The sequence below is a fragment of the Neptuniibacter caesariensis genome, assembly GCF_000153345.1.
Taxonomy (GTDB): Bacteria; Pseudomonadota; Gammaproteobacteria; order Pseudomonadales; family Balneatricaceae; genus Neptuniibacter; species Neptuniibacter caesariensis.
The window spans coordinates 1270723-1328393 of sequence record NZ_CH724125.1 but is presented as its reverse complement, the minus strand read 5'-3'; the positions used below and the strand labels follow the sequence as shown (position 1 = coordinate 1328393).

General features: G+C 48.2%; 52 protein-coding genes, 1 tRNA gene, 1 other RNA gene and 1 riboswitch (2 of these 55 only partly in view). Of the genes, 37 read left to right on the top strand and 17 right to left on the bottom strand.

Annotation, left to right across the window (positions count from 1 at the left end; translation table 11 throughout):
- The 4 genes from MED92_RS06285 to MED92_RS06270 all read left to right on the top strand — a co-directional run.
- A protein-coding gene (locus MED92_RS06285; protein WP_007020676.1) for a TRAP transporter substrate-binding protein crosses the window boundary here: on the top strand, positions 1-888 show its 3' portion. The gene continues 192 nt to the left of window position 1, outside the view; 888 of the gene's 1080 nt are visible here — the last part of the coding sequence; its start codon lies beyond the left edge, outside the window; it ends in the stop codon at positions 886-888.
- An 82-nt stretch (positions 889-970) separates the two neighbouring features.
- Positions 971-1507, top strand: coding sequence for a TRAP transporter small permease subunit (locus tag MED92_RS06280; RefSeq protein ID WP_007020675.1), 537 nt, complete (start codon positions 971-973; stop codon positions 1505-1507).
- A gap of 12 nt (positions 1508-1519) precedes the next feature.
- On the top strand, positions 1520-2809 hold the full coding sequence (locus tag MED92_RS06275) for a TRAP transporter large permease (protein WP_007020674.1): 1290 nt from the start codon (positions 1520-1522) through the stop codon (positions 2807-2809).
- Between the two features lie 241 nt (positions 2810-3050).
- The gene (locus tag MED92_RS06270; protein WP_007020673.1) at positions 3051-4130 is read left to right on the top strand and encodes a TRAP transporter substrate-binding protein; all 1080 of its coding nucleotides are present in this window, start codon (positions 3051-3053) and stop codon (positions 4128-4130) included.
- Here the strand turns inward: MED92_RS06270 and MED92_RS06265 are convergent.
- Positions 4123-4989 (bottom strand): DUF4922 domain-containing protein, encoded by an 867-nt coding sequence (locus MED92_RS06265; RefSeq protein WP_007020672.1) that lies wholly within the window; start codon positions 4987-4989, stop codon positions 4123-4125. The two genes, MED92_RS06270 and MED92_RS06265, sit on opposite strands and share 8 nt — an antisense overlap.
- Positions 4990-5071: 82 nt before the next feature.
- On the opposite strand from MED92_RS06265, the gene MED92_RS06260 reads away from it, so the two are divergent.
- From MED92_RS06260 to MED92_RS18815, 5 genes are all read left to right on the top strand, one after another.
- Positions 5072-6427, top strand: a complete 1356-nt coding sequence (locus MED92_RS06260) for a cache domain-containing protein (protein ID WP_007020671.1) — start codon at positions 5072-5074, stop codon at positions 6425-6427.
- Between the two features lie 20 nt (positions 6428-6447).
- On the top strand, positions 6448-7101 hold the full coding sequence (locus MED92_RS06255) for a response regulator (RefSeq protein ID WP_007020670.1): 654 nt from the start codon (positions 6448-6450) through the stop codon (positions 7099-7101).
- A 387-nt stretch (positions 7102-7488) separates the two neighbouring features.
- Positions 7489-7656, top strand: coding sequence for a hypothetical protein (locus tag MED92_RS18960; RefSeq protein WP_007020668.1), 168 nt, complete (start codon positions 7489-7491; stop codon positions 7654-7656).
- A gap of 76 nt (positions 7657-7732) precedes the next feature.
- Positions 7733-7809, top strand: a tRNA-Val gene (locus tag MED92_RS06245).
- Positions 7810-7854: 45 nt separating this feature from the next.
- Positions 7855-7988: non-coding RNA, RtT sRNA (locus MED92_RS18815), on the top strand.
- A gap of 115 nt (positions 7989-8103) precedes the next feature.
- Here MED92_RS18815 and MED92_RS06240 read toward each other — a convergent pair.
- Positions 8104-9726 (bottom strand): amino acid ABC transporter ATP-binding/permease protein, encoded by a 1623-nt coding sequence (locus MED92_RS06240; protein ID WP_007020667.1) that lies wholly within the window; start codon positions 9724-9726, stop codon positions 8104-8106.
- The gene (cydD, locus tag MED92_RS06235) at positions 9719-11422 is read right to left on the bottom strand and encodes a thiol reductant ABC exporter subunit CydD (protein WP_007020666.1); all 1704 of its coding nucleotides are present in this window, start codon (positions 11420-11422) and stop codon (positions 9719-9721) included. The genes MED92_RS06240 and cydD overlap by 8 nt, the downstream gene beginning before the upstream one ends.
- Positions 11423-11515: 93 nt before the next feature.
- Here cydD and MED92_RS06230 point away from each other — a divergent pair, with 93 nt between their 5' ends.
- A complete protein-coding gene (locus tag MED92_RS06230) occupies positions 11516-12841 on the top strand; it encodes a sigma-54 interaction domain-containing protein (protein WP_007020665.1) in 1326 nt (441 codons plus the stop codon).
- Between the two features lie 89 nt (positions 12842-12930).
- On the opposite strand, the gene cydX is transcribed toward MED92_RS06230, so the two are convergent.
- From cydX to MED92_RS06200, 6 genes are all read right to left on the bottom strand, one after another.
- The gene (gene cydX, locus MED92_RS18810) at positions 12931-13029 is read right to left on the bottom strand and encodes a cytochrome bd-I oxidase subunit CydX (RefSeq protein WP_007020664.1); all 99 of its coding nucleotides are present in this window, start codon (positions 13027-13029) and stop codon (positions 12931-12933) included.
- A 9-nt stretch (positions 13030-13038) separates the two neighbouring features.
- On the bottom strand, positions 13039-14175 hold the full coding sequence (gene cydB, locus MED92_RS06220; protein WP_007020663.1) for a cytochrome d ubiquinol oxidase subunit II: 1137 nt from the start codon (positions 14173-14175) through the stop codon (positions 13039-13041).
- Positions 14168-15751, bottom strand: a complete 1584-nt coding sequence (locus MED92_RS06215; protein ID WP_007020662.1) for a cytochrome ubiquinol oxidase subunit I — start codon at positions 15749-15751, stop codon at positions 14168-14170. The genes cydB and MED92_RS06215 overlap by 8 nt, the downstream gene beginning before the upstream one ends.
- 316 nt (positions 15752-16067) lie before the next feature.
- Positions 16068-16433 (bottom strand): DUF5368 domain-containing protein, encoded by a 366-nt coding sequence (locus MED92_RS06210; protein ID WP_007020661.1) that lies wholly within the window; start codon positions 16431-16433, stop codon positions 16068-16070.
- A 16-nt stretch (positions 16434-16449) separates the two neighbouring features.
- Positions 16450-17763 carry an NAD(P)/FAD-dependent oxidoreductase gene (locus MED92_RS06205; protein ID WP_007020660.1) on the bottom strand — a complete coding sequence of 438 codons (1314 nt, stop codon included), beginning with the start codon at positions 17761-17763 and terminating at the stop codon, positions 16450-16452.
- Between the two features lie 404 nt (positions 17764-18167).
- A complete protein-coding gene (locus MED92_RS06200; RefSeq protein ID WP_007020659.1) occupies positions 18168-18554 on the bottom strand; it encodes a hypothetical protein in 387 nt (128 codons plus the stop codon).
- Positions 18555-18753: 199 nt separating this feature from the next.
- Here MED92_RS06200 and MED92_RS06195 point away from each other — a divergent pair, with 199 nt between their 5' ends.
- Entirely contained in the window at positions 18754-19173 is a 420-nt protein-coding gene (locus MED92_RS06195) for a hypothetical protein (protein WP_007020658.1), read from the top strand.
- A 26-nt stretch (positions 19174-19199) separates the two neighbouring features.
- Here the strand turns inward: MED92_RS06195 and MED92_RS06190 are convergent, their stop codons facing one another.
- Both MED92_RS06190 and MED92_RS06185 read right to left on the bottom strand, forming a co-directional pair.
- Positions 19200-19865: an SDR family oxidoreductase gene (locus tag MED92_RS06190; RefSeq protein WP_007020657.1), complete on the bottom strand. Its 666-nt coding sequence runs from the start codon at positions 19863-19865 to the stop codon at positions 19200-19202.
- An 84-nt stretch (positions 19866-19949) separates the two neighbouring features.
- A complete protein-coding gene (locus MED92_RS06185; protein WP_007020656.1) occupies positions 19950-20393 on the bottom strand; it encodes a hypothetical protein in 444 nt (147 codons plus the stop codon).
- 180 nt (positions 20394-20573) lie between these two features.
- Between MED92_RS06185 and MED92_RS06180 the strand changes: the two genes are divergently transcribed.
- From MED92_RS06180 to MED92_RS19430, 4 genes are all read left to right on the top strand, one after another.
- Positions 20574-21344 (top strand): substrate-binding periplasmic protein, encoded by a 771-nt coding sequence (locus MED92_RS06180; protein WP_007020655.1) that lies wholly within the window; start codon positions 20574-20576, stop codon positions 21342-21344.
- 204 nt (positions 21345-21548) lie between these two features.
- Entirely contained in the window at positions 21549-22754 is a 1206-nt protein-coding gene (locus tag MED92_RS06175) for an OprD family outer membrane porin (protein WP_007020654.1), read from the top strand.
- Between the two features lie 228 nt (positions 22755-22982).
- Positions 22983-25571 (top strand): bifunctional diguanylate cyclase/phosphodiesterase, encoded by a 2589-nt coding sequence (locus tag MED92_RS19325; RefSeq protein ID WP_007020653.1) that lies wholly within the window; start codon positions 22983-22985, stop codon positions 25569-25571.
- Positions 25572-25753: 182 nt separating this feature from the next.
- Positions 25754-31012 carry a diguanylate cyclase gene (locus tag MED92_RS19430; protein ID WP_007020652.1) on the top strand — a complete coding sequence of 1753 codons (5259 nt, stop codon included), beginning with the start codon at positions 25754-25756 and terminating at the stop codon, positions 31010-31012.
- Positions 31013-31017: 5 nt separating this feature from the next.
- Here the strand turns inward: MED92_RS19430 and MED92_RS06160 are convergent, their stop codons facing one another.
- Positions 31018-31914 (bottom strand): substrate-binding periplasmic protein, encoded by an 897-nt coding sequence (locus MED92_RS06160; protein WP_007020651.1) that lies wholly within the window; start codon positions 31912-31914, stop codon positions 31018-31020.
- A 587-nt stretch (positions 31915-32501) separates the two neighbouring features.
- Here MED92_RS06160 and MED92_RS06155 point away from each other — a divergent pair.
- On the top strand, positions 32502-33881 hold the full coding sequence (locus MED92_RS06155; RefSeq protein ID WP_007020650.1) for a class II fumarate hydratase: 1380 nt from the start codon (positions 32502-32504) through the stop codon (positions 33879-33881).
- Positions 33882-34088: 207 nt separating this feature from the next.
- Here MED92_RS06155 and MED92_RS06150 read toward each other — a convergent pair whose 3' ends face one another.
- The 4 genes from MED92_RS06150 to MED92_RS06135 all read right to left on the bottom strand — a co-directional run bounded on the left by MED92_RS06150 (position 34089) and on the right by MED92_RS06135 (position 37267).
- Positions 34089-34439 carry a RidA family protein gene (locus MED92_RS06150; protein ID WP_007020649.1) on the bottom strand — a complete coding sequence of 117 codons (351 nt, stop codon included), beginning with the start codon at positions 34437-34439 and terminating at the stop codon, positions 34089-34091.
- Between the two features lie 8 nt (positions 34440-34447).
- Positions 34448-35524, bottom strand: coding sequence for an alanine racemase (gene alr, locus MED92_RS06145; protein WP_007020648.1), 1077 nt, complete (start codon positions 35522-35524; stop codon positions 34448-34450).
- Between the two features lie 27 nt (positions 35525-35551).
- Positions 35552-35935: a Rid family detoxifying hydrolase gene (locus MED92_RS06140; RefSeq protein WP_040662251.1), complete on the bottom strand. Its 384-nt coding sequence runs from the start codon at positions 35933-35935 to the stop codon at positions 35552-35554.
- A gap of 75 nt (positions 35936-36010) precedes the next feature.
- Positions 36011-37267 (bottom strand): D-amino acid dehydrogenase, encoded by a 1257-nt coding sequence (locus MED92_RS06135; RefSeq protein ID WP_007020646.1) that lies wholly within the window; start codon positions 37265-37267, stop codon positions 36011-36013.
- A 141-nt stretch (positions 37268-37408) separates the two neighbouring features.
- On the opposite strand from MED92_RS06135, the gene MED92_RS06130 reads away from it, so the two are divergent.
- Both MED92_RS06130 and MED92_RS06125 read left to right on the top strand, forming a co-directional pair.
- Entirely contained in the window at positions 37409-37903 is a 495-nt protein-coding gene (locus tag MED92_RS06130) for a winged helix-turn-helix transcriptional regulator (protein WP_007020645.1), read from the top strand.
- A 540-nt stretch (positions 37904-38443) separates the two neighbouring features.
- Complete coding sequence (locus tag MED92_RS06125) at positions 38444-39817, top strand: alanine/glycine:cation symporter family protein (RefSeq protein ID WP_007020644.1); 1374 nt, start codon at positions 38444-38446, stop codon at positions 39815-39817.
- A 109-nt stretch (positions 39818-39926) separates the two neighbouring features.
- On the opposite strand, the gene MED92_RS06120 is transcribed toward MED92_RS06125, so the two are convergent.
- Positions 39927-40334 carry a SpoIIAA family protein gene (locus tag MED92_RS06120; RefSeq protein ID WP_007020643.1) on the bottom strand — a complete coding sequence of 136 codons (408 nt, stop codon included), beginning with the start codon at positions 40332-40334 and terminating at the stop codon, positions 39927-39929.
- Positions 40335-40475: 141 nt separating this feature from the next.
- A riboswitch (cobalamin riboswitch) is annotated at positions 40476-40701 on the top strand.
- Positions 40702-40793: 92 nt separating this feature from the next.
- On the opposite strand from MED92_RS06120, the gene MED92_RS06115 reads away from it, so the two are divergent.
- The 19 genes from MED92_RS06115 to cobN all read left to right on the top strand — a co-directional run.
- Positions 40794-41606, top strand: coding sequence for a DUF4198 domain-containing protein (locus tag MED92_RS06115; RefSeq protein WP_007020642.1), 813 nt, complete (start codon positions 40794-40796; stop codon positions 41604-41606).
- Between the two features lie 16 nt (positions 41607-41622).
- Positions 41623-42243: a cobalt transporter CbiM gene (gene cbiM, locus MED92_RS06110; protein ID WP_007020641.1), complete on the top strand. Its 621-nt coding sequence runs from the start codon at positions 41623-41625 to the stop codon at positions 42241-42243.
- Positions 42236-42835: a carboxypeptidase regulatory-like domain-containing protein gene (locus MED92_RS06105; RefSeq protein WP_007020640.1), complete on the top strand. Its 600-nt coding sequence runs from the start codon at positions 42236-42238 to the stop codon at positions 42833-42835. Before cbiM ends, MED92_RS06105 begins: the two co-directional genes overlap by 8 nt.
- A complete protein-coding gene (gene cbiQ, locus MED92_RS06100) occupies positions 42819-43601 on the top strand; it encodes a cobalt ECF transporter T component CbiQ (protein WP_007020639.1) in 783 nt (260 codons plus the stop codon). The genes MED92_RS06105 and cbiQ overlap by 17 nt, the downstream gene beginning before the upstream one ends.
- Complete coding sequence (locus MED92_RS06095) at positions 43598-44290, top strand: energy-coupling factor ABC transporter ATP-binding protein (protein WP_007020638.1); 693 nt, start codon at positions 43598-43600, stop codon at positions 44288-44290. The genes cbiQ and MED92_RS06095 overlap by 4 nt, the downstream gene beginning before the upstream one ends.
- Positions 44290-45669, top strand: a complete 1380-nt coding sequence (locus tag MED92_RS06090; protein WP_007020637.1) for an MFS transporter — start codon at positions 44290-44292, stop codon at positions 45667-45669. Before MED92_RS06095 ends, MED92_RS06090 begins: the two co-directional genes overlap by 1 nt.
- A gap of 47 nt (positions 45670-45716) precedes the next feature.
- On the top strand, positions 45717-47396 hold the full coding sequence (locus tag MED92_RS06085) for an ATP-binding protein (protein WP_007020636.1): 1680 nt from the start codon (positions 45717-45719) through the stop codon (positions 47394-47396).
- 8 nt (positions 47397-47404) lie between these two features.
- Positions 47405-47992 (top strand): cob(I)yrinic acid a,c-diamide adenosyltransferase, encoded by a 588-nt coding sequence (gene cobO / locus MED92_RS06080; RefSeq protein ID WP_007020635.1) that lies wholly within the window; start codon positions 47405-47407, stop codon positions 47990-47992.
- Positions 47992-49323: a cobyrinic acid a,c-diamide synthase CobB gene (locus MED92_RS06075; RefSeq protein ID WP_007020634.1), complete on the top strand. Its 1332-nt coding sequence runs from the start codon at positions 47992-47994 to the stop codon at positions 49321-49323. Before cobO ends, MED92_RS06075 begins: the two co-directional genes overlap by 1 nt.
- A gap of 12 nt (positions 49324-49335) precedes the next feature.
- Positions 49336-50499 (top strand): cobalt-precorrin-5B (C(1))-methyltransferase, encoded by a 1164-nt coding sequence (locus tag MED92_RS06070; RefSeq protein ID WP_007020633.1) that lies wholly within the window; start codon positions 49336-49338, stop codon positions 50497-50499.
- Positions 50496-51266 (top strand): precorrin-6A reductase, encoded by a 771-nt coding sequence (gene cobK, locus MED92_RS06065; protein ID WP_007020632.1) that lies wholly within the window; start codon positions 50496-50498, stop codon positions 51264-51266. The genes MED92_RS06070 and cobK overlap by 4 nt, the downstream gene beginning before the upstream one ends.
- A gap of 18 nt (positions 51267-51284) precedes the next feature.
- The gene (locus tag MED92_RS06060) at positions 51285-51926 is read left to right on the top strand and encodes a precorrin-8X methylmutase (protein ID WP_007020631.1); all 642 of its coding nucleotides are present in this window, start codon (positions 51285-51287) and stop codon (positions 51924-51926) included.
- On the top strand, positions 51926-53188 hold the full coding sequence (locus MED92_RS06055) for a bifunctional cobalt-precorrin-7 (C(5))-methyltransferase/cobalt-precorrin-6B (C(15))-methyltransferase (RefSeq protein ID WP_007020630.1): 1263 nt from the start codon (positions 51926-51928) through the stop codon (positions 53186-53188). Before MED92_RS06060 ends, MED92_RS06055 begins: the two co-directional genes overlap by 1 nt.
- Positions 53185-53910, top strand: a complete 726-nt coding sequence (gene cobI, locus MED92_RS06050) for a precorrin-2 C(20)-methyltransferase (RefSeq protein WP_007020629.1) — start codon at positions 53185-53187, stop codon at positions 53908-53910. The genes MED92_RS06055 and cobI overlap by 4 nt, the downstream gene beginning before the upstream one ends.
- A 70-nt stretch (positions 53911-53980) precedes the next feature.
- Complete coding sequence (locus MED92_RS06045) at positions 53981-54763, top strand: cobalt-precorrin 5A hydrolase (RefSeq protein WP_007020628.1); 783 nt, start codon at positions 53981-53983, stop codon at positions 54761-54763.
- 13 nt (positions 54764-54776) lie between these two features.
- Complete coding sequence (gene cobJ, locus MED92_RS06040) at positions 54777-55553, top strand: precorrin-3B C(17)-methyltransferase (protein WP_007020627.1); 777 nt, start codon at positions 54777-54779, stop codon at positions 55551-55553.
- A 146-nt stretch (positions 55554-55699) separates the two neighbouring features.
- On the top strand, positions 55700-56491 hold the full coding sequence (gene cobM, locus MED92_RS06035) for a precorrin-4 C(11)-methyltransferase (protein ID WP_007020626.1): 792 nt from the start codon (positions 55700-55702) through the stop codon (positions 56489-56491).
- 5 nt (positions 56492-56496) lie between these two features.
- Positions 56497-57576: a cobalamin biosynthesis protein CobW gene (gene cobW, locus MED92_RS06030; RefSeq protein WP_007020625.1), complete on the top strand. Its 1080-nt coding sequence runs from the start codon at positions 56497-56499 to the stop codon at positions 57574-57576.
- A gap of 38 nt (positions 57577-57614) precedes the next feature.
- A protein-coding gene (cobN, locus tag MED92_RS06025; protein ID WP_007020624.1) for a cobaltochelatase subunit CobN crosses the window boundary here: on the top strand, positions 57615-57671 show its beginning. Its footprint extends 3825 nt past the window's final position; 57 of the gene's 3882 nt are visible here — the first part of the coding sequence; its start codon is at positions 57615-57617; its stop codon lies beyond the right edge, outside the window.

The window sequence follows — 57671 nt, the reverse complement described above, 5'->3', positions numbered from 1 at the left end:
CGCCTGAAAATCACTATCGACTCCAAGAACAAGCACAAAGCGCCACTAGGTGTCTTTGACATGGTACGTTCTGGTCAGTACGACATGGGACACTCTGCGTCTTACTACTGGAAGGGTAAAGTACCAAATACTCTTTACTTCACGACGATGCCATTCGGTATGACTGCACCTGAACAGTACGGCTGGTTCTACTACGGTGGCGGTCAGGAGCTGATGGATGAGGTGTACGGTAAGTTCAACCTGATGTCCTTCCCTGGTGGTAACACAGGTAACCAGATGGGCGGTTGGTTCCAGAAAGAGATTAACTCTCTGGATGACCTGAAAGGCCTGAAAATGCGTATCCCTGGTTTCGCGGGTGAGGTACTGGCTAAGCTGGGTGCTAAACCAACAAACATTCCTGCGGGCGAACTATACACAGCGCTTGAGCGTCGTACGATCGATGCACTGGAGTGGGTAGGTCCATCTCTTGACCTGCGTATGGGTTTCCACAAAATCGCACCTTACTACTACACAGGTTGGCATGAGCCAGCAACTGAGCTGCAGTTCCTGATCAACAAGAAGAAGTTTGAGCGTCTGCCAGCTGATCTTCAGCAGATCCTGAAAACGGCTATGCGTACTGCAGCGTACGACATGTACATTCAGTCTTACCATGCTTCAGCTGAAAACTGGGCGAGCATGAAGACTGAATTCCCAGACATCCAGGTTAAGTCTTTCCCTAACGAAGTTATCGATGCAATGCGTAAAGCTAACGACGAACTTCTTGCAGAGAAAGCAGCAGCTGATCCATTGGCTAAGAAGATCCTGGACTCTCAGGCTGAGTACCTGAAGAAGGCTCGTGCGTGGACAGATATCTCTGATCGTGCATACCTGAACAGCCTTTCTAAGTAATACGGTCACTTGACCTACCGTTGGTATTCCGGACAATGACGCGCGCCGGAATACCAACACATAATAAAAGCCAGGAGAGAGCATGTTTCTAGTGAGGCTTGAGCAGGCGATTAATAGCTTTTCTGATCTGATCGGTAAAATCGCAGCTGTTCTTTTTGTAATTATGCTATTCAACGTTTTTATCGACGTTGTGATGCGCTATGTCTTTAATGACGTTTCGATTGGTATGCAGGAGCTGGAATGGCACTTGTATGCATCGGTCTTTCTTCTGGGTGTGCCTTATGCCCTCAGAGTGGGTGGTCACGTTAGGGTTGACCTGGTTTATGAGCGCCTTAGCGGTAAAACCAAAGCATTGATCGATATGCTGGGTTGTTTGGTGTTTCTATTCCCGTTCTGTGCATTGGTTGGCTGGTACGGCATCGACTTCGCGCGTGAGTCATTTGAATTAGGTGAGACTTCGGGTGACCCGGGTGGCTTACCTTATCGCTGGATTATCAAGTCGGTTATTCCGTTTGCATTTTTTGCCATGTTGATCAGTGGCATCGGCTTGTTCCTTAAATCTCTTAACATCTTCCTGGGTAATACCAAGGAAGATCATTATCAACCTCCACAGCACTAAGGGGCTCTTCGAATGATCGGTATTATTATGTTCGGTGTGGCGCTGGTGATGTTGCTAGTTGGCTTCCCGGTTGCTTTTACCTTTGGTGGTGTAGCGTTGATCTTCGGTGTGTTTGCCGAAGGTGCTGAAATGTTTGCTTTCATGCCGTTCCGTATTCAAAGCATTATGGAAAATACGGTATTGATGGCTGTGCCCCTATTTATCTTCATGGGGATCGTCCTGCAGAAAACTCAACTGGCTGAGCAGTTGCTAGAGTCGATGGGTAAACTGTTTGGTGGTGTCCGTGGTGGTCTGGCAATTTCTACCGTTCTGGTAGGTGCGTTGTTGGCGGCATCTACCGGTGTAGTAGGTGCGTCAGTGGTGGCGATGGGCCTTATCTCCCTGCCAGTTATGTTGAAGTATAAATACGACAAGTCCCTGGCTTGCGGAACGATTTGTGCCTCAGGTACGCTGGGTCAGATTATCCCACCATCTATCATCTTGATTATTTTGGGTGACGTACTGGGTATTCCGGTAGGTGACTTGTTTAAAGCTGCAGTCGGCCCAGGCCTTATCCTGATCGGTGTTTATGTAGTTTACATCCTGGTGTACAGCTACATGAAACCCGAGTCTGCGCCTGCTCTACCGTTGGATGACGATGTCGAATCCAAGCGTGAGCAGTACATTAAAGCCCTGAAAGCGATTATTCCTCCACTGGCGCTGATCCTGGTTGTACTGGGTTCTATCTTTGCTGGTATCGCAACGCCAACCGAATCTTCTGCACTGGGTGGTGTAGGCGCTCTGGTATTGGCTGTTATGTACCGCCAGTTCAGTTGGAAAATGGTAATCGATTCCGCTTCTGAAACAGTGAAAGTCACTGCGATGGTATTCGCTATCTTGTTGGGTGCTACGGCCTTCTCCATGGCATTTACCTACACCGGTGGTGATTACATCGTTGAGGAAGCGTTATCTGACCTTCCTGGTGGTGCGCAGGGCTTCCTGATTCTGTCGATGATAGCGATCCTGATTCTGGGCTTCTTTATCGACTTTGTTGAGATCAGCTTTATCATCGTGCCAATTCTGGCACCGGTAGCTGATGCCTTAGGTATAGCGCCTGTATGGTTTGCGATTTTGATCGCGATGAACCTGCAGACCAGCTTCCTGACACCACCATTTGGCTTCAGTCTCTTCTATTTGAAAGGGGTGGCTCCGCCAAGTGTTCAGACGATGGATATCTATCGTGGTGTTATGCCGTTTATCCTGATGCAGATCGCTGTGGTAATTTCGATTCTGTTCTTCCCAGGGTTCTACGGACTGGCGTAAAAATGCCTTAGATTGAGTGGTTCTGGCGAGCCACTCAATCTGGTTTCAAAAAGCGTTTTTGGACGCTTTTCATTCCTCCATTTAACGGTTCATTCCCGTGGTCCGCGTGTGCTCGGACGGCCCCGCTTTGCGGGGTATTTTTTTTGATAATAAAGAAGTTAACTACTTTCTGTCCCCCCAAACTTGTATTAGTATTTTCCCCGATAACAAAAATCTAATAACAGATTAACAGGGATTACTAATGTCCATTTATAACTATAAAAAAGTACTGACAGGCGCTGCGCTATGCTGCTCTATGTTTGCAGCATCATCCGCAATGGCCGCCGATAAAGTTTACAAACTGAAGCTGGCAGAAACATGGGGACCTAATACTCCAATCCTTGGCGAAACTACTAAAAAGATGGCTGCTTTGGCAGATACAATGTCCAACGGTCGTCTGAAAATAACCATCGATTCTGCGAACAAGCACAAAGCGCCTTTTGGCGTTTTCGATATGGTACGTGCTGGCCAGTATGATATTGGTCACTCAGCTTCATATTATTGGAAGGGTAAGGTTCCTAACACACTGTATTTCACGACGATGCCATTCGGTATGACAGCTCCTGAGCAGTATGGCTGGTTCTACTATGGCGAAGGTCAGGCGTTAATGAATGAGGTATACGGTAAGTTCGGTATGCTTTCATTCCCTGGTGGTAACACCGGCGTACAGATGGGTGGTTGGTTCCAGAAAGAGATTAACAGCCTGGAAGATGTTAAAGGTCTGAAGATTCGTATCCCGGGTTTTGCTGGCGAGATCTGGGCAAAACTGGGTGCAAAACCCGTGAATATTGCTCCGGGTGACCTGTATACCTCTTTGGAACGTAAAACGGTTGATGCCGTAGAGTGGGTTGGTCCATCACTGGATATCCGCCTTGGTTTCCACAAAATCGCTCCTTACTACTACACCGGTTGGCATGAGCCAGCTAGTGAGCTTCAGTTCATGGTTAACAAGAAGAAATTCGAAAAGCTTCCTGAAGACCTACAGACTATTCTGACAACGGCAATGCGTACTGCCGCTTATGATATGTATATCCAGTCTTATCATGAGTCAGGTGTAAACTGGGACACAATGAAGAAAGAGTTCCCTAACATCAAAGTTAAATCTTTCCCTGCAGAAGTAATTTCAGCAATGCGTGAAGCGAATGATGCGTTGCTGAAAGAAGCGGCTGCAAAAGATCCACTGACTAAGCGTATTCAGGAATCTCAGGCAGCGTACATGGCGAAAGCTCGTGCCTGGACTGATATCTCTGATAAAGCTTACCTGAATAGCTTGTCTAAATAAGACCGCTCACTTCAGTAAGTGCTCTGGCAAGCCCGGCAGATTTTATCTGTCGGGCTTGTTTTTTATCCGGCACAAGAATCGAGCCAATAAAGGCGAGCGCATTCAGCGATACCCCCTGATAACTTTCCTTTCTGCGTGGGACCAGCAGCATCCATTCCTGGGTTAATAGCCAGTTATAGGGCTGTTCGATATGCCCGGCTGTTGATTCAATCGATAGCGAAGCCCGAAGGCGGTCATAGAGATTTTTAAGCTGCGCAGCCGCATCTGCCGGGGTAAACCATTCCGAATCAAACAGATTATTGTTAAGACCAAGCGCCACATGTTCAAAAGGAAGGTCGGCAAGCTTTCTGGGGACTTCATCTCTGAGTTGCTCAAAGATTGCTGCAAACGGAATATCCTGCGCCGCAGGGGCAGTTTTGACCAGTTGCAGGTGTTTATGTTGTTGACTGGCACCCGCCTCAGGGCCGCTGTTGTAGAAGGCGAGGGCTTTGTCCTGTTTCATGCATTCATACAGGGCGTGGAAGTCGGCTAATGACAGTTCACTGGTCTGGGGCTCAAAGACCTTTGTAGTGATTAGCAGGTGCTGCTCGAGCACGTTGAATTTGTTCAGCAGAATATTGTGAGCAGGCCCCGCATTATCAACAAAGAGGGGCGCTTCATAAGGAAAAAATGGATTCCTCGGTTTATCGCTTCTTTCACTGTTGTTCTTTTTTCTTCGCAGGCTGGAGATCTGCCTTAAGGTGAAGCAGAGATTACCTTCCTGTAAGTTTTCAGAAAGGGTTTCTAAGCTTTGCAGTGAGCCCAGTTTTTTCGCTGAATCGGCTATCGCTTCAGCGCGAGACCAGAGTGATGAATCCATGAAGCCTTATACCTCCAGATCCTTTATAATTTAGGAAGATAATAATAACTATCCGCAAAATTTATCAGGAACGCCAGCGAAGATGAAACGGGTTACCGCCTCTCTGAAAACGAAAGTACTGCTGCTTTCCATCCTGCCCTTGGTTCTTGTAACCGTTGCTATCACCATGATCAGCCTGACTCAGGCACGCATTTTATCTGAGCAAGAGATCAGCATCTTTGAAGAAAACTTACTGCGTTCTAAGCGTCAGGAACTTCAGCACTATGTCGCCCTGGCGATGAACTCAATTGAGCACATTATTGCTAAGGCAGACCCCGGTGATAAACAGGCTGAGGAAAGCATAAAAGAGATTCTTCATGGTTTAACTTATGGTGACGATGGTTACTTCTTTGTTTATGACCGTAAAGGTATGAACCTTGTCCATCCTATTCAGCATGAACTGGTTGGTCAGAATCTGATGGACCTTCAGGACGCAAATGGCAAGTATGTTATTCAGGATCTGTTACGGATAGCTGAAAGCGGGGGTGGTTTTTACCAATATGTTTGGGGTAAACCTTCTAAGGGGGATCTGGAAGATAAGCTCAGTTATGTGGTTGAGATCCCAAAATTTAACTGGATGGTTGGAACTGGCCTGTATATCGATGATATCAGTAATGAAGTGGCTGCAATCCGTCTTAAAGTGACCCGTAATATTCGAAATACCTTCTTTACTGTAGTGGTTATTCTGGCCGGCACTGTCATTATCATTGCTTTAGTGGGTGTTGCGATCAATATGCATGCATCACAGCTGGCAGATGAGCGATTGCGCCAGTTAGCTCATAATCATGTCCAGTTTCAGGTGAGCCAGCGACGTAACTTTGCCCGTGAGCTACATGACGGGATAAACCAGCTAATGGTATCTGTTAAGTTCCGCTTAGAGCTGGCCCGGGACAAGCTTCTCAAACAAGATGATTCCGCAGTAAATGATCTGGATAAAGGTTGTGATGTACTCAACATGGCTATTCAGGAAGTACGGCGTATCTCCCATGATCTACGCCCCATTCAATTGGATGACCTGGGCCTGGAATCTGCCATCTATAGTATGACCAGTGATTTCTCTGAACGCACACGTATGCTGACGAATGTGCGTATCGAGCTACCGGAGCAAAGATTGCCGGATGATATCGAGATCACCCTGTATAGAATTGTGCAGGAGTCTTTGACTAACATAGAGAAGCACGCAGAAGCTAACAATGTAGGTATTCGGATCTGGCCGAAAGAGGGCTATATCTGGGTAGAGGTTGCTGACGATGGCAAAGGCTTCGTTGAAGATAAAGCTGAAGCAGGGATTGGCTTATTGAATATGCGCGAGCGTACTGAGCTGTTAAGTGGCCATTTCAGCCTTAAGTCGCGACCAGGTTCAGGAACTAAGCTGCGAGCGGGTTTTACCATACTTTGATCTGGAGAGAATAAGAAAAGATGAGCGATAAAAAGATCCGGGTTGTATTAGTGGATGACCACCCTCTGGTTCTGGATGGAATAAGTGCGCGGTTAGAAGGGGAGCCTACGATTGATGTGGTGGGTATGGCCAATGATGGCCAGCAGGCGCTGCAGGTAGCGGCTGAGCTAACCCCGGATGTTGTGCTTATGGATGTGTCTATGCCCGTGATGAATGGCTTTGAGGCAGCCGAAAAATTCCGGGACGAGCAACCGAATATCAAAGTGCTGATTTTGAGTATGCACGATGACAGAGAGTATATCGTCAAGCTGATTAAGTGCGGCGCTGCTGGCTACGTGCTCAAAGATGTCTCTTCATCAGAACTTATTACAGCAATTGAAACGGTATTTAGTGGTGGTTCCTACTTCAGCTCAGGTGCTTCTCAGGCGTTATTTAGTCAGTTTGAACAGGAACAGGCAGTAAACGAGAAAGCAGAGCAAGAAGCGCTAACGGGGCGTGAGAAAGATGTGCTTAAGCTGGTGGCTGAAGGGAATAGCAATAAAGAGATCGCACGGACGCTTGATATATCAGTGAGAACCGTTGAAACCCATCGCCAGAATATTAAAAACAAACTCGATATACATACGGCAGCCGGATTAACCCGCTATGCCATTGATAATAATCTGGTTGATTAGGCAGATAGCCGTGGGAAGCAAGCGGTTTAATTTAGGTCTACTTTGGGGATGGACCTGCTGTTGCCATACATCTTATCTTTCAGCGCCGCTTTACACAGGTCGCACTGAGGTAGCTGTCGGCCAAGCTTTTCCCACGCTTTGCTGTGCTTTGACGGTTCGATTTGCATAATCTGTTCAAGACAGCCGCTACACGAGCACCTTTCCTTCATCTCCATCGCTCCTCTCCTTATGAGTGTACAGTTGTTTAATATTTATATAGCTGTATATAAGAGGGTGTCGATATAAGAAAAATTCCTAATTTTCTGAAAACTGTAGTAAATAGTAGGGTTATTTGAGCGACATCAGGCTCAACAGTACTAATCTGAAGTGAAGAATAGGGAGGTTAGTATGTCTGTAGTTGAGCTGATTTTTATTACACTGTTCCTGCTTGGCAGTGGTGTAGTATATCTTCTTCAGAAAGCGCTTCTTCCCGCTATTGCCTACCAAACCGCCAGCATAAATGCCTGCGTTATGGGCACCTTTCTAACCCCTATGCTCTATCTTGCTTTTCAGTAACAACTTCTTCGCCAGAAACCTTGCGTTTGTATTTCAAAACGGTAAGATACCTCCCGCTGCACGATAACAGCGAAATAGGACTATAGCTCAGTTGGTTAGAGCGCTACCTTGACATGGTAGAGGTCGGCAGTTCGAATCTGCCTAGTCCTACCAGAATTCTAAGAAGCCCGCACTTGTTGCGGGCTTTTTGTATTCTGCAGTGTAGGAATTAACTGGCAGATGATAACTGCCGAAGGCGTTCGAGCCGAGCGAAGCGAGACCACATCGGAGCTTGCGACGATAGCCCCGAAGGGGAAGGTGCGAAGCGCCGTATAATCTGCCTAGTCCTACCAGATATAAAAGAAACCACCGCTGGGTGGTTTTTTTGTGCCTGGAGGACGGCCGATGATAACTGCCGAAGGCGTTCGAGCCTCGCGCAGCGAGACCACATGGGGGCTTTCAACTTACCTATAACTGAATACTCCGGTTTTGATTCATCTTCCGGAAGCATTCATGGCTGCTGCAGATAACCAACTTATCTTTCCACTGATCAGCTAACCTTTGCAGAAGTGTCACTGACAGATCTGTATCGAGCCCGGCGGTGGGTTCATCCAGCAGAATGAGGTTGGGATCCTGTAGCAGAATGCGTGCAAGTCCGATGCGTTTACTCTCACCTCCCGAAGGTTGCCACTCATTCTCACCAAGCCAGGTATCTAGACCATGAGGGAGGTGTTTCGCCCAACTGGCCAGTTCAACTTGCTCCAATGCAGTCCAGAGTTGCTCATCTGAATGAGGGTGGTGCAAGCAGAGATTGTCACGCAGAGAGGCTCTGAGAATATCGATCCTCTGAGGCATAAACTGAACCTTATGTGGCTGGAATCCGTCAAATTCGATGCGGCCCTGAGTCGGATTAAGGTCGCCATTCAAAAGCTGTAACAATGTGCTTTTTCCGCATCCGCTCGGTCCTTTCAACCAAATCCATTCAGGCCCTTGCTGCTTAAAATTGAGTTTCCGCAGGACCGTTTTATCTGCTTGTGGATACACATAAGTTAACTGCTTAACATGAACAGCCATCTCTTGCTTGTTAGGGTTTTGAAATAAACGCTGGTCTTCGATTTGGCGAGCGCTTGAACTGTGTGCTTCCAAACGGGATAGGGCGCGCAGGCCTAATACCAGGCTGGCCAGAGCAGGGCATGTACCGGCTAATACTTCGGCGGAGCCTAAAGTGAGAAGCAGCAGCATAAAGATATACGCCCCTTCCAACTGGCCAGCATTAAAAGCGATAAAGCCTTGCCAGAAACTGATGATTGCCATGGCAGCCAGAGATATTTGCGATAGCAGAAGAACCTGCTGTTGGCGATTAAGTGTTTTTGCTTCCCATCGGTCCATCGCTTCGGACTGTTTCTGCAATGTTGCTCCACGGGGTTCGATTTGGCGAAAAAGTGTCAGGGTACGTATGCCGTTGAACAGTGTGCTGGATTCCATCCACATTAGGCTTTGTTGCTCTTGCTGTGTGTTTTCAGGCTCAAGAACCCTCTGGCTGTAAAGCCAGGGAATCAGAATGCATACAGCGAATAGTATCGGAGCAACCATCAGTGATAGCTGAGGCAGCACCAGAATCAGAGTAATCAGATAGCCGATAGAGACAGCCAATGCAGTGAGGGCAGGTATCACTGCAAATTGATAGATCGACTCAATATTGTGTATATCTTGGAGCAGCCGGCTTGAGACTTGATGGCGGTTAAGTTGTTGCTCATTCCATTTTTGCGCGGCAACGAACTTGAACAGATCCGCGCGTAACTGCGCAATAATGCGAAAGGTCGCTTCGTGGCTGGTAATTCTTTCACCATAGCGCCCCGCTGTGCGGCTGATCGATAAACCACGGACCATAGCGCCCGGGGTAAAAAAATTAAATGTATGAGCGGTTATCGTACTGAGACCTGCAGCGGCAGCAGCACTTATAAACCAGCCAGATACGGCGAGTAGTGCGATACCCGAGAAGGTGGTGACAATCGCGAGAAATGTTCCCAGAAGTGCATAGCGGCGTTCGCGAACAAGTAGGGTCAGATAGTGTTGTTTTAGATTAATCATGGCGATTCCTCATCGCTTGCATGGCCACTTCCTTGGTGAAGAAGCGCTTATCGGCTGGCCTGTGGCTCGCCATAATGACCATGCCCCCTCGGTTACAAAAGAGCTGTAACTGTTGTAAAAATGCTTGTGCGGTATCGGCATCCAGGTTGGCTGTGGGCTCATCCAGGAGCAGTAATCTTGGCTGATGCAGAAAGACTCTTGCTAAAGCGATTCTCTGAGCCTGGCCGCCCGATAAGTAACCGCCGCTGTCGCTGATCTGGTAATCAAGTTCGCCCGGCAGATCACGGACCATCTTGTCTGCGCGGGCATCAGTCAGGGCAGAGTACAGCTCTGCATCGGAGAACGTCCGACCCAGGCAGAGATTGTCGCGAATAGTGCTAAAGAACAACTCTGGTTTTTGCGGCATATAACCGATTTGCGACCACCACGCTGCTTGCTGGTGAAGCCGCTGCGTTTGATTATTGATGACTATTTCACCCTTTGGCAGAGAATGCAGACCTGCCAGTGTATCCAGCAAGGTGGTTTTTCCAGAGCCAGATGGGCCATTTAGCAGGAGCTTCTCCCCGGGGCGCAAGCTAAACGATATGGGGCGATGAATCAGGTGCCCTTTATCCCCTGATTGCGCATCGATCAGCTCAATTTTTTGCAGTTTTTCTACCGTTTCTTTGTGATTGCTATGCCTATTTTCAGCAACCAGATTATTCAGTTGCATCAGGTGCTCTGCGACACTCTCCGCATCCATTTTGGCATGGTACAGCGCACCCATCCGGCGTAGCGGAAGATAAAACTCAGGGGCTAGCATCAACAGAAAGACCCCTTCCGCTAGTGAGAGATCAGTACTCCAGCTACCAAGTTGATATTTATCTAGGAAAAACAGGCCCAGATAAACTGCGACCAGCGCTACACTGATAGCACTGAAGAACTCCAGCAGTGTGCCGGACAGAAAGGCCAGCCGAAGTACTCGTATGGTAGAGCAGCGGAATTGATCCGATTGTTGGTAGAGCTGGCTTGCCTCCTGTTCAACTGTACCTGCCTGTTGTATTGGCTGAAGGTTTTTGAGCCGGTCTGCCAGTAAGTTGCCCAGGCGATTGAGTTGTTGCAGATTTCCCTGGCTGGCAGCGGCTGCCTTTCTACCGACGAGAATCATAAACAGAGGTATCAAGGGGGCTGTGAGTGCCAAGATCAGGGGTACCAACCAGTTAACTGTTGATGCTGCAATGATTATGGCGATAGGCATGATCACGGCTAAGCGCTTTTGTGCGATAAATTCCGAATAATATTCACGCAAGCTATTGATTTCGGTAGTCAGTAAGTTGCTGAGTTCAGCGACGTTAAAGCTGGGAAAAAGTCTGATATTCAGAGAAAAGCACTGTTTAAGTGTAAAACGTCTGATTTCTGCCCGAACTTTGATACTAGCCTGATTACCAGCCCAGCTTTGCAGATAACTCAAGATAGGACGTATAACTAAAAGTGCTGTTAATACCAGCCAATCAGCCATGGAGGGGAGACTTGTCTGCTCGGCAAAGATCGCCGCATCTAAAAGCGTTGCGACTAGCCATGCAAAGCTGATGGTGACTGCTACCTGGAAAAATCCCAATAAAGTCAGCAGCTGATTATGTCGGGAGGCGACTTTGCCAAACCATTTCAAAAGGTCGGCTTTGCTTTTAAAGTTTTCGGGTCTTGGATTGGTTTTCATGGCTTGTTTTTTAAATTAGATAGATCTAATATAAATCCATTCTAATCAGTTTTGTCAAAATTGACAAAAGTGTGGCATTTGGGAGATTGGCTTGTGACGAATGAAAGCTGGCTGAAGTCGATGAGAAATGTGTTGGAAAGCTATTCTGACCCTGCCGTTCTGGTTGATGAAAACTACAATGTTGTTGCCACCAATGAGCAGTATGATTTCCGTTTTGGTGAGCGCGGCGATAAAGATCATCGTAAGTGCTTTGAAATCTCCCATGGTTACAAACGCCCTTGTGATCTGGAAGGAGAGACCTGCCCTATGCAGGCGGCCAACGAAAGTGGTGTTACCTCTAGTGTTTTGCATATTCATAACACTGCTCAGGGTAAAGAGCATATGGGTATTGAGACAACGCCGGTGGTGGACGAGTTGCAACGGCAATATTTCATTGAGGTGATGAAACCGATCCGAGAGGTCAGTGCCGAGCCGATTGCCGATAAAATGATCGGTCGCAGTCCGGCTTTCAACCAACTGGTCGATCTGATCCATCGGGTTGGCAAAACTGATACGAGTGTTCTTTTGACCGGGCCTTCCGGCTGCGGAAAAGAGTTGGCGGCTCAGGCCCTGCATGCGGTTAGTCCGCGTACCCGCAAACCCTTTGTTACAGTGGAATGTTCTGGTCTGACGGATTCCCTGTTCGAGAGTGAGTTGTTTGGGCATGTCAAAGGTGCATTCACCGGGGCGACCAGTAACCGTAAAGGTTTGGTGGAGTCTGCACGCGGTGGCACTTTGTTTCTGGATGAGGTTGGCGATATTCCGCTGCATCTTCAGGTGAAGTTGCTGCGTTTGATTGAGACACGTACTTATCGTCCAGTGGGTGAGAGTGAACCTTATGAAGCGGATTTTCGGTTGATCTGTGCAACCCATAAAAACTTGCCCGCCATGGTTGAGGCCAATGAGTTTCGTGAGGACCTTTATCATCGTATCAGCACTTTTCCGATCAGTTTGCCCTCGTTGGCAGAGCGGATTGAAGACCTGCCGCTGCTGGTAGAAAGTATCCTGCTGCGTATTGATGACACTCTGCCGCTGCGCGTCAGCAAAGAGGCGATGTTGCTGCTGGCCCAGCAGCCGTTTAAAGGTAACATTCGTGAGCTTAAGAATGTGCTTGAAAGGGCTGTGGTGCTGCGTGACAACACCGAGATAAGCGAAGAGGTCATGCACCGGGCACTGGCACTCAGCCCCAGCTTCGTTGTTAAAGGTGGCGAAGGCCGTGATGCGCTTAAGCTTCTGGCCCGTAAACGCTATAGCCTGGAAGAGGTAGAGCGGGAATATATTCAACAATTACTCGCCAGTTACAGTGATAAAGCGTTGATAGCAGAGATTGCAGGCTGCAGCCTGCGCACTCTGTATCGAAAGTTAAAAATGGGGGATTAAGATAAATAAGCCTGACGAATATTTATCAGTCTGACCCTTTTCAGATAAGTTGCTGGGTCAGATCCCCCGAAGGTACGCAGGGTGGCGTGTTACTCCTCAGCATCAAAGTGGTTTTCTAACCACATGGCATTGATGATGCCGAAACTGCAGGCGAGCAGCACACCGAGAATCCAGGCGAAATACCACATATCATTCTCCTAGTAGTTAGAAACGCTATTCTGTTCAATGAACTCCGGCTCAATCCGGCGCCACATTTTGTAGTATCCCCATGCGGTGTAGCAGAGAATAATCGGTACAAAGACCATCGCTACCCAAAACATAATCTCCAGTGTCAGTTTGCTTGAGGTGGCATCCCATAGGGTTAAACTGCTGGCGAGATCACTGGATGATGGCATCACAAATGGGAATAGCGTGCTGCCTGCCAGTAGAATGATGACACTAATATTGAGTGAGCTGACCACAAACCCCCAGCCTGGACGATTGGCTTTTGCCAGAAGACTCACCCCTAATGGCAGGATCAGGCTGGCTGCCGCCAATGCCCAAAGCAGAGGGTACTGTTCGTAATTGGCAAACCAATTCTCAACCCGGGCCACCTGTTTGTTCAGTGGGTTTGAACTGGCATCACCGACGACTTCAGACGTGATGCTGTAACCTTCAACAACCGTCAGCATCACGATACCTGCAAGTAACATCAGAGTAGACAGGGCAGGGCCGATGCGGTTGGCATAATGCTGCGCACGCGCTTCAACATCACCGCCAGCTCGCATCTGTAACCAGATCGCACCATGCAGGGCGAGCATGGCGACGCTGGCCAGACCACAGATCAGCGCAAACGGATTGAGCAGCGCGAAAAAAGAACCGGTATAGATTGGTCGGGTCAGTTCATCGAAGTAAAAGGGAACCCCCAGGAAGAGATTGCCAAAGGCGATACCAAATACCAGCGCCGGGACAAAAGAGCCCAGGCACAAGCCCCAATCCCAGTTGTTGCGCCAACGGGCACTGTCAGACTTGCTGCGGTACTCGAAACCTATAGGGCGGAAGAATAGGGCAAAGAGCACTAACAACATGGCCCAGTAAAAGCCGGAAAATGCGGTCGCATACACCCGCGGCCAGGCTGCAAAAAGAGCGCCCCCGGCAGTGATGAACCAGACCTGATTACCATCCCAGTGGGGACCGACGGTATTGATAATAACCCGGCGCTCGGTATCAGTTTTTCCCAGAAATGGCAGAAGTATAGCAGCACCGATATCGAAGCCATCGGTGACTGCAAAGCCGATCAAAAGTATGCCTACCAGAAGCCACCAGATCAGGCGTAGAGATTCATAATCAAACATACTGAACCACCTCCTCGGTTTTCTCTTTCGCTACTTCATTGTCATAACGCCCTGTACCCAAAGCACTTGGGCCTTTGCGGACATATTTCAGCATCAGATAGATTTCGATCACCATAAAGGCGGTGTACAAACCGACAAAACCAAAGATGCTTAACCAAAGGTCGCTTTCCGACAGATGTGAAGTGGCAACATAGGTGGGCAGAATCTCGCCAATCGCCCATGGTTGGCGGCCAAACTCGGCTACAAACCATCCGGTTTCACTGGCAATCCATGGCAGCGGTAGGCAGAGCAGGGCAAACTTCTGTAGCCAGCGTGTTTTATGCTCTTTCCGTTTCGCCGTAAAATAAAATGCCAGAGTGAAAAGAAGTAGCATGGTAAAGCCACAGGCGACCATCACCCGGAAAGTCCAGAACATTGGTGCTACGCCCGGAATTGTATCCATCGCCGCTGCTTTGATCTGCTCTTCGGTTGCATCGACGACATCCGGAGTAAAACGTTTCAGCAGCAGTCCATAGCCAAGGTCATTTTGCACAGCCATAAATGCACTACGGTTTTCGGGTGTATCTTCGCCATTGCGGAGCTTCAACAGCAGCTCATAGGCGACAATACCATTGCGCATCCGGGCTTCAGCGCGTTCAACAAGATCTTTAATCCCAAGTACTTCCTCATCTAATGAGCGGGTTGCAATCAGCCCGAGGACGTATGGGATTTTAACGGCGTACTCTGTTTCCTGTGTTTCCTGATTAGGTAGCCCTACCAATGTAAAGGGAGCTGGGGCTTCATGGGTATCCCACTCGGCTTCCATCGCTGCGAGTTTAACTTTCTGGACTTCACCGACTTCGTAGCCACTCTCGTCTCCCAGAATGATTACGGAGATTACCGATGCCAGACCAAAAGCAGAAGCGATTGCAAATGAGCGCCTGGCAAAATCGGTATCTTTGTTCTTAAGAAGGTAATAAGCACTGATTGCCAATACGAAGATCGCACCCGTGACATAACCTGCAGAGACGGTATGGACAAATTTAACTTGAGCAACGGGGTTAAAAATAACCTCTGCAAAGCTATCCATCTCCATGCGCATAGTTTCAAAGTTAAAATAAGAACCGACAGGGTTTTGCATCCAGCCGTTGGCGATCAGAATCCACAAAGCAGAGAAGTTGGACCCTATGGCAACAAGCCAAGTTGTGGTCAGATGTTGCACTTTGCTCAGACGATCCCAGCCGAAGAAAAACAGACCAACAAAGGTGGATTCAAGGAAGAAGGCAACCAGCCCCTCTATCGCCAGTGGTGCACCGAACACATCCCCGACATAATGAGAGTAGTAAGCCCAGTTGGTCCCGAACTGAAATTCCATTGTCAGGCCAGTCGTCACGCCAAGGGCAAAGTTGATACCAAAGAGCTTGCCCCAGAAACGAGTCATATCTTTGTATACCTGCTTGTTGGTCATGACATACACAGACTCCATGATCGCAAGCAGAAATGAGAGTCCCAAAGTTAATGGGACAAAGAGGAAGTGGTACATCGCAGTCAGGGCGAACTGCCAACGCGAAAGCTCCACTACGGTTTCAGATACCATGATTTAGCACCCCTAATAATAGTCAAATGGGTTTTTGACTGAATACAAATAATTGAACATCATTTTAGATACAGCAGAACCCGTGCCAATAATTATCTATCTAGTTAACCTATTGATAATATTGGTTATTTGTATTTATAAGAATTTTCTTATTTAATCTGCTGGAGATGGAGTGTCATAATTGTCACTGCATATGTCATAAGCTGTTTAATATGGTTGGAGTAGGAGGATTGTGCTTGGTTCGAATTGATGGGGAGGGTGGTCAGAAATTCCAGAGCAGCCGCTTTCAGGACTGCTCTGGATCAGGCTTTTGAGCCTAAGCTTTTTGTCTTTGGGAATCGTTAAGGATGTTGAGCATCCCCATAATGGCATATGACAGGATCGTTACTCCGACCAGTCCGCCACCCCAAATCAACCCGACAAGAAGCCAATCTACAGGGCCGCCGGCATCAGAAAATCCGGAAATGGTGACCTTGGCCATGATAAACAGGGCCATAAAGCCACCCAGTAAGCCAAGAATCTCTGAGAGAATCAGGCGGCGGCTCTGCAAGCCCCCTTCTCGGGTAAGTGCAAGGATAAAACCGCCGATACCAAAGATGACCAGCGCTATCAGAATCCAAAATAGCATGCCCATCATTTCGTAAAAAACCACGTACAGCGTATAGAAATCGAGTTCGTTCATTATCTGTTCCTCCCAATTAAGCCAGGCCGCGAACCATTGAAATGTAAGTTGGTTTCAAAGCCATGGTTTTCATTACCCATGTCACCCAAAGCTCTTCCAGAGGAGCGATAACCCCCGGGAAGGAAGGAACAAGATTATTCTTATAATCGAATTCAACCAGCATTGCCCGACCATACTGAGTGAGCAGTGGGCAGGATGTGTAGCCGTTATACTGGCTGGTGGCCGTTCGATCCTGAATCGCGGCAATCAAGTGATCGATTGCAACAGGCACTTGCCATTTAACACTGGCAGCGGTTTTACCTTTTGGAACACCGGCAATGTCGCCAACACACCAGACGTTTGGAAACACTTTATGTTGCAGGTTGTATTTATCCACTTCGGTCCAGCCATCTGCTGCAAAGGGGCCTGTTCTCCAAGCCAGAGGGCTATTTCGAACTGCATCCGGGGCGCGCATCGGTGGAATGACATTGATGAAGTCGTAATCAATCTCTGAACCACCCGTTGGGGTGTCAAAGGTTGCTATCTTGCGATCGAGATCAATTTTACGCAGTACGTGGCTGTAGACAGTGTCGATGCCACGATCTTCGTAGAGCATTCTGACCTTTTCATGGACAATCGGGACACTGAACAGGCTTTGGCTGTGAGCCGCATAAAGCAAATTCGCTTTACTGCGGGTGCCGTTACGACGCAGGTTATGCTCGGTTAGGAATGTGAATTTAAGTGGTGCTCCAGCGCATTTCATCTCAGTCGCAGGGCGTAGGAAAATTCCCTGACCACCTTCCTCAGAGAAGCGTGACATAGCCGACCATGTTTTGGCGGCTGCATCTGGGCTGTGGTAATGACTACCCAGTCCGTTTTGCCCGATACGATTGACATCCATGCCTTCAATTGCGGCATAGTCAAGCTTCATACCGGTCGTAACAACCAGAAAATCATAATTTACGGCCTTACCGCTTGCGGTGACGATCTTATTGCCTACAGGATCAAATTCAGCCACAGCTTCTTGTATCCAATCTACACCCTCCGGCATATATCTGGACGTGCCTGATGTTGGGTATGAGGAGCCTTTAATACCGGTTGCTACCAGAGTGTAGCCGGGTTGATAGAAGTGCTTTTTTTTGCCATCGATAATGGTAATCTTTGCGCCATCAAGCTGGTTAGCAAGACGGTTTGCAACCCCAAGACCGGCTGCTCCCGCGCCAGCAATAACGATATGCGCTTTCGTTTTTACTTTCTCAGCCGCTGTCGCGTTTAACGTTAATGGTGCTGCAGCGGTTGCGCCGGTTGCAGCAGTAAGCTTGAGGAAACTTCGCCTGCTTAAATCACCCATATTTGATTACCCTTACTCATTGTTTTTTGTGTTATCGCTACTACCGCAATCAGCCAGAGGCAGAGCTATGGTCTGTTCACTGGAAAGCTGCAATAGGGATAATCTGAATGGCTTGCCAATCTTGTGACTCTTGAATTCAGATATGTCCATCTATGAGGAAAGCATAAAATATGCCAAACATTAGATTCTCCTAATATTTATTTATTGTCTTATATTTCAGTTGGTTATGCTTACTGATAGGGTGGTGCTTTGCGATGCTTGTTATTTTGTGTGTGACAAATATGTCAGCTGTCAGACATAACTGGCGGACGGTCAGAGCTATATTGCTCGGTAAGAGGATTTTAGTGTCTTCAGTAATCTGTTGAGCTGAAGGTAAAACAGGGGATAAGTAACGTTTGTAGAGCTTAAAACTGTTTGTCCTGTTTCTTTTTAAGCAGCTTGAAATGAATCTCTTCCTGATGATCGATCACGAAGTTAAATTTTCCAATGGTCTGTTTTGCCTCTGACATACCTAATGCTTCAATCAGGTATTCAGGGTAAACCGGCATTTCCTGAGCTTTGGCCGTCGCTTGTACGTGGATCATCGAGATGATCATGCGATTTTTTGCATCTTTCCATTGGTCGCATGATCCGGGTGAATAAGTGCGTTCAAGCTCATTCAGGCAGGCATTGGTTCTCAGGTAGGCAACAGCAGCCTTGCGCTGCAGATCGTGAGCGGGCTTAAAGTTAAAGCTATCCGCCTGGACATGTACAGCTATAAAAACTGCGGATAGAAAAGCAAAGGATTTCAACGCTAAGACCTCCTTGTTCAACCGAACAAGTCAACTTCATCCTACTATATCCCCGCTTTCAGCGAGACTATGATTTTATTTAGTGATCACTAAATTAAGAATAGACGTAGTTCTATTTGTAGGTAGAAATTGGGCCGGATAAAACTGCTCTGGCCTATACTTCCCCTATAAGGTTGCTATAGATCATGAGGAGTAACTGATGGGCTTCGATCCACATGGTAACTATAACCTATGGATTAAGGGTGACACCTTGTATGCCGAACTTCGTGGCGCATGGAATACCGAAGCGGCAATGGAGTTTGAAAAGGATTTTATGGCGCTGGCTAATCATTTGCCGCAAGCGTGGGGGCATATTGTTTATCTTGATCACTGGGAATTATGTACCCCGGAAATTTCGGCCATTATCGAGCGTTTAGTAGAATGGTGTATTCAAAATGGTTTGAAGAGAGCTGCGAATGTATATGAACCTTCAAAAGTTAAAAATGCCGTACTGAATAAAATGATTGTCAGTGAAGAAGGTGAATTTAAGCGGGCCGTATTTGATAATTCAGAGGATGCGGCAATATGGCTAACAACTGAAGGCTTTCCTACAGATCACGAGTTATCTGCTGGTCATTAGGCCCTTTATTGTTAGCCATCAATTGATTACCAGGGGAGCTCTTCCCCGTTGGCGTGCCAGAAACTACCTGTATTTTGAAGTGTTAGCCCTTCAATTCTTTGGGTCAGCCCTGCAACTGCCTGGTCAGGGGTTACATCTCCGTTGAAACCGATCATTCGGGTAGATACCAATCCTGGATGTAGTTGGGCAACCATGATGCCCTGGGCTTTCAGATCCATCGCCAAAGACTTACCGAAAGCATTAAGAGCGGCCTTGGATGCGCGATAACCATAATATCCTCCCGAACCATTATCAGCCATCGAACCCATTCTGCTGGTGATATTGATCACTTTACTGCCCTTTTTTAGATTACCTAACAGAGCATGCGTTACTCTAAGTGGGGCAACAGCGTTAACCTCAAACTGAGTCATGATATCGTCAAAGCTCATCTGCTCCAGTGACTCGGAAGTTAAAATGCCAGCATTGTTGATCAGAATATCGATTTGCGTGTTATCTAGTTCGGAAGATAGCCGTTCAACTGAAGAAGCATTACTAACATCTATGTCAGAAATAATCCGGCAGGGTAGTTCTTCCAGTTCAGGTGAAGATTGGCGGCATATAACCGTTACCTGATAACCCAAGGTACAGTAATGTTTTACGAAAGCGAGGCCAATTCCTCGATTTGCGCCGGTGATAACGAGATGTTTGCCCATTAAGGGTTCCTCAGCTTTTCAGTTTCGTTTCGCAATTGAACGTAAATATTACCTACTATGTTGCGAAAGTACCTTCTTCATTCCCTATTTTATCAAAAGGGCTTTGTTACGCAGTAAGGGGGTTGGGCAGATTCTGCTGAACTCTTTGCCTTCCATGCGTGAGAAAAAAGGATCTTTAGACCGGCGGAAGGTGAGCGCTTGTGAATGACATTCTTCGTTATGAGGTAAAACAACCAGGCTATTGTCACAAAGCTTTTCGACAACTTTGGCTGGGTGTTTGATGCCGTTTTTGCGGATCAGGACCTGATCCCCAACATTGTATACGGTAAAACGGTCCTCAGCTTTTTTCTCAAGCAGGCTTGATAGGGTCGCGCACAAAACGCTCTTTTCTAAGTCATTAAAGCGGTTTTCGGGAAGCAATGACTGGCAAAATTGTTGTTTGTCTGTGGCTTTTGCCCATTGTTCAATATTCTGATCGGTCACAAGCGATCGGAGCTGCTGGCTGAATAGGTCGACTTTATTTCGCATAACGTTCCCTGTTAGTGGCTACAATTTATTACAGACTTACTGGTCGGTTTATTTATATCAAACAATGAAAGTGTTAAAAACCTATGAAAATTAGGTAATTAAGTTATAACTTATGTTATCTATAGTTTTATGGTTTCTATCCTGGATCGAGATACGTGGCTTATGGAAAAGGGGAGTGTGATGCGTTGGCTGATGGTTAGCCTGCTTGCCGTATTATTCTGTACCTCTGTTAAGGCAGACAAGATAACTATTGCGGCTGATAGTTGGTGCCCTTTTAATTGTCAGCCTGGCGCTGAACTACCGGGTTTTATGGTCGAGGTAGCTAAACGCGCATTCAGCGCTCAGGGCCATGAAGTGGTCTACCTGGAGGTTAACTGGTCAAGAGCGATTCAGGAGGCGCGAAAGGGGAATCTGACCGCTATTATTGGCGCTTTTCCTGGCGACGCTCCGGACTTTGTATTTCCTGATCAGGAACTTGCCGTTCTGGGAAATACTTTCTTCGTTCACAAAGAAAACGATTGGACATATCAGGGGCTGGATTCCTTGAAAATGATCCAGTTGGCTGCGATCAATGGTTATGACTATGGTGATGAGCTCAGAGGGTATATCCAGGAAAGTGGCTCTACCAGTGTGACCCTTCTGGGCGGCGATCAGTATCCGTTACGCCGTGGGATACGTATGTTATCACTACGAAGAGTAGATGCATTGGTTGAGGCTGATCCGGTGTTCTGGTACAACGCAAGCCTTCTGGGTAAAGCGGATCAGTTCAAAGTTGCAGGGCGTGCTAGTGAGCCGATGAAATCCTACATCGCTTTCTCGCCCAGTCTTCCCCAATCCGAAGATTACGCACGTATTCTTAGTGAGGGTATTGCATCTATGCGCGCGTCAGGTGAGCTAGATGAAATACTGGCAAAGTATGGTCTGAAGGATTGGCGCATTACTGAGAAGTGAGCAAAACCTCTTTACGAGTACTCCGATCTAAATGCATTAATGACATAGATCTGACTGAAAATGTCATTTTTGAATCAATATTCTGTAATTATGCTTCTTTCTGGTTATAAGGCCTGATCTTCCTGTAAATACAGGGAAAAACGCTGAGTTTGATTAAATATAATCCCGCCTTCGAAAATAATAACTCAGGTTTGTGACAAGATTATGTTCCAGAAAAAACTTAGCGTTGTAGCGCTGGCACTTGGTGCAGTAGCTAGCAGCTCCAGCATTGCTGCAGAAGCTCAGGATGGTTTTAAGGTTGATTTAGGTCTGCGCACGTTCTACATGAACCGCGACTTTGATCAGGGCGCAAACGATACTCATGCTGCGGGTCAGGCTTTCAAGCTGAATGTTGCATCTCCGTACTTCGGTGGTCTGGTTGGTTTTGATGCCACTGTGACTGAAGTGGTTGAACTACTGGATGACAAAACAATCCGTTCATCTGACGTTCTAACTGCGGATGGTGATGGCTATACAGCAGTTGAAAACCTATACGTAAAATTGAAGCCTCTGGATAATGTAAACCTACGCGCAGGCCGTATGGTTATGATGACGCCGTTGTTGAATGACCTTCAGTCACGTTTGTCTGCGCCAAGCACTCAGGCGATCTACGGTGATGTAGCGCTGGATAACCTGAATCTTTATGCTTTCTACTCTGATGAAGCATCAAAAAACAACAGTCAGGATTTCTCTAACTACACAGCAAGTGGCGAAGACTACGGTATCGCATCCCTGGGTGGTAGCTACAAGTTTGCCAATGGTGTTAATGCACAGGTTCAGTATGCAGTTGCAGACGACTACCTGAAACAGTCTTTTTTCAATGTGACTTACCCAACCAAGCTGGCTGATTACGATGTAACATTCGATGCGATCCACATGCGTGGTGAAGACGATGGTGCGCTTTACGGTAGCGATTACGATAGTAACCTTACCAGCCTGACAGCTAAGTTTGCTAAAGGTAACTGGGCTTACACCGTTAACTACCAGACTGTAGGTGGCGATGACGCTTATAACCTGCAGTGGGGTGGCCAGGATGATACTCAGTACTTCACTTATGGTGCGATCCAGTTGCTGGATTTCAATGCGGATGATGAGCAGTCATTGCAGTTCCGTGTTGATTACGATGTGCCGTCTGTACCAGGCCTACATCTGATGGCTCGTCATACTCAGGCATGGGATATCGATTCTGGCAGTATCACTGACGGTAAGCGTCACGAAACTAACCTTGATGCTAAGTACACTGTACAGAGCGGTAAAGCGAAGGATTTGAGCCTGCATCTGCGTGTTGCTCATGTAGATGGCGATGCGGCGATCATTCCTCGTATCAGCGATATCCGCCTGATTCTGGATTACCCAGTTAATCTTCTTTAAGCATTTACCTGCTTTTAAAAAAGGGGCCTTCGGGCCCCTTTTTTTGTTTGAGCATTAAAGCATGGCGGGAGGTTTGCTTTTAATTTCATGCAACTTGCTGTTTTTATTAGGAATCTCTTGATTAAAGAAATAAAAAATCGTTTCATTAATTTTATTCAGGTCATATTTTTGTATTCTTTAACGGTTATACAATAAACTCGAGGTTTATCCGGTTTTTGGAGTTGTAGCTTGTTAACAGGTTTTCGCCGGTTTTTTGCAGTTCCGTTTGGCAGTAGTGTGCTTAGTTCTCTACTACCGGTGGGTGTTGTTATTCTTCTTGCGCTTGTGCTTATTGGGTATATCTGGACCGATAGCGAATACAAGCATATGCAGGAAGATAAACAGCGGTATGCTGATGATTTTGTTCTGGCCCAGAAAGATCTGCTCCGTTCTGAAGTCGTCAGGATCAAACATTACCTGTTACGCCAAAAGAAACAGGCCGAAAAAGATCTGGAGGCGACGCTAAAGAGTCGTGTTTACGATGCGTATGCTGTGGCGCAGGCTATCCATGCTCGTTATCACGGTGAAATCCCGGATCTTGAAGTAAAGAAGATGATCGCTAATGCGCTCCGAGAGATGCGCTTTAATGAAGGTCGTGGTTACTTCTTTATGACCTCTCTGGAAGGTATCGAATACCTTTATCCACCTAACCCTTCTTTTGAAGGCAGGCCTATCACTGAAATCTTCCCGCCAAAAATTCAGCAGTTACAGTATGAAATGGTGGATGTGGTCAATGCAGCAGGCGAGGGATTTGTCAGATATAACTGGTATCGGCCGGGTGAGAAAGAGCTGTTGAGGAAATACAGTTTCGTCAAACTCTTTGAGCCCTATGGACTGATCATAGGGACCGGTGATTATCTGGAAAATTTTGAAGCGCTGATTAAAGACAGAATCTTTAGAGACATTGCACAGGTAACTTTTGGCCTTAAGGGGGAAGGGTATTTCTTTATCAATTCCTATTCAGGCGATCTTTACGTTACTAATGGTAAGTACTTTGCTGGCAAAAAGAACATCTGGGATGTGACTGATGCAAAAGGGGTCAAGGTTGTTCAGGAAAATGCGCGCCTTGCTCAAGACTATCCCGAAGGTGCTTTCTCAACTTATACCTGGAAGAAAGAGGGTGTAGAGGCCGAAAAAATATCGTTTATTATCGGCATGGATGAATGGCAGATATTTATCGGTGCAGGGGCTTATCTGGATACTATCGAGGGTGTGATACAGGAGAGGGAAAATCAGTATCTGGAGCTGATGAAACAACGCGCTATCAGTACCATTATCATCATGCTGCTTGCTCTGTTAATCATTGTCTTTGTCTTATACGTCATAGGGCTAAGGTTGTCGCAAAACCTACTCCTGTTTCAGCGTAACCTGGAAGAATCGGTTGATAGCTGGACAAAGCTAGACACGCGGCATTTGCATTTCAAGGAGTTTAAACACCTGGCCAGCAGCGTTAACAGCATGATCGATGGCTTAAATATGCAGGCTGAAGAGCTTAGGCACAGGGCATTTCATGATCACTTAACCTCACTTCCCAATCGGATGCACAGTTCTACACAACTGGATCTGATGATCAGTCATACCATTAAACATCAGGCTACTGCTGCACTGCTGTTTATCGATCTCGATCACTTTAAAGAGATTAATGACACCCTCGGACACTCTACCGGGGATGAGTTGCTACGAAAGGTCTCACAACGATTACGCCGATCAGTTCGGGAAGAAGACATTGTCGCTAGGCTGGGAGGAGATGAGTTTACCGTTATTACCGGTGTTCTTGAGACCCGCAGTGATGCTGAATCTATCGCTCAGAAGTTACTCAATGAATTAATCAGGCCTTATCTGATTGATGGTAATGAGCTCTCTGTTACCGCGAGCATTGGGGTGAGCTTTTTTCCTGAAGATGGGGATAACTCCGAAATCTTACTGCGCAACGCTGACTCCGCAATGTATGAAGCGAAACGCAATGGGCGAAATGGCTATCGTCTCTATACTTCCGCCATGACAGAGGAGATCTCTGAGCGTTTTGCATTAACAGAGGAGCTACGTGAGGCGATAAGCCGAGAGGAACTGGAGCTCTATTTTCAGCCTCAGGTCGATATTCGAACCGGATCAATTTTGGGGGCTGAGGCATTATTACGCTGGAATCATCCGCAGCGAGGCATGATTCCTCCTGATAGATTCATTCCTATTGCAGAATCCAGTGGGCAGATGATTAAAATTGGCGCATGGGTGCTGGAGCAGGTGTGTGCGAAAGTGGCTGGTTGGAAAGAGCGGGGGATCGTAGCGCCGAAGATAGCAGTTAATATTTCTAATCAGCAGATGAACCGTGAGTTGGTTGAACAGATTACCGAGCTGTTAGCCTCTTCAAAATGCGACCCGGCCTGTTTGGAACTTGAGATTACCGAAAGCTGCTTGATGGAAAACCCGGAACAAATGGCCCATGAACTGAGCTCTTTAAAAGCGCTCGGAGTGGGTATCGCTATTGATGATTTTGGTACGGGCTACTCCTCTCTCAGTTACCTCAAGCAGCTACCTATCAATAAATTAAAGGTAGATCGCTCTTTTGTCAGTGATCTGCAAGATGATGAAAACGACTTAGCCATCACGCGAGCCATAGTCGCGATGGGGCAAAGTATGAATCTCAATGTGATTGCGGAAGGAATTGAAACACAAGAGCAGATTGATCTGCTGCTGAAACTCGAATGTTTTGAAGGGCAGGGCTATTTTTATAGTAAGCCGCTACCAGAAGAGCAGTTTTTAGCCTATCTGGATCAATAGGGTTGATTATGTTGATCTGGGTTATCCATTGGTCTCAATTATAGGTTTAAGCACTAAAAAAAGTTGCTCTTATAACCTGTTAGAGATAACAAGTAGTCTTCAATCGTTGGTTCTTCAGGAAGTCTGAACTGTTATAAGTATTGCCCAGGGAAGAGGCGCTGAGCGTTTATCAGGGTCTTAGTATGAGTGACCGATATAATAATGCCCACAATCGTAGTCATTCCCGCAACGGTTTAAAGCTGGCCGAAAATATGGCTGTTCAAATTACCAGAATCTATCCATCTGACCTGACTGATCATGAACGGTCCCGTCTGCTGGAGCAGGAGTTTGAGGTTTATTCACAATTAACCCCTCCTCTTCAGCCATTAACAATGGACAGGGATCCACTTGAAGGAAAACTCCACATTAGCTTTCCGGCCGGTGAGCTTTTAGAAGAGTTTGATATAGCGGCGCTAACGTTTGCAGACAAGTTACAGCTATTTGAAATATTAGCGAGTTGCCTTGCGGAGCTCCATGCACAGAACTTCGTAGCCCTATCCTTAACCCCTGCTTCTTTTCTTATTGAACACGCCAAGAAGCAAGCCGTTTTGATTAATTACTCAAGTGCTGCTCGTTTTGGGCCTGAAAACAGTGGTATCAACAGTTTCCGCCCTCTTCAGGGGGACGCGCATTATCTAGCGCCAGAGCAGAGTTATCAGTTTAAGCACTATCTGGATCAGCGTACGGATCTGTATGCCTTAGGCTGTATCTTCTATTGGTTATTGACTGGAGAGCCTCCATTTTCTGAACAGCAATCGGATGATGATATTGCCTATGCGCATATTGCTAAGTCTCTCGATTTTTCTGACTGTGTTGTTTCTAAAACTGAACCTAAGTTGCAAGCACTTATCCAGATTATCGATAAGTTATTGATGAAAGACCCGGATGAACGCTATCAGAGTGCCAGTGGGTTACTGTGGGATCTGAAGACGGTTAGTCAGAGCAGTGAAGCTAAGCTTTCCGGGTTTAAAGTTGCCAGCCATGATCTGTCGGATCGTTTGGTAATACCGCAAAAACTGTACGGTCGGGAGAAGGAAGTTGGCATTCTGCTGGATACGTTTCAACGTGTATCCTCGGGCCCTTCTGAAGCTGTGTTGGTGGCTGGCTATTCAGGTGTGGGTAAATCGGCGCTGGTTTATGAAGTGCAAAAGCCGATTCTTCACTCCAATGGGTTGTTTGTCTTTGGCAAGTTTGATCAGTACCAGAACAGTTCACCCTACAGTGCGATTGGTCAGGCTTTTGGCCATTTTGTTCGTAATATATTGGCGCTGCCCGTTGAAGAGATGACGCTTTGGAAAAGGCGTTTGGAGGATGCGCTCTATCCTAATGCTCAGGTTATTATCGACCTTATACCCGAACTGGGGGTGCTGTTACCGGATCAGCCTGCTCTTTCACCACTAGGGGCCGATGAGCAGCAAAACCGTTTTAATCGGGTATTTCTTAACTTTATCCACGCGATTTGTATTCAGCATAAGCCCTTGGTTGTCTTCATAGATGATCTCCAATGGGCGGACCTCGCCAGCATCAACCTGTTGCGCCTTATCCTGAGTGATAGTGATAGCCAGCATTGCCTGGTACTGGGTGCTTATCGGGATAATGAAGTGGATGAACGCCACCCCTTTATAAAGATGCTGGCTGATCTTGAACAGGATGCTCAGAGAATTACCCATATCGAGCTTCAGCCTCTAGGGCAGCCTGACTTACAAAATATCATTTCTGACGCGTTGCAATTGCCGAGGCCTAAAATTGAAGCGTTGAGCGAACTTGTATATGAGAAAACCGCAGGTAACCCCTTTTTCTTCAGGCAGTTCCTGCATGAACTCTATCAATCCGGGTCATTAACATTTTCTGTGACCAAGCGCTGCTGGCAATGGTCAATGGCTGAAATTCGTAAGCAGAGCATTACGGACAATGTTGTTGAGCTGATGATTCAAAAGATCAGTCGGTTGCCCAAAGAAACTCAGCTTATCCTTCAGCAGGCGGCATGCGTCGGTTCCCGATTTGATAAGCATCTTATCCAGATGCTTTATCAAGGTGACAAACCTCTGGAGTCATTACTTCAGCCAGCTTTGGATATGGGCTTGTTATTACCTGTACGTATTCAGGGAAAGGCAGGCCCGGAATATAGCCAACTGCGTTTTCTTCACGACCGAGTGCAGCAAGCTGCGTATAGCTTCTTAAATGCGCAGCAGAAGGAGCAATTGCATCACAATATTGGGGCTATTTTACTGTCAGAAACAGCACTTGGTGACTGGGAGGAAAACTGCTTTATCTTAGCGCTGCACCTGAATAAAGCGATCCCAAGGCTCTCATTAGATCAGCGTTCTGACTTGATCGAATTAAACTGGCTGTCAGCGCGCAGAGCCATAACGGCTACGGCGTATGAAACGGCGCTTGGGCACCTGGATCATATGTTTAATTTACTCGATCAATCAGCCCTTGAAGACACCGATAAGCTGAATACCGCGAAACTGGCAAAACTTGAGTGTCTGTACCTTGCAGGAAAATTTGCTGAAGCAGAGAACTTCCTGAGCGAGATAAAGCAGCAAAAGTTTAATGAACAACAGAGCCTTGAACTGAATATTGTTCTTATCACCCAGTACACACGTTACGGGCACCTGGATCTGGCGATACGGCAGGGGCTCAGCGGGTTAGCGGGTTTAGGCTATGAGTTACCTGAAGCACCGGATATGGAAGCAGTGGGTGAGGCAATTGGCATGATTCAGGTTGAACTCGAGAATTGCCCATTTGCTGAACTGCTGGATAAACCGCAACTGACCGATGCAACGATCAGCAGGGTGATGGAGATCCTGATTGCGATGCAGCCATGCTGTTATAACTCGGGTTCTCTTCTGTTTCCGTTAACCATTTTACATCTTCTCAAGCTAACCATGCAGCATGGTAACACCCAGCACTCGAGCTACGTCTTTATGATGTACGCGTTAATGTGCACCAAGGTTTTAAAAGACTACAGCACGGCATTTGAAGCCGACCGATGCTCCCGTCTGGTTGGAGAGCGTTTCCCCGCCCCAGCGCTTGTCGATGGTCGCTTAAGGATGATGCGGGCTAACTTTGTGCAGCCCTGGCAACAACCGCTGATCAACAGTTCCAGTTTACGTGATGATGCTTATCACGCTTGCCTTGAACAAGGCGATTACTACTGGGGGGTGCACGCTTACCTGTTTGGTTTCTATGCTGATCTGTTTGCGTCGAACTCTATCTCTCCTTTGCTGGAACGAACCCAGCAAGTGATATCGACCTGTACCAAGATTAAACAGCCCGCTCAGGTCTTTTTAAGCCAGTTACAGAGCAATTTACTAAGTATTCTGAGTGGCAAGCTGGATAATCTGGTCAATCTGGATCATGAGCCAGGTTATGAAGCGAAAGCGCTGCAACATTACCAGGATACGGGATATATGTGCGGTAAATACGATCGCCTACTGGGGAGGTTGCTTCAGGGCTACCTGTTCGGTAGCTATCGTACAGCGCTGGAAATTACCTTAGATGAAAGCCTGACGAATGCTGATTTGGACGAAGGGATTTTTCATGAGGCTGCGTATGTATTTCTAAATATGCTGTGCATTCTCGCCATTCAGCATGAATCGGCCTCAGATATTCCTTCTCGTTGGTTGGACTGGTATGCCCAGGCTAAAGAAAGGCTGTTGCTATGGAATAGTATCAATCCGGATACCTTTTCCCCAATGCACTATTTAGTTGAAGCTGAGGAAGCAAGGCTAGCGGCTCAACGGGTTGAGGCTATGTGTTCGTATGAGAAAGCAATACACAGTGCCCAAGGGAGTTCTTTGTTGCTAGAGGCTCTGGCAAATGAGCGAATGGGTTGTTTCCGCATCAGCTTACAGCAGGAATCATTGGGCAGAGCTTATATAGAAGAAGCGATTCGTCTCTATAGCGACTGGGGAGCGACTGCTAAAGCAGGTGAACTTGAACAGTATCTGGGTAACTTGCAGTCACCGCAAAGTCTGCCGCGGGGGACAGAGTTTGACTGGCATGCGGTGTTAGCAGCCAGTCAGGAAATATCTCAAGAGGTTAATCTGGATAATCTACTCCGGGTGGCGCTGGAACGAGTCGCCCGGGTTTCTGGAGCGGAGAAGGTGAGCTACTTCAGCTGTTCAGATGGCGCTTGGCGATTAGAGGGTCTGTTAGACAAGGATCATTTCTCTGAGCCCTCTGAACAGCCCGGATTATTGCCTGAAAGTGTGCTTAACTACTGTAACAACAGTAAAGAGATTCTTAGCTTAAAGGATGCGCTATTTGACGGGGATTTCATCCTCGATCCTTATATTCAGCATTTCAGAATACGTTCTTTACTAGCGCTGCCATTAATTTATAGAGATCAGATTGTGGCGGTGATCCTTTGCGAGCATTCGGAAACCTCTAACCTATTTAGCGCTAACCGGCAGCAGATTTTGACGGTACTGGCTTCTCAGCTTGTGATTAGTCTCAGTAATGCAGAGATGTATCAGTCGTTGGAAAATCAGAATCAGGATCTGGAACAGATGGTGGTCCAGCGTACTGCGAGTCTGAATAAACGGACCAAACATCTGGAAGCTATACTGGAATCCCTCCCTATCCCTTATGTAGTGAGTAGTCTTAAAGGAAGAGTGATTAGTGCCAATAAACTTTGGTACCAGCTCTTTATGCTGGATGGCGAGGCAGCCAAAAAGGTTAACACTGCGGAGTTCTATATCAACCCGGATGACCGGGATCGAATGGTTCTCTCTCTGATGCACAAAGGGCATGTCACTGACTTTGACTGTGAACTGAAAAACCACCACGGTGAGCCTTTTTGGGCGCTATTTTCAGCTACTTTGATTGAGGTTCAGGGCGAGCAAGCAGTATTCGCCGCGATGAGTGATATCTCGGCGCGAAAAGCGCTTGAGGGGATGTTACATAAGCAAGCACATACGGACCCACTGACAGGTATTCTGAATCGACGCGCTGTGCTGGATCTATCAAGCCAATACAAAAAAGCTGCGGAAGATGAGTCTGTCTTTGTGGCGATGCTGGATCTCGACTACTTTAAGCGTCTCAATGATACTTATAGCCATAGCGCCGGAGATCAAGTGTTGAAGGCTTTTGCTAGTGAAGTATCTGGGCTGCTGCGTGATGGCGATGTTTTTGCTCGTATGGGTGGGGAAGAGTTTTTAGTGATGCTCTCTGTTGGTAGTGAGGAGCAGGCCGAACTTATCTTACAGCGTATCCGGGAAAAGATCGCCATGATGACAGTGCCTTTTGACAGTGTTGATCTTAAAGTTACTGTGAGTATCGGGTTTGCTGCATGGTCTTCCGATGCCGAGTTTAAACAGGTTACACACCAAGCTGACCTTGCTTTATATGAAGCGAAAGGGCGGGGCAGAAATATGGTGGTTTGCCTGGATTAAGTCGCTCAGTCGCAGCGACTGTTTTCCTTGATAATCCGATGCAGTTCACCACTTCGGGTGAATTGGTGCAGCGCAATGTTAATATCACTTAGTAATAGGTGCCATCCAGGTTTATTTTTACTCACGGCAAAATAAAGCGGGTTATATTTGAGGCTAGGCTGGACCTCCTCAACGTTGTGCAAAATTTTATTCTTGGTAATCTGCGGCATTTTAGAGTGGGCGACTGTATGGCGCAGTACTTTGGGATCGCCGATGACCATATCAACCCGTTTGCCTATGAGCAGTTTCATCAACTGTAGATCATCAATGGCTTCGAATTTTTTGAATGCGCCTGCATCCATCATGGCGTCAAACTCCGGAAAGTTCTGATAACCACGAACAACACCAATTTTCATCCCTTTGATACTGTCCAGATTGCCGTTAAATGCCACAGCCTCGCCGCGCCGTTTCATAAAAGAGATATTCCCGCCGGGGAAAGGCCGAGAAAGGCCAAGCAACTCTTTCCTTGGAACATCAGTCATGAAATCTGACGGCGCGGTGTCTTCGATAAAATACTCAGGAAAAAGAATATCTGCTTTTCCTTGCTCAGCTTCTAATACCGCTCGCGACCAAGGTAAAAAACGCACTGTGACGGCATAGTTCTGGCTGGTTAACACTGCAATTGCTAGTTGGAATGCCCAACCTTTATGACAAACGTCAGTACCTATGTAGGGAGGCCAGTCTAAAGTGACCATCGTGATTTTCTTTTTTCCTTCCGGGTTGAATTCATAGCCGTTCCCTGTTGTTGAACCGATGTAAGTAACGCTTTGATTTTGATACTGATATTGCACACTGGGAGTATCCCGCATAGCAAAAGCGGTATTGGTCAGAAGCAAAAGTAGAAACAGGGTACGAACTATCAAGAAAAGATCCCCAGGCAGATAAAAAAGCTAATCTTTTCAGTGTAGTAAAGCACGTATTAAATAGAAATTTACCTATCGAAAATCATAAGAACCTTTGATCTTTGTCCTGTGCGCTAGCTTAGAGGTAGTTAATTTTAATTGTAAATGTAGTTGATAATGATTATCTGTTAGATTATTTTCTGAGTATGTCAAAATCATACTCGCCAATTACAACCGCTTCTCCTTATATCTGTTTACTGCAGAGGAAGATTCGGTATGCGCAAGAGCCGGATAGTCCAGGGTTAATATCTCATTATCTGGACCTGGATTGCTGCCGCTCGAAATGCTTAAAGCAGAGTAAGGAGCACTATGAAAAACAGTTTCGACTGCTGTTAGACACCGTTGCAGATGAATTGCTACCTGGTTATTGGCGCTGCATTTGTCTCGATCATATTAACAAACCGCTCATGTCGCTTGATCGGTTGTCTGACTCACAAGATCACCAAACTTATATACGCCATTTAAAGTACGAGCTGAACATGACCTGCAACTATGTTTTGCATGGACTAGCTTGTTAAGTACAACCATATTACACAGGAACCCTGATAATGACTGAAACACGAATCGCTAAAGACAGCATGGGAGAATTGGAAGTACCCGTTGATGCGTTATACGCAGCGCAGACCCAGCGTGCAGTGAATAACTTCCCGGTCAGTGGTCAGCCAATGCCAGAAGCATTTATTCGGGCGTTACTGCAGGCTAAAGCAGCGGCAGCCTTGGCTAATGTTTCTCTGGAACAGATTCCTGCTGATATGGGGCAGGCGATCAACCAAGCTGTTCAGGGTTTATTGAATGATGAAAACCTGATGCAGCATTTTCCAGTGGATATCTTCCAGACTGGATCAGGTACCAGTTCCAATATGAACGCCAATGAAGTACTGGCGACACTGGCGTCAGATATCTATGGTCAGCCCGTTGGAGCCAATGACCATATCAACTACGGTCAAAGTAGTAACGATATTATCCCTTCCACCATTCATATCAGTGCAGCTGTTGAACTGGCTGAATCATTACTACCGGCTCTGGAACATCTGGTTCAGGTGACCCGGGATAAAGCTCAAGCTGTTGATAAGTACGTTAAAACCGGCCGCACTCATCTGATGGATGCGATGCCGATTCGGATGAGCCAGGGGTTGGAAAGCTGGGCTACCCAGATTGAGCAGAACATTCAGCAGTTGAAGGCCATACAGCCACAGCTTCAGAGTTTGGCCCAAGGCGGTACAGCGGTGGGCACAGGTATCAACGCGCACCCGGATTTTGCTGAGAAGTTTAACCAGGAACTAAGTCAGATTACGGGGCTGACTTTTAAACCAGCAGATAACTTTTTTGCCCATATTGGCTCACAGGATGTAGCGGTATCTCTGTCGGGGCAATTAAAAGCAACCGCGGTCTCAATTTTAAAAATTGCTAATGACTTGCGCTGGATGAATTCGGGTCCTTTGGCAGGATTGGGCGAAATTGAACTGGAAGCTTTGCAGCCGGGCTCTTCAATTATGCCAGGCAAGGTTAACCCGGTTATTCCTGAAGCAGCAGCCATGGTATCAGCGCAGGTTATTGGCAATGATGCAGCGATCACGGTCGGTGGCCAATCAGGTAACTTCGAATTGAATGTCATGTTGCCGATGATTGCGAGCAACTTACTCAACAGTATCAGCTTGCTGGCGAATGTGAGCCGTCTGCTAGCCGATAAAGCGGTCGCAAGTTTTAAAGTTAATGAGGCGAAGCTCAATGAAGCTTTATCACGCAACCCTATTCTGGTGACTGCGCTGAACCCAATCATCGGTTATATGAAAGCTGCGGAAATTGCTAAACAGGCCTACAAGGAGGGGCGTCCGGTTATCGACGTTGCTGCAGAGAATACTGATCTTTCAGTGGATGAGCTAAAGAAGCTGTTAGATCCGGCTAAGTTAACTCAGGGCGGTCTGTAAGTATTGTTTATAAACAACTCAGGCGTGGCAACGATGCTTATAGTGATCAAACAATAATAATCAGGCCCATGAGAGGTCAGAGTAGAGATGGGCGGGGTACTATCAGGGTACTTCGTTAAGGTAGAGCGAGCATGCCCTTAGCTGTAATCTGTTCGTGATGCCGGGATAAAGGGATCTTTCGATCCCTTTTTCTTTTAACCAAGATGGTTAGGCGTAAGCAGCCGTCACGGACAGTTCGACCAGAATTTCCGGGCGAGCCATACGGGCTTCTACGCATGCGCGAGCAGGCTTTTCACAATCAGCTACCCATGCATCCCAAACTTCATTCATAGCCGCAAAATCTTTCATGTCGCGGATATAGATGGTCACAGAAAGAATCTCGTTGCGGCTGCTTCCTGCTTTGGCTAGCAGGTCGTCGACCTTGTCCAGGCAGCGTTGAGTTTGCTCTTTTATGTCCCACTGGGCTTCGCCGGCAGTTTGCCCGCATAGGTATACTGTGCCGTTATGTTTGACGATGCGGCTCATGCGCTGGGTTGATTCAATGCGTTCAATACTCATTGAGGTCCTCAAATATATTTCTTATGTACACGGCGGGTAATGCCGGTAAACAGGGTGTAAGGGATAGTATCGCAGTAAGTCGCGATCTCACTGGCAGCCAGATTATCGCCCCAGAACTCTACATAACTGCCGACTTCTGCGTCCGGAATATCCGTTAGATCAACCGCAAGCATATCCATTGATACGCGCCCGATAATCTGACTTTTTTGGCCATTTACCAGAACAGGAGTACCGCTTTTCGCATAGCGAGGGTATCCATCGGCATAGCCCATCGCGACTGTACCGACACGGGTAGGCTTATCGCATACCCATGTGCAGCTATAACCTACGGCTTCACCGGGTTCCAGATCGCGAACAGCTATGACTTCAGAGCTTAGCGTCATAGCGGGTTTTAACTTATCTGCAACCTCCTGAGGCATAGCGAATGGCGTAGCGCCATAAAGCATAATGCCAGGGCGTTGCCAGCTGCGACGAGCTTCGGGATAGGCCATAGTACCTGCTGAGTTTGCTAGGCTGACATCAGCTTCAATGCCCTGCGTTACCTTATCAAACAGTGCTATCTGTTCTGCTGTAACGGCCAGGTCTGGTTCATCTGCTGATGAGAAGTGGGTCATTAGCACCACCTCTTTAACCTGTGTCAGGTCGTTCAGGCGCTGATAGGCTTCCTGATAATCATCTGGTGCAACGCCCAGGCGGTGCATGCCGCTGTCCATTTTCAGCCAGATTTTAATCGGGGTGTCTATTTTAGCTGCCGCGATAATATCGATCTGAGCAAGACTGTGAACGGCGCACCAGAGATTTTCACGGCTGATGTAGTCCAATTCATCCGCGCTGAAAAAACCTTCCAGCAACAGAATCGGTAACTTGATACCCGCTTCGCGAAGTTCAATGGCTTCCTCGATGCAGGCAACACCAAATCCGTCCGCAATATCACTCAGTGCCTTAGCTACTTCTACAGCACCGTGTCCGTAAGCATTGGCTTTAATAATGGCGAGTGCACCCTGATCAGGGGCAACAGATTTAGCCAGTGAATAGTTATGGCGGATAGCTTCCAGGCTAATGGTAGCGGTAGCGGCTCGAGCCATAGTTAACTCCCAGTATAGGGTGAAGGCTTAAACAGCCATCACCGCTTCAATTTCGATATCAGCGCCTTTCGGCAGTGCTTTAACAGCGTAAGCTGCACGCGCAGGGTAAGGTGCTGCAAAATATTTTTCCATCTGCTCGTTTACCTGGGCAAAGTACTCCAGATCAGATAGCAGAACTGTGATTTTAACAAAATCATTCAGGCTACCACCTGCTGCTTCAGCAACAGCTTTCAGGTTTTCAAAAACCTGAATTGCCTGAGCTTCAAAAGATTCAGTCACCATCTCCATGGTTTCAGGGTTCAGCGGAATCTGACCTGACAGGTATACAGTGTTACCTACTTTAACAGCCTGTGAATAGGTACCGATAGCGGCTGGAGCTTTATCTGTAGAGATAATGGATTTGTTGCTCATGATATAACCTCGAATTTGCATCGCAGCTACCTAAGTAGCTGCGTTTTCTTGTTGTTTGGTTGTGTAATCTTGGGTTTAACCGTAACGCGCTACGGAAAGGCCTTCTTTATCAATATCAGGCTGTCTCTGGCTGATGATGTCGGCGACGTATTTACCCGAGCCCAGTGACATAGTCCAGCCCAGCGTGCCGTGGCCTGTGTTCAGGAACAGGTTGGAATATTTTGTTTCGCCCAGAATTGGTGTTCCGTCAGGAGTCATTGGGCGCAGGCCTGTCCAGAATTCGGCCTGTTCGATATCGCCACCGCCAGGGAACAGGTCGCTAACCACAAACTCAACATTGGCTTTGCGCTTCTCTTCAAGCTCTTTGTTGTAGGATGCAATCTCAGCTGTTCCGCCAACACGGATTCGATCGTCAAATCGTGTTACGGCGACTTTGTAGGTTTCATCCATGACCGTCGAGGTTGGCGCTTTGCTTGCGTCAACGATCGGTAGAGTTAATGAGTAGCCCTTGATTGGGTATACAGGTACTTTCAGATCGATCTTCGATAGCACAGGTGTTGAATAGCTACCCAGTGCCACGAGGTAAGCATCTGCAGTCATTTTACCGCGGGATGTAGTAACGCTTTCAATCTGGTCGCCCTGAGTATTGATATTCAGGATGTCGGTTTTCATGATGAACTTAACGCCCATCTTCTTGCATTCATCAGCCAGGGAGTTGGTGAACTTAAAGCAATCACCCGTCTCATCACCCGGAAGACGAAGGCCGCCGACAATCTTATCTTTTACATTGGCTAGGGCTGGCTCGTATTCAACGCAGCCATCCACATCCAGAACCTGAAAATCTACGCCAGATTCTTCCAAAACAGAGATATCTTTCTTAGAATCTTTAACCTGTTTTTCTGTACGGAATACTTGCAGGGTGCCTTTAGTGCGTTGCTCGTAATCGATATCCAGTTCGTTGCGAAGATCGACAAAACAATCGCGGCTGTATTCAGCCAGACGGACCATCCGGGCTTTATTGACGTGATAAGCGCTCTCGGTACAGTTGGTTAGCATTTTGGTCATCCAGGATAGTGTCTGGGTGTCCAGTTCTTTACCACTGATCATAAAAGGCGCTAGGTCTTGCATCAGCCATTTTACGGCTTTTACCGGAATGCCTGGGCCGGCCCAGGGCGCTGAATAGCCCGGAGATATTTGACCCGCGTTGGCATAACTCGTTTCTAACGCGACATCTACCTGGCGATCGATTATAGTTACGTCATGGCCAGCCTTGGCTAAATACCAAGCGCTAGTAACGCCAACCACACCTGCACCTAAAACCAAAACCTGCATCATGTCACCTCATTTATAAGATTTATTTTGTTAATGAGAAAACGCTAGTTTATTTGGTTTTTGGCATTGGAAGGCTTTGAATTTTTAGTATATAAAGAATAAATAACTGCGAAACGTCGTTTTTACAGTGGATAATAATTAATGGCTAACACAAAGAAGCGCACGCTTGATCGACTGGATGTCAGCATTCTTCGCACACTGCAGAAGGATGGCCGTATCAGCTATGTAGATCTGGCGGAGAAGGTGGGATTAAGTTCGACGCCTTGTATCGAACGTGTAAAGCGCCTCGAGAAAGAAGGTTATATCGAAGGCTACTATGCACGCCTTAATCCGCAGCTCCTGGAATACAATATGTTGGTTTTTGTAGAGATCTCACTCTCTTACCAAACACCTGATGCATTCCATACCTTTAACCTGGCAGTTGAGAAGCTACCTTATATACTCGAATGTCATCTTGTTTCGGGCGATGCAGATTACCTGTTAAAAGCGCGAATCAATGACATGTCAGAATATAGAGCGCTGCTGGGGGATATGTTGTTAACCCTGCCTGGGGTTAAAAACTCAAAAAGCTATATCGTGATGGAAGAGGTTCGGGAAACCTTGGAGCTTCCTATTACCTATAGTTCACAGCGTTAGTCGCTGACCTCCTGAGTTGGGTATAGAAGGTTCACTTCTATGCCCATCGCTTATTTTTCCTCTGTCTTCCTTGAGGTTTAAACCTCCCTGCGCTCGATTCTTTTTTTTAACATTCCGGCTAGTGATAAATCCTGCCTTTAAATCAAAAGGTGGTTGATCATGCTGCCTAAGTGGTTGTTTTTTCGTTTAACTAGCTTTTTTCTCTGATTTTTTTCTCTTTGGTAGGTTTATCTGCTGTTTTGGCGTCGATTTTGAAGCCATTTTCTATGGATTTTCCCCTAAGGTATTTAGCCAATTCTATTCGTGGCAAGGAAGTGGTGGTGTCTTGAGCCGTACCCTTGGCAGGAAGAAGGTGGCCTTGATCAGGCCCGTGCTGTGATTGCTAGGAATACCTCGATCAGGTTGCCTGGCGGGCTCAGCGGCCATCACTTCGCCATGAACGGAATGCATAGCTCAATAGAGCAATCGGATGTCTAAATAAGAAAAACTCGCCAAGAGTTAAAAAAACCTCACATAACATATAAAAACCGAGGAATCACAATGGAAGCATTGACCGATATTATTGGTCAGATTAACAGCATCGTTTGGGGTCCAATGATGCTGGTTCTGATTTTGGGTGTTGGCCTGTTCTTGCAACTGGGTCTGCGTCTGATGCCAATCTTTAAGCTGGGCACCGGCTTTAAACTGATGTGGAGTGGCCGTAAGGCTGCTGACTCAGATAAATCTGAAGGTGAAATCTCACCGTTTCAGGCACTGATGACCGCAATGTCCGCTACTGTAGGTACGGGTAACATTGCAGGTGTTGCTACCGCAGTCTTCCTGGGTGGACCAGGTGCGCTGTTCTGGATGTGGTGTACTGCCCTGGTGGGTATGGCAACCAAATTCTCTGAGGCTGTTCTGGCTGTTAAATACCGTGAAGTAGATGAAAACGGCAACCATGTTGGTGGCCCGATGTACTACATCAAAAATGGCCTGGGTGCTAAATGGGCATGGATGGGTACTGCTTTCGCAATCTTCGGCACGATCGCAGGTTTTGGTATTGGTAACACAGTTCAGTCCAACTCTGTCGCGTCTGTACTGGAATCTAATTTTGCGTTGCCAACCTGGGTAACAGGTGTAGTGCTAATGGTACTGACTGCAGCGGTTCTGCTGGGTGGTATCAAACGTATTGGTGCGGTTGCGGGTTCTCTGGTTCCGCTGATGGCGATTAGTTATCTGGTGGCGGGTCTTGTTGTACTGGCTATCAATGCTGACGCGATTCCAGCGGCGCTGGATCTGATCTTTACTTATGCATTTACAGAGCATGCGGCTGAAGGTGGTTTTGCTGGCGCAGCTGTATGGGCGGCGATCCGCTTTGGTGTGGCGCGTGGTGTATTCTCAAACGAAGCGGGTTTGGGTTCTGCGCCAATTGCGCATGCAGCTTCTCAAACTAAAGATCCTGTACGTCAGGGTCTGATCGCGATGCTGGGTACTTTCCTGGATACCATCATTATCTGTTCTATTACAGGTCTGGTTATTATCACTTCAGGTGCTTGGACTTCTGGTGAATCCGGAGCGGCGTTGACGTCTGCCGCATTTGCTCAGGCGCTTCCTGGTGTGGGTAACTACATCGTTGCTATCTCTCTGGCGATCTTTGCTTTCACTACCATCCTCGGTTGGAGTGTTTACGGTGAGCGCTGTGCAGAATACCTGTTTGGTGTAAAAGTGATCATGCCTTTCCGTATTCTATGGATCGTTGCAGTGCCTGTAGGCACTATGGTGAGCCTTGATTTCGTATGGCTGTTGGCGGATACGCTGAATGCAATGATGGCAATTCCTAACTTGATTGCCCTGGCACTGTTGAGCCCGGTTGTATTTAAACTGACTCGTGAGTACTTTGACGGTCAGGTGGCTGCTTCTCTGGAAGGCAAATAACCTTTTTGCAGCGCAGGGGTCTTCAAAAGAGACCCCTTGTTAAAAAGTCGAAACTAAAAAGCCGGGCATCTGCCCGGCTTTTTAGTTATAAAACGATTAGCTCCACGCCCTAATTGTTGAACGGGTATAGCTCTTTTTCTTCATCGTCTTCACCTTCATCATTAATCCAACGAAGCGCTTCTAAGAGTTGAGTCATGCGGTAGTGGCGCATTTCTCCCTGAGTCAGCAAGTCGGCGACTTTTGTCATCCACTCCATCCATTTCTCGTTGCTGACAATCGCGACCCGATAGAAATCTTTATTATGATGCAGGCCGAACTTAGCATCTTCCCAGATAGCGCCGGCTTCAAAGCCTTCAAAATCAGGGGCAAAAGTGATTAGCAGGCGTACTTCAGGGTGGGTATTTTTCACATGTTCAAAGAGCGGCAAAAATGTTTCGGTGTAGTCTTGTGTGGTGAGCGTGCCGTTGGCCTGAAGCACAATGATATCGCCAGTGGTTTCGGGAAGTACGTAAAGCATGAGAAGCCCAGCTGTAAATTGATGTTGGCTGCATTATAAAAGCTAATGCGGCGTATGTATGCCATTCATCTTTAATAGAAGAACGCTCAATTGCAATCGGGCCTTGCTACCGGTATCTTTGTCCGCTTATCAGACCGTACATGAGTACAGGCCTGCTGCGATGCTGAGGTGTAATTCGTGGCAAGGGCCCGGGAAGTTGGTGCGCTATTGAGCAGCTATCTAAAGCAATCCCAACACTGCCCCCGCAACGGTAAATTGGTTAAAGCGATTCCATTAACCACTGTGTCACTGACATGGGAAGGTGAATCGCCTGAAAGTGAACCTTTCGCCAATGAGTCCGGATACCAGTCTGATAAGACAATTACCATGGTGTTGCGGAGGGCTTCACCGAGTACTGGTTCAGCTGTCTGAACATACTTTTCCTCCCAACTCCGACACATTTTTTGTTGGAGAAATTCAGTGTTAAAGACTTTTATAAAGAGAACTGCTTATACAGTCGCAGCGGGTGCTGCACTCTATTCTTCTGTGGCTTCGGCTCACCTGCAGATGGTTTATACGCCGGATCTGTTACGTGATCGAGGCGGCCAAATCACCCTTAAAATGCCTTTTACCCATCCGGCTGAGAACGGTCATGTGATGACTGTGGAGAAGCCAGAACAGTTTTTTGTAGTAAAAAAGGGTAAGCGAACTGAGTTGTTGGATAGTGTTAAACCGGCTAAGTGGACCAGCAACGAAAACACGGGTGAGTCCTATGAAGCAGACGTTAAGCTTCGAGGATTAGGTGATTACGTTTTTGTTTATCAGATGGCCCCTTATTTCGAAAAGTCTGAAGATCTCTATATTCAGCAGATCACTAAATCTATTGTGAATGTCGGTAGTCTGCCGACTGATTGGAACGAAGACCTGGGTTTAAAAGCAGAGATTGTTCCATTGACTAAGCCTTATGCAATCTATGCAGGCGGTACTTTTACAGGCGTTGTTAAGAGTGAAGGTAAGCCGGTACCTTTTGCTGAGATCGAAGTGGAATATGTGAACTACGAGCCGGATATGCAAAAGAACGCTTTTGCTAAAGAAGGCAAAATCAATGTGCCCGCTGATGCATTTATCACCATGACTATCTTTGCTGATGCCAATGGTACCTTTACGTTCGGTATTCCTGCGGCAGGCCAATGGGGTTTTGCTGCTCTGGGTGTAGGTCCGGATAAAGAGCATAAAGGTAAAGAGCTTTCTCAGGATGCTGTGATCTGGGTTCAGGCGCACCCGGTTAAATAATTTAGGGGATATCAAGATGCATATTGTTGATGGTGCGCTCGCTTTGCCTGTGTTGGCGACGGGGGCTGCGCTGACTGTAGCGGGTGTTGCTATAGGTCTGAAGAAGATGGATTACGATCACCTGCCTCAGGTTGGCGTGTTGTCAGCTGCCTTCTTTATCGCCTCCTATATCCATTTGCCAATTGGCTTCTCCAGTGTGCATCTGATCCTGAATGGGTTAATCGGCCTGGCGCTAGGCTGGGCCGCTTTTCCAGCACTCTTGGTTGCGTTGTTTCTTCAGGCGGTGTTCTTTGGCTTTGGTGGTTTTCTGGTGCTCGGGGTCAATGCAGTGAATATCGCTCTGCCTGCGGTCATGGTTTATTACCTGTGCCGACACGGTATCAGTTCGCCATCGCCCAAAGTGGCAGCAACCTGGGGGGCGATTGGTGGTGCAGGATCGATTGTGATCACCACCGTTATGGTGGCTTTCTCGTTGATGCTTTCGGGAGAGGCCTTCCTGTTAGCTGCCAAAGCAACCTTTGTGGCGCATATCCCTGTTATGGTCGTCGAAGGCTTTGTCACTGCAGCGGCAGTACTATTGATCCGTAAAGTGAAACCTGAATTTTTAGGGATCGATGAGGAGCGGGCTTATGGGTAACTTCGCTCGAATTATCCTGGCTGTTTGCTTGTTATTACCCGGATTATCACAAGCCCACAATGTGATTGGTGGTGTCTATGCCATCGGTAATACGATTGAAGGTGAAGTGGGTTTCTCCAACGGAGATATGGCGGCAGAAGGTACGGAAGTAACAGTGACTGATGCAGCCGGTAATGAATTAGCTAAGGTGTTCACTGATGCTGAAGGTTTGTTTGCTTTCGAAGCCTCTCAGAGAATTGAACATCACTTCTTTGCAAATCTGAGCTCAGGGCATGTCCTGGAGCTGACGCTTCCTGCCGATGAACTTCCTGAGACATTACCCGGTGGGGCCGTTGTTGGTACTGCACAGGTAAAGCCTGTGAGCGCAAACTTCAGTGGTGATCAAGTCGCATTGCAGGCCATGATTGAAAAAGCGGTTGCCAAACAGGTGAAACCACTGCGCCAGGAGTTAGCTGCCTATAAAGAGAAAGCGGGACTTCAGGATATCATTGGGGGCATTGGTTACATCTTCGGGCTTTGTGGGGTAGGTATCTGGTGGCGCGAGCGACAGAAAGAGAAACAGCGGGAAAAGGATAATGCCTCAGTTTCTTGAGCACAGTGGCACTTCCTGGAAAGGGCAAAAGGTAAAGCACGACCAATCCCTGATTGATCGTCTTGATCCGCGGCTGCGTGTCGTACTAGTTACATTGTTTGCTTTTGCGACAGTGCTATCCCATAACTTTATCGTACTCACCGTCGCTGTGATTGCCGGTTTTCTTTTGGCAATTCTGGCCCAGTTGAATGTGAAGCGTACCCTCCGCCGGGTGATCGCCATGGATATGTTTATGATCTTTCTGATCATTCTCTTACCCTTTACTACCCCCGGTGAAACCTGGTTTACACTGTTTGGTTTATCGGCGAGTAAAGACGGTTTCCTGCATGCGCTGATGATCCTGCTTAAAGCTCATGCGGTCGTACTGTCGTTGCTGGCACTGGTCGGTACGATCAGTGCAACAACCCTGGGTCATGCCCTGGCGCACCTCAGGGTACCGGATAAACTTGTACACTTAATGTTATTTACAGTGCGCTATCTTGAAGTGATTGGACAGGAGTACAAACGCATGCGTCGTGCGATGCAGGCGCGAGCTTTTGTGCTTCGAACAGATATGCACACCTGGCGCTCCATTGGTTATCTGATCGGCATGTTACTCGTGCACTCCCTTGAGCGATCAGAAAGGATTATGGATGCCATGAAGTGCCGTGGTTATAAGGGACAGTTTTATCTGTTTGATGATATGCGAATGGGCCGTGAAGACTATCGCTTTATAGCGATCTTTGTTCCTTTTCTGTGCATTTTAACCGGATTGAATTTTATATGAGTGAGCAAAACGCGATAATCAAAGTAACCGGTTTAAGTTATCGCTATCCGCGTCGAGGCGTGGTCTTAGATAGCGTGGATTTTGCCCTCCATGCAGGGGAGAGGGTGGCGCTAACCGGGCCAAATGGTGCCGGTAAAACAACCTTATTGCATCTTCTGGTTGGTTTGAAAAAGGCCAAAGCGGGCGATATCTGGGCTTTTGGTGAAAGTCGCTCAGAAGAAAAACAGTTTATTGATGTTCGTGCTCGAGCGGGCTTTCTGTTTCAGGACCCGGATGATCAGTTGTTCTGCCCAACCGTGTTGGAAGATGTAGCGTTTGGACCTTTGAATCTGGGCAAAAGCCGCGAAGAGGCGCTCAAGATTGCCAGCGAGACTCTGGCGTCTTTAGGTATGGAAGGGTTTGAGGAGCGAATTACTCATCAGCTATCTGGTGGTGAAAAACGTATGATAACCCTGGCGTCAGTATTAGCCATGGAACCTGAAGTGCTGCTGCTGGACGAACCAAGCAACGCGCTGGACAGTGATGCCAGGCAACGGCTGATCGATACGTTGTTAGGTCTACCCCAGGCGATGATTATTATCTCCCATGATCCGGACTTCATAGCGCAGCTAGCGACACGTGAAGTTCGTCTGGAAGATGCCAAATTGCGCGCAGTTAACCTGACAGAGCCGCAACGGGTAACGGCTTGATGGAAATTCTGCAGCCGCTCAGCAACCCCTCATTTCGCTGGCTGTTTTTAGGTCAGTTGGTGTCGCTAGTGGGTACGGGGCTGACAACGGTTGCACTGGCGTTACTGGCATTTGATCTTAACCCCGGTGATGCAGGCTGGGTGTTAGGGATCGCACTGGCGATTAAAATGGTGGCTTATCTGTGTGTAGCACCTGTCGTTGGGGGATATGCCAGCCAGTTACCCCGCAAGCGGTGGCTGGCGGGGCTTAATATTGGCCGCGCTTTGCTGGTGGCACTGATGCCATTTAGTCAGGACGCATGGCAGCTGTTCCTGTTGATGTTTCTCCTCAATGCGATGGCGGCAGGTTACACCCCGGTTTATCAGGCGCTGTTGCCTGATGTGCTACCTGATGAGAAAGAATATACCCGAGCCCTCTCTTTATCGCGTCTGGCGATGGAGATGGAGAGTTTATTAAGCCCTGCGTTAGCGGCGTTTTTATTACTGTTTACTGGCTACGCCGTGCTTTTTGAATTGAATGCGCTGGGCTTTGTCATCGCCGCGCTGTTTTTGCTGTTAGCGGTGGTCCCTGCCAATAGCGTCAGTGATCGTAGTGGAGGGGTGTGGAAGAAGGTAAGTTTTGGCATAAAAAGCTACCTGAAAACTCCGCGATTAAAGGCTGTGCTATTGCTTAATCTGGCGTTATCAGCGGCGGGTGCCATGATAATTGTGAATAGCGTTGTTTATGTACGTGCAGTGCTGGGACTTTCTGAAGAGCAGGTTCCACTATTAATGCTTTCAGCAGGCGTGGGGTCGATGCTTGCGGCCTTCGTATTACCTAAACTATTAGAGAGCGTTCAGGATCGTCCGGTTATGTTTCTTGGTGCCGGATTGTTGGTATTAGCTTTGTTGGCGGGGCTGACCGGTCCGGGCTACTTAGGGCTATTTCCAATCTGGTTTGCTATTGGTGTTGGTACGAGCCTAATCCTGATTCCAACCGGCCGAGTCGTGCGTAACTCATGCCGTGAGAGTGACAGAAATGATTACTTCTCGGCAAACTTTGCGCTGACCCATGGTATGTGGCTGGTGGGGTACCTGTTAGCTGGTTGGCTGGGTAGCCGGTTCGGTATGGATGGCGCTTTTCTCGGATTGGCGGTACTGGCAGCGACTGCATTAGGAGCGGCGATGCTAGTGTGGAAAAAGGAAGATCAACATGATCTTTGGCATGAGCATCCGGAGATGGATCATCTGCATCCACATGTACACGATGAACACCATCAGCATGAACATGAAGGATGGGAGGGGCCGGAACCGCATGTTCATCCCCATTACCATCCGAAGCAGAAGCATAAACATAAATTTGTTATAGATGAGCATCACGCTCATTGGCCCAAACAATAACCAGATGCGAGTAGCTAGTTACTAGCTGCTAGATTCTTGAGACTGATATGAGTAAACCTCATTTTCCATTTACAGCAGTATGCGGGCAGGAGCAGTTTAAGCTTGCCTTGATTCTGACGGCGATCAACCCGGCGATTGGTGGGGTGGTGATCAGCGGTCCGCGCGGTAGTGCTAAATCGACACTGGCACGTGGTATGGCGGATCTGCTACCTGAGCATCTTCAGGCTGAAGGTGGCGATCAGTTGGAGCAAGCAGAATTTGTCACCCTGCCTCTTGGTGCCAGTGAAGAGATGCTGCTGGGAACGCTGGATCTTGAGCAGGTGCTGAATGAGAAGAAAATGCAGTTCAGCCCAGGCTTGCTGAGCAAAGCGCATGGCGGTGTGCTCTATGTGGATGAGGTGAATCTGCTCCCGGATAATCTGGTGGATCTGCTATTGGATGTCTCAACATCTGGGGTTAACCGGGTTGAACGCGATGGTATTAGCCATAGCCACCGCTCAGAGTTTTTGCTGGTGGGTACGATGAACCCGGATGAAGGTGAACTCCGACCGCAGTTGCATGATCGCTTTGGCTTTTCAGTAAACCTGAGTAACCAGTATGCGCCGTTAGAGCGCGTGGAGATCGTCAAACGCCGGGAACAGTTTGATCGTGATCCACAGGCTTTTCTTTCTGAGTATGAAGATCAGCAAGCGGAGCTGGTTGAACTGATTATTGAAGCGCGTGAACAGTTATCAACAATCGAATGTACCGACGAACTTCGTTTAGAGATTGCAGAGCGTTGTGCTCAGGCACAGGTAGATGGCTTGCGTGCGGATATCGTCTGGTATCGGGCAGCCTTAACCCATGCGGCGCTGAATCAGCAATCGAATGTCAGCAAACAGAATTTAGATGCCGTCGAAGAGTTAGTCTTAGCGCATCGCCGTAAGGCGGCTCCCGAACAGAGCCCGCCTCAGCAACCGCCAACACCGCCTCAAGATCAAAACCGACAAGGCTTTAAGCGTCCTGACGATAGTCACCGCCAGCGTTCTGATGAAGGCGATGGAGAGTGGGGTGCAATGTCGCCTCAACAACAGAAAACGGCTGAGAGAACGGCGTTAGTGCTGCCGGACCTGATCAATCGGAATCATGAAAAGCAGGGGACAAAACTCTCTGCAGAACTCAATACGAGGCCCGACTGGTTTAAGACATTGCTGAGTAGTTTGCCTGACTGGCCGCCTAAGGCATTACAGTTTAAAAAGCAGGGTAAAAGCGCAGATCGCTTGCACCTGGTTTTGCTGGATACTTCAGCATCCACTTTGCAGGCGCAGAGCTTTGCTTATGCGAAAGCAGCCGTACTGCAGATCTCTGGGCAGGCTTACCTCAATCGCGAGCAGATCGCTCTGTTTGGGTTTGGTAACACTGAAGTGAAAAACCTGCTCTCCAGAGTGCGTGCGCCAAAAGAGCTGCGCTGCTGGTTAGATCAGCTAGGTGCAGGTGGGGGTACGCCCATGCGTGAAGCGTTTGTTGAAGCGCGTAAGTACCTGCAGCAGCTACGTAAACAGCAGCCAGAACTGGATGTGGCCATCTATATATTAAGCGACGGTCGCAGCAGTAGTTCGCTGGAAGGGATAGCCCTGGAGGGCGAGCCTATCTGGATCGACACTGAGCTAAGCCAGGTGAAACGAGGCAAGGGCCGCCGTTTCGCTGATCAACTAAATGCAACTTACCTCTCTTTAGCGGGAGTATAAGGACCGATATGAAAACGCATCAGGAGCGTATGGCGAAAAAGAAAGAGGTGATCGATAAGCGAATCGCCCAGGCCACTGAAGAGCGTGGTGTACTTATTCTGCTAAAAGGCAACGGTAAGGGTAAGAGCAGTTCAGCTTTTGGCACAATGGCGCGTTGTGTGGGGCACGGAAAAAAAGCAGCGGTGATTCAATTTGTAAAAGGCCGTACCGAAACGGGCGAATTTAAACTGTTCCGTGATCATGAACTGATCGACTGGAATGTCATGGGGCATGGCTTTACCTGGGAAACTCAGGATAAATCGCAGGATATTGCCGCAGCTGAAAAAGCCTGGGCTTTGGCCGAGCAATACCTGCAAGATAACAGTTACGAGATGCTGGTCTTCGATGAGCTTAGCTATATGTTCAAGTACAAATATCTACCGCTTGAGCCCGTGATTGAAGCACTGAAGAACCGACCAAAAAATCAGCATGTGATGATTACTGGTCGGGTCATGCCGGAAGGGTTGGAAGAGATCGCAGATACGATCAGCAGTATCCGGGATGAGCGTCATGCCTTCCGTTTGGGTGTCAAAGCACAGGCAGGGATCGAATTCTAATGGCATCGCAGCAATCTGTAAGTTGTCCGGCACTGTTCCTGACAGCGCCGAGTTCCGGTGAAGGAAAAACCACCATCACCGCTGCGCTGGCGCGCTATTTCCGTGACCAGGGTAAAGTGGTGCGGGTATTTAAAACCGGACCAGATTATCTGGATCCTCAGATTCTGGCGCAGGCCAGTGGTCAGGATGTTGAACAGCTGGATCTGTGGATGGCCGGTGAGAACTACTGCCAGCAGAAACTTTTTGAAGCTGCGCAAACGGCTGATCTGATCCTGGTTGAAGGCGCTATGGGGATGTTCGATGGTGAACCTTCCAGTGCTGATCTAGCGGCCCGTTTTAATATTCCGGTTGCAATTGTGATGAATGTTAAAGGGATGGCGCAGACCGCAGCTGCGATTGCGATGGGTTTAGCCAATTACCGTTCGGATATATCTGTAGCTGGTTTAATCGCGAATAACTGTGGCACAGAGCGCCACGCTCAGCTCATTCGTGATGCGCTCCCTGAATCGCTACCTATGCTGGCGACCCTTGCTCGAGATCCTGAAGTAGCGTTGCCGGAGCGTCACTTAGGTCTGGTTCAGGCTGAAGAGGTTCGCGATGAATTAGAGCACCGTTTTACACTGGGAGCTGAGTGGATTAAAGGCCCGTTAGCAGAAGCAAACAAAATTACTGAATTGCCTGAGCCTGTGGAATTTTTCAGTGCCCAGCTACCTGAGGTTGAACCGCTACTGCAAGGCAAAACGATTGCGATCGCCAAAGATGAAGCGTTTAGCTTTATCTATGATGCCAATCTGCGTTTGCTTGAACAGATGGGCGCGGAGCTGAAATTCTTCTCGCCGCTACATGATTCGACACTGCCAGAAGCCGATAGCTTATGGTTGCCGGGAGGTTATCCCGAGCTGCATGCGCAGGCGTTATCAGATAATCATAAGATGCAGGTGCAGGTGCGTGATTTCCATCTGGTCGGCAAACCGATCCTGGCTGAGTGTGGTGGGTTTCTATACTGCCTAGAAGACCTCACGGATCTGGAAGATAACTGTAGGCCAATGGCGGGCCTGCTTCAGGGCCATGGCGCGATGCGCGGTAAACGAGGTTGTCAGGGGATGCAAACGGCGATGTTACCTGAAGGTGAAGTTCAGGCGCATGCCCATCACCGTTCACGCAGCGCAGGAACGCCCGAGCCCGTCGGCTATGGTCGTCGCCAGCGCCATCCGGCGCCAGGAGAGTCGATCTACCGTGAGAAGGGGCTGACAGCAAGTTATCTACATCTGTTCTTTGCTTCCAATCCAGAAGCCATTGCTGCGATATTCAGCGGAAACTTAGAAGGGTAACCGAGATCTCACATGTGGCCTGAGAGTAGCGAAAATCAACAACAGGAGTTGCGCAGCGGTTTAACCACCGGTTGCTGTGCGACTGCCTGTTGTGTGGCTGCTGCTCAGGCGCTATTAGCGGGCAAACAACCGCAAACTGTTGAAGTGCTTTTGCCGCGTGGGCAGTTGGTCGAGCTGGAGATCATCGCTTACCAGCTGTTTGCCGAAGAGAAAGGTGTACGCGCTGCAACCATTAAAGATGCCGGTGATGATCCGGATGTGACCCATGGGGCCACGGTATTTGTACAGCTGCGGTTGACCACTGAACCAGGAATCGTTTTTAAACCGGCCGAAGGTGTAGGTACAGTTACCCGTGAGGGGTTGGTATTAGAGGTGGGTGAGCCTGCCATTAATCCGGTCCCTCGGCAGATGATGACTGATCACCTGCAAAAGGCCGCTGAGGTTTATGGCTATCAAGGTGGTTTTGAAGTGGCCGTCGGCGTGGAAAAGGGCGAGCAGATCGCTTTGAAAACTATGAATCCGCGTTTGGGTATTGTCGGTGGTTTATCGATTCTGGGGACCACGGGTATTGTTCGTCCATACTCCTGCGCCGCTTATATCGCTTCGATCCGCCAGGGTGTGGACGTTGCAAAAGCCAATGGGATTAAGCATCTGGCAGCGACTACCGGCAGTACCAGTGAGGCTGCGATCAAAGCTCACTACGATCTTGACGAGATGGCCTTGATTGAGATGGGAGATTTTGTCGGGGCTCTGCTTAAGCATCTGCGCAAAGCGCCGGTGGCCAAGCTCAGTATTTGCGGTGGCTTTGGTAAAATGACCAAACTGGCCAACGGTCATATGGATCTGAATAGCCGTAGCTCCAGTATCGACTTTCAGCATATGGCTTTATTGGCTGAAAAACTGGGAGCTAATGCGCCGTTGTTGGAGAAGATCGCTAACGCGAATACCAGTATGGGAGTGCTGAAGCTTTGCCAAACCGCTGAGATCGATCTGGCTCAGGCCGTGTGCACTCAGGCGTTATTGGTCGCAGAAGAGGTTGTGCATAAAACCCAGCCACAAGTAGAGATTGAAGTATGGGCGACAGATCGAAAAGGTAATTTTGTCGGCCATGCGCAAGGTCGAGCAAAAGCAAAGGGCAAAGATGTTTCTGAGAATAGCGCAGGAGAAACTGAGTGAATATCCTGATTCTTGGTGGCACTTCAGATGCGCGAAAAGTGGTGAAGGGCCTGGATCAGAAAGGTTTATTAATCGATAACCGGGTGATCTACAGCGTTGCAGGATTAGTCAGAATTCCACAACTGCCTTGTGAGGTGATCTCCGGTGGTTTTAGCCAACACGGTGGCTTGGAGACTTATCTAAAAGATGAGCAGATCGATCTTCTTTTGGATGTGACCCACCCCTTTGCTCAAACCATGAGTACTTCAGCTGTGAGGGCGGCTAAAACGTTGGGACTTCCTTGCTGGCGTTTCCACCGTGAAGCCTGGAAAGCGCAGCAGGGTGATAAGTGGCAAAGCTTTACCGATATGCAGTCGCTGATCGCTGCGGCTGAAAGTTATAAAGCTGTGTTGTTAACCGCGGGTCAGTTATCCCAGCAGGAGATTGATCAGTTTAGTGTTTATGCACAGCACAATGGGCAGAAACAGGTGTTCCGTACAGCGGCACCTGCGCAAGCAACATTGCCAGACAGTATGCAATGGCTCAAAGCGATAGGCCCGTTTAACCATCAGGATGAACGGGCCCTGTTGGAAAAGCATCGGACCGATCTACTGATCAGTAAGAATAGTGGTGGGGCTGCGACAGAAGCTAAGCTAATTGCAGCCAGAGAGTTGGGAATCGAAGTGTTCATGTTAGAGCGCCCGGAACTTCCCGAAGCGGATCAGATTTTTCGAGATATAACAGACTGTGTTGACGCGATCGGAACCCGAGTTAACGAGTCCAGATGATAGTAGGTAAGAATCAGCGTGGCGTTTGAGTACGAAATTAATCCACAGGCAATCGAGAAAGACAGCTTCCGACAGATTCGTAAGCTGACCGAACTCAGCCATTTTGACCGCGAACAGCAGCAGGTTGTGATGCGCATTGTACACAGTCTGGGTATGCCGGAGCTGGCTGAACAGGTGCGTTTTAGCAAAAATGCCTGTGAATCGGGCATGGCTGCATTGGCTGAGGAGTGTGAGATTCTCTGTGATGTGGAGATGGTCCGTCAGGGCATCACGAAACGGATGATTTCACGTTTGCCGAGCTGTTATCTGAATGACCCGCGAACCGTTGAGTTGGCAAAAGAAACCGGCGAAACCCGTTCTATGGCAGCCGTCGAACTATGGCGTGAATCATTAGCCGGAAGTGTCGTGGTGATTGGTAATGCCCCAACCGCATTGTTCCGTTTGCTGGAGATGATCGAAAAGGGCGCGGGGAAGCCGGCGTTGATTATTGGTATGCCGGTAGGCTTTGTTGGCGCGGCTGAATCTAAGCAGGCACTCTGGGATGTTCATGAACAACTGGGGATAGAATGTATCACCCTGCTTGGGCGACAAGGCGGAAGCGCGGTTTCAGCGGCCAGCTGCAATGCGTTACTGCGCTGTAACCGCGGGGAATATTACTAATGATCCATGTGGTTGGTTTGGGCGTTTCGCATACGGCAGAACTGTCGGCAGAGGCGCAGCGCTCGTTGCAGCAGGTTGATCTGGTAGTTGGTTCTGCGCGGCAGTTGGCAACCATTGAAGATCTGCTATCCATCGGCAAAGCGACCGCTGAGCTACCAAAGCTGGCTGAGTTGAGACCCTTGGTTGATGGGGCCTTGGCTGAGCAGAAGTCGGTAATGATTCTGGCTTCTGGTGATCCGTTGTTTTATGGCATCGGTCGTTGGTTTAGCCGTAACTTTGCGCAAACTGATCTGAAGTTTTATCCGGCGGTATCCAGCTTACAAACCGCTTGTCACCGTTTAGGTATCGCGTTGCAGGATCTCGAAGTCTTGAGCCTGCATGGACGGCCTTTGGGCAAGTTGAAAACACGTTTACGCCAGAATCAGCCACTGCTGATCCTGACCGATAGCCAAAGTCACCCACAGGCGATTGCGAAAAGTTGCATCGATTGCGGTTTTCCACAAGCACAACTGACGGTGTTAGAAACGCTGGGTTATCCCGAGGAGCAGATCAGGGCGTTTTCCGCTGCGGAATTAGTGGCGGCTCAAAATGACTTTGATCCGCTACACCTGACCTTGGTGGAGCCGGGGAGCAATGAGGGGTATCTACCCGAGTTTCCGGGTATCCCCGACCGGTACTTTATTACCGATACTGATAAGCCCGGTAAAGGGATGATCAGTAAGCGGGAGGTCAGACTGACGATACTCTCGCTGATGCAACTGAGCCGTGGTGATCAGGTCTGGGATATTGGTGCAGGTTGCGGTGGTGTTGCGGTTGAATTGGCTTACTGGCAACCCTTAGCGACTGTGAATGCGATAGAGCACCACCCAGAACGTTTGCAATGTCTGCAAGCAAACCGCACACGATTTGGTGTCGTCAGTAATTTGCAGGTTATTGAGGGGCGAGCGCCTGAAGTCCTGCAAGGGCTGACGACTCCGAACAAAGTATTTATTGGCGGCAATGATGGCGAATTGCCACAACTGCTAGCCCAGGTATGGGAACTGTTGCCGCCTGATGGCGTACTCGTGGCCAGTGCGGTAACTGAAAATACCAAACAGCTGCTGATGCAGTTCTGGCAACAGCGAACTGAAGCTGCGGATAGCCAGGTGGAAACCACACAAGTTGCTGTGAGCCGCGGTGAAACCCTGGCGGGGCAGTTAATGTATCGACCGAATCTACCGGTTAATTTGTTTAAGTTTGTAAAACACGGAGCTGCGGTATGAATCTGGTCAAAGGCCGTTTTATTGGTGTCGGTGTAGGTCCCGGAGATCCAGAGCTACTCACGGTTAAAGCCTGGCGCTTAATTCAGAGTGCAGATGTGATTAGTTATCTGGTCAATGATAAGGGGGCATCCCAGGCTAAGCAGATCGCTTCTGAGGCGATCTACTCGGCCACCTCGGCACAATCAGGTATCCCGATCTATATGCCGATGTCGACCGAACGAGAAAAGGCCAATCAGGCTTATGATCAGGGTGCTGTTGCCATCGCGGAACAGCTGGAACAAGGTTTAGATGTAATCTTCCTCTGTGAAGGCGATCCGTTGTTCTTTGGTTCGTTTAGTTATCTGTTAGAGCGTTTACAGGATCGTTATAGCTGTGAAGTTGTCCCGGGTATTACTTCGGTTAATGCCGCTGCGGCAACCCTGGTTCACCCGCTAACGATGCTGAAAGAGTCCTTCGCAGTGGTTAATGGACGTCATAGTGATGAACAGATCCTGGCAGCCCTGCAACAACATGACACTTTAGTGATTATGAAAGCGGGCCAGGCACGACCCCGTCTTCTCAAATTGCTGGAAGAGAGTGGCCGTTCAGATGATGCCCAGTATCTGGAATATATCGGTCGGGACAATCAGCGCATCGTGAATGATGTTCGTGAACTGGAAGTCGAAGCCGGTCCCTATTTCTCGCTGTTTGTGATTACCCGCAGTGAGAGGCAGAGTCGCTAATGCTCGTTCTTATAGATTTATTCAGTGTTCCTGTAGGAGCTCACCCCGTGAGCGAAAAGGCATTTAGCTAATGATCAGAATCATTACCCTCACTGAAGCCGGTAAGAATCTGGGAGTGCGGCTTGCCTCAAAACTGGATGCAGATCTGGTGTATAAACCGCAGCCATTTGCTGAGCAGGTGCAGGGCTTTTTTAAAAATGGTGACCGACTGATCTTTATCTGTGCTACCGGGATTGTTATGCGGACCCTGGCGCCGGTGTTACAGGATAAATACCAGGATCCACCGGTGCTGGTGATCGATGAGCAGGGTAAGTTTGTCATCCCGCTGTTATCGGGCCACGAAGGGGGAGCAAACAACTGGGCGCTTGAAGTATCCAGACTGCTGGATGCCCAGCCGGTGATTACCACGGCTAATGGGTATCTTAATCCGATATATAGCGTGGGGATGGGCTGTGAGCGAGGCTGCCCGATCGATGAATTGGAAAAGCTGCTGATGGATTGTCTGCAACAAGCGGGCTTAACGTTGGATCAGGTCAGTTCGATCAGCAGTATTGATATCAAGGCAGATGAAGTGGGCCTGATTCAATTAGCCAAAAAACTGAATAAACCTTATCAGACCTGGGATAGACACCAGTTAGCTGAGATGGAACCGCTACTCAGTACCCGCTCTGATTATGTCTTTAAAACCGTCGGTGTCTACGGTGTCGCTGAGTCGGCTGCGCTATACAGTGCGAAACAGCATACCGGTCAGCAACCCGAACTGGTTCTGAACAAACTGAAAACCACGAAAGCTACCTGTGCGATTGCCCGTAGTTATTCCGGTGTAAGAGATGCTTCTAGCATCGAGAATTAATTAAGAGAATTGAATGTCAAAACTATTTGTAGTGGGCACGGGCCCTGGCGACAGCAAACTAGTCGCGCCAAAAGCGCTGGAAGCAATTGCCGCAAGCTCTGATCTGGTGGCATATGGCCTCTATCTGGATCTGTTGGGCGATGTTTGTGATAACAAACAGCACCATGATCTGCCATTAGGCGAAGAGATTGGTCGTGCACGTTTAGCTTTAGAGCTGGCGGCAAGTGGTAAAACCACCGCGCTGATCTCCAGTGGCGATATCGGTATCTATGCGATGGCGACACTGGTATTTGAACTGCTGGACCAGCAGCTACAGGGTAAAGAAGACCATCCTGAATGGCTGGATGTTGAGATCGAGGTGATCCCGGGTATCTCCGCGATGCAGGCGGGCGCGAGCCGCGTGGGTGCGATGCTGGGTCATGACTTCTGCACTGTCTCGCTTTCTGATCTTTTAACCCCTTGGGAAACCATCGAAAAGCGTATTCATAGTGCCGGCACCGGTGATTTTGTTATCTCCTTCTACAACCCGGTATCGAAAAAACGCGATTGGCAGCTTAACCATGCCCGCGACATTCTGTTGCAGTACCGCCCGGCGGAAACGCCTGTGCTGTTGGGACGTCAGTTAACCCGTGAAGATGAGTCGATCCGTATTATCACACTGGGCGAGCTGGATGCTAAAGATGTGGATATGTTCACCTTGGTGAGTGTGGGGAATAGTGAGTCCCGCCATATTGTGAATGGCAGTAAAGAGTGGGTATATACCCCACGCGGCTACTCGAAGAAATTATAGGCCTGTACGTGATCTATTTTCCCCTGACTTCGTTTAAAGCGTACTCGAATGCTCATTTACTACTCGTAAACTCCGCTTCTGTGTGCGCTTTAGCCTCGTCAGAGAAAAATATCTCTACATACAGATCCAATAATTAAGGAAACGAAATGACAGTTTACTTTATCGGTGCCGGTCCCGGTGATCCTGAATTAATGACCCTGAAAGGTCATCGTGTGCTGCAAGAGTGCCCGGTCGTGCTTTATGCCGGTTCGCTGATCCCGCGCGAAGTTTTAGACGCAGTGGAAGGTAAGGCGGAGAAGATCATCGATACCGCGACTATCGATCTGGATCAGATTACCGAGCATATCGTTCAGGCCCATAAAGAGGGTAAAGACGTTGCGCGGCTTCAGTGTGGTGATCCTTCCCTTTACGGTGCGATTGGTGAACAGATCCGCCGTCTTGAAGCGGAAGGTATCGACTATGAAGTGATACCGGGTGTTAGCGCAGTAGCCGCTTCAGCCGCTTATCTGAAGAAAGAGCTGACCCTGTCCGGGGTATCCCAGACGATCATTATGACCCGTTATGAAGGCAAGACGCCGTTCCCGGAACGTGAGCGTCTGCCACAGCTGGCACAGAGTGGCGCAACGCTGGCGATTCACCTGGGCGTAACGCGTATCCACAAGATTGTTGAAGAGCTGATTCCCCATTATGGCGAAGATTGCCCGGTAGCGGTGTGCTATCGCAGCTCCTGGCCGGATCAGGACAAAGTGACCGGCACGCTAAAGGATATTGTCGCTAAAGTGCGTGAAAAGGGCTTCACCCGAACCGCGCTGATACTGGTAGGCCATGTACTGGATAGCGATGATTTTGCTGATTCCTACTTGTATGACAAGGATCAGGCCCACGTATTCCGTAAGAAAGAACACAAAGCAAAAATTGTAAAAGAGACAACTGAGTAACGATCATGCAGCTGAATAAGATTCCAACCACGGTAGTAACGGGTTTTCTGGGTAGCGGAAAAACAACTCTGCTTTCCAGCGTACTGAAACAGGCGGCAGGTAAACGAATTGCCGTGATCGTTAACGAGTTTGGTGAGCTGGATATCGACTCTGATCTGCTGCGTAGCTGTCCACTCGACTGTGATGATGAGTCCGCCGCGGAAGGCGGTTCTCAGGGCGAGCAGGGCTTCTATGAACTGGCCAACGGTTGTATCTGCTGTACGGTAGAAGAAGAGTTTCTACCTGTGATGCAGCAGTTGGTTGAGCGCCGCGATGATATTGACCACATCCTGATTGAAACCAGCGGGCTGGCACTGCCAAAACCGCTGGTACAAGCCTTCAACTGGCCGGGTATTAAAGAATATTGCACCGTCGATGCAGTGATCACGGTGATTGATGGCCCTGCCGTTGCCGCAGGTCGTTTTGCCCACGATGAGGAGCAGGTTCAGGCGCAGCGTCTGGCGGATGAGAGCCTTGATCACGACCCAAGCCTGCAGGAGCTACTGGAAGACCAGCTCAGTGCAGCGGATCTGGTGGTTGTCAGCAAAAATGATTTGTTAGCTGAAGCACAGCGTGATCAGGTTGAAGCGATCGTTAATGCCAAAGTACCTGCTGAAGTTAAGACCTCTTATATCAGCAACGGTGAAGCGGATCTTGAGATGCTGATGGGTTTGGACTGCGCGACCGAAGAGCGTATCGAAGCGGTGCATAACCATCACGATCATCACCACGATCACGGCCATGATCATGACCATGCGCACGATCACTTTGACTCTTTTGTGATCTCCATCGGTGAAGTCGACAGTGAAAAACTGCAGGGCATTCTTAAAGGCCTGCTTAGCGACTACAACATCTACCGTGCTAAAGGCTTTGCTGCACTGCCGGGTAAACCGATGCGTCAGGTAATGCAGGCGGTAGGTAAGCGTCTGGATGTTTATTTTGATCGCCCATGGGGTAACGATGAGCCGAAAACCCAGTTGGTGTTTATCGGTAAAGGCATCGAAGAAGCAACCATCAAAGCCGCTTTAGAAGAAGCTTTGGCTTAATGCTAGCGGCTCGCTTCTAGCAACTAACGACTGATTTTATGCACTTATTAGCAGCTCAACCGGGTGGGTTTGTCGATGATGAAGGCATCATCGAT

What these genes read in the sequence shown, in the direction of transcription:
- MED92_RS06090 (WP_007020637.1), top strand. Translation starts at nt 44,290, where the DNA reads ATGGAAATTCTGCAGCCGCTCAGCAACCCCTCATTTCGCTGGCTGTTT.
- MED92_RS06075 (WP_007020634.1), top strand. Translation starts at nt 47,992, where the DNA reads ATGGCATCGCAGCAATCTGTAAGTTGTCCGGCACTGTTCCTGACAGCG.
- MED92_RS06150 (WP_007020649.1), bottom strand. Translation starts at nt 34,439, where the DNA reads ATGAGTATTGAACGCATTGAATCAACCCAGCGCATGAGCCGCATCGTC.
- MED92_RS06210 (WP_007020661.1), bottom strand. Translation starts at nt 16,433, where the DNA reads ATGAACGAACTCGATTTCTATACGCTGTACGTGGTTTTTTACGAAATG.
- MED92_RS06130 (WP_007020645.1), top strand. Translation starts at nt 37,409, where the DNA reads ATGGCTAACACAAAGAAGCGCACGCTTGATCGACTGGATGTCAGCATT.
- MED92_RS06095 (WP_007020638.1), top strand. Translation starts at nt 43,598, where the DNA reads ATGAGTGAGCAAAACGCGATAATCAAAGTAACCGGTTTAAGTTATCGC.
- MED92_RS06135 (WP_007020646.1), bottom strand. Translation starts at nt 37,267, where the DNA reads ATGCAGGTTTTGGTTTTAGGTGCAGGTGTGGTTGGCGTTACTAGCGCT.
- MED92_RS06240 (WP_007020667.1), bottom strand. Translation starts at nt 9,726, where the DNA reads ATGATTAATCTAAAACAACACTATCTGACCCTACTTGTTCGCGAACGC.
- MED92_RS06055 (WP_007020630.1), top strand. Translation starts at nt 51,926, where the DNA reads ATGATCCATGTGGTTGGTTTGGGCGTTTCGCATACGGCAGAACTGTCG.
- MED92_RS19430 (WP_007020652.1), top strand. Translation starts at nt 25,754, where the DNA reads ATGAGTGACCGATATAATAATGCCCACAATCGTAGTCATTCCCGCAAC.
- MED92_RS06280 (WP_007020675.1), top strand. Translation starts at nt 971, where the DNA reads ATGTTTCTAGTGAGGCTTGAGCAGGCGATTAATAGCTTTTCTGATCTG.
- cbiQ (WP_007020639.1), top strand. Translation starts at nt 42,819, where the DNA reads ATGCCTCAGTTTCTTGAGCACAGTGGCACTTCCTGGAAAGGGCAAAAG.
- MED92_RS06120 (WP_007020643.1), bottom strand. Translation starts at nt 40,334, where the DNA reads ATGCTTTACGTACTTCCCGAAACCACTGGCGATATCATTGTGCTTCAG.
- cbiM (WP_007020641.1), top strand. Translation starts at nt 41,623, where the DNA reads ATGCATATTGTTGATGGTGCGCTCGCTTTGCCTGTGTTGGCGACGGGG.
- MED92_RS06070 (WP_007020633.1), top strand. Translation starts at nt 49,336, where the DNA reads ATGTGGCCTGAGAGTAGCGAAAATCAACAACAGGAGTTGCGCAGCGGT.
- MED92_RS18960 (WP_007020668.1), top strand. Translation starts at nt 7,489, where the DNA reads ATGTCTGTAGTTGAGCTGATTTTTATTACACTGTTCCTGCTTGGCAGT.
- alr (WP_007020648.1), bottom strand. Translation starts at nt 35,524, where the DNA reads ATGGCTCGAGCCGCTACCGCTACCATTAGCCTGGAAGCTATCCGCCAT.
- MED92_RS06260 (WP_007020671.1), top strand. Translation starts at nt 5,072, where the DNA reads ATGAAACGGGTTACCGCCTCTCTGAAAACGAAAGTACTGCTGCTTTCC.
- cydB (WP_007020663.1), bottom strand. Translation starts at nt 14,175, where the DNA reads ATGTTTGATTATGAATCTCTACGCCTGATCTGGTGGCTTCTGGTAGGC.
- MED92_RS06175 (WP_007020654.1), top strand. Translation starts at nt 21,549, where the DNA reads ATGTTCCAGAAAAAACTTAGCGTTGTAGCGCTGGCACTTGGTGCAGTA.
- MED92_RS06265 (WP_007020672.1), bottom strand. Translation starts at nt 4,989, where the DNA reads ATGGATTCATCACTCTGGTCTCGCGCTGAAGCGATAGCCGATTCAGCG.
- MED92_RS06085 (WP_007020636.1), top strand. Translation starts at nt 45,717, where the DNA reads ATGAGTAAACCTCATTTTCCATTTACAGCAGTATGCGGGCAGGAGCAG.
- MED92_RS06190 (WP_007020657.1), bottom strand. Translation starts at nt 19,865, where the DNA reads ATGGGCAAACATCTCGTTATCACCGGCGCAAATCGAGGAATTGGCCTC.
- cobW (WP_007020625.1), top strand. Translation starts at nt 56,497, where the DNA reads ATGCAGCTGAATAAGATTCCAACCACGGTAGTAACGGGTTTTCTGGGT.
- cydD (WP_007020666.1), bottom strand. Translation starts at nt 11,422, where the DNA reads ATGAAAACCAATCCAAGACCCGAAAACTTTAAAAGCAAAGCCGACCTT.
- MED92_RS06205 (WP_007020660.1), bottom strand. Translation starts at nt 17,763, where the DNA reads ATGGGTGATTTAAGCAGGCGAAGTTTCCTCAAGCTTACTGCTGCAACC.
- MED92_RS06045 (WP_007020628.1), top strand. Translation starts at nt 53,981, where the DNA reads ATGATCAGAATCATTACCCTCACTGAAGCCGGTAAGAATCTGGGAGTG.
- MED92_RS06155 (WP_007020650.1), top strand. Translation starts at nt 32,502, where the DNA reads ATGACTGAAACACGAATCGCTAAAGACAGCATGGGAGAATTGGAAGTA.
- MED92_RS06270 (WP_007020673.1), top strand. Translation starts at nt 3,051, where the DNA reads ATGTCCATTTATAACTATAAAAAAGTACTGACAGGCGCTGCGCTATGC.
- MED92_RS06215 (WP_007020662.1), bottom strand. Translation starts at nt 15,751, where the DNA reads ATGGTATCTGAAACCGTAGTGGAGCTTTCGCGTTGGCAGTTCGCCCTG.
- MED92_RS06255 (WP_007020670.1), top strand. Translation starts at nt 6,448, where the DNA reads ATGAGCGATAAAAAGATCCGGGTTGTATTAGTGGATGACCACCCTCTG.
- cobJ (WP_007020627.1), top strand. Translation starts at nt 54,777, where the DNA reads ATGTCAAAACTATTTGTAGTGGGCACGGGCCCTGGCGACAGCAAACTA.
- cobO (WP_007020635.1), top strand. Translation starts at nt 47,405, where the DNA reads ATGAAAACGCATCAGGAGCGTATGGCGAAAAAGAAAGAGGTGATCGAT.
- MED92_RS06275 (WP_007020674.1), top strand. Translation starts at nt 1,520, where the DNA reads ATGATCGGTATTATTATGTTCGGTGTGGCGCTGGTGATGTTGCTAGTT.
- cobI (WP_007020629.1), top strand. Translation starts at nt 53,185, where the DNA reads ATGAATCTGGTCAAAGGCCGTTTTATTGGTGTCGGTGTAGGTCCCGGA.
- MED92_RS06185 (WP_007020656.1), bottom strand. Translation starts at nt 20,393, where the DNA reads ATGCGAAATAAAGTCGACCTATTCAGCCAGCAGCTCCGATCGCTTGTG.
- MED92_RS06195 (WP_007020658.1), top strand. Translation starts at nt 18,754, where the DNA reads ATGGGCTTCGATCCACATGGTAACTATAACCTATGGATTAAGGGTGAC.
- MED92_RS06125 (WP_007020644.1), top strand. Translation starts at nt 38,444, where the DNA reads ATGGAAGCATTGACCGATATTATTGGTCAGATTAACAGCATCGTTTGG.
- cobM (WP_007020626.1), top strand. Translation starts at nt 55,700, where the DNA reads ATGACAGTTTACTTTATCGGTGCCGGTCCCGGTGATCCTGAATTAATG.
- MED92_RS06105 (WP_007020640.1), top strand. Translation starts at nt 42,236, where the DNA reads ATGGGTAACTTCGCTCGAATTATCCTGGCTGTTTGCTTGTTATTACCC.
- MED92_RS06140 (WP_040662251.1), bottom strand. Translation starts at nt 35,935, where the DNA reads ATGAGCAACAAATCCATTATCTCTACAGATAAAGCTCCAGCCGCTATC.
- MED92_RS06180 (WP_007020655.1), top strand. Translation starts at nt 20,574, where the DNA reads ATGCGTTGGCTGATGGTTAGCCTGCTTGCCGTATTATTCTGTACCTCT.
- cydX (WP_007020664.1), bottom strand. Translation starts at nt 13,029, where the DNA reads ATGTGGTATTTCGCCTGGATTCTCGGTGTGCTGCTCGCCTGCAGTTTC.